At 44.9% G+C, this 56832-nt stretch carries 56 protein-coding genes; 31 read left to right on the top strand and 25 right to left on the bottom strand.

What is annotated here, in order from left to right:
* Positions 1-19 precede the first annotated feature (19 nt).
* From murI to LKO26_RS12655, 5 genes are read right to left on the bottom strand one after another with little or no spacing between them, the layout of a single operon-like run.
* Positions 20-850, bottom strand: coding sequence for a glutamate racemase (gene murI, locus LKO26_RS12675; RefSeq protein ID WP_227588262.1), 831 nt, complete (start codon positions 848-850; stop codon positions 20-22).
* A gap of 46 nt (positions 851-896) precedes the next feature.
* Positions 897-2021, bottom strand: coding sequence for a radical SAM family heme chaperone HemW (gene hemW, locus LKO26_RS12670; protein ID WP_227588261.1), 1125 nt, complete (start codon positions 2019-2021; stop codon positions 897-899).
* A 50-nt stretch (positions 2022-2071) separates the two neighbouring features.
* Complete coding sequence (locus tag LKO26_RS12665) at positions 2072-3019, bottom strand: PorP/SprF family type IX secretion system membrane protein (RefSeq protein WP_227588260.1); 948 nt, start codon at positions 3017-3019, stop codon at positions 2072-2074.
* Between the two features lie 51 nt (positions 3020-3070).
* Entirely contained in the window at positions 3071-4129 is a 1059-nt protein-coding gene (locus LKO26_RS12660; RefSeq protein WP_227588259.1) for an RluA family pseudouridine synthase, read from the bottom strand.
* 59 nt (positions 4130-4188) lie between these two features.
* Positions 4189-5256, bottom strand: a complete 1068-nt coding sequence (locus LKO26_RS12655; RefSeq protein ID WP_227588258.1) for a PASTA domain-containing protein — start codon at positions 5254-5256, stop codon at positions 4189-4191.
* A gap of 165 nt (positions 5257-5421) precedes the next feature.
* Between LKO26_RS12655 and LKO26_RS12650 the strand changes: the two genes are divergently transcribed.
* The 5 genes from LKO26_RS12650 to LKO26_RS12630 all read left to right on the top strand — a co-directional run bounded on the left by LKO26_RS12650 (position 5422) and on the right by LKO26_RS12630 (position 10177).
* Positions 5422-6405, top strand: coding sequence for a D-alanine--D-alanine ligase (locus LKO26_RS12650; RefSeq protein WP_227588257.1), 984 nt, complete (start codon positions 5422-5424; stop codon positions 6403-6405).
* A 10-nt stretch (positions 6406-6415) separates the two neighbouring features.
* Complete coding sequence (gene coaD / locus LKO26_RS12645; RefSeq protein WP_227588256.1) at positions 6416-6877, top strand: pantetheine-phosphate adenylyltransferase; 462 nt, start codon at positions 6416-6418, stop codon at positions 6875-6877.
* A 14-nt stretch (positions 6878-6891) separates the two neighbouring features.
* On the top strand, positions 6892-7530 hold the full coding sequence (locus tag LKO26_RS12640) for a trimeric intracellular cation channel family protein (protein ID WP_227588255.1): 639 nt from the start codon (positions 6892-6894) through the stop codon (positions 7528-7530).
* A 338-nt stretch (positions 7531-7868) separates the two neighbouring features.
* Entirely contained in the window at positions 7869-9497 is a 1629-nt protein-coding gene (locus LKO26_RS12635) for an acyl-CoA carboxylase subunit beta (protein ID WP_227588254.1), read from the top strand.
* Positions 9498-9517: 20 nt separating this feature from the next.
* Positions 9518-10177, top strand: a complete 660-nt coding sequence (locus LKO26_RS12630) for a hypothetical protein (protein WP_227588253.1) — start codon at positions 9518-9520, stop codon at positions 10175-10177.
* 55 nt (positions 10178-10232) lie between these two features.
* Here the strand turns inward: LKO26_RS12630 and LKO26_RS12625 are convergent, their stop codons facing one another.
* The 5 genes from LKO26_RS12625 to LKO26_RS12605 all read right to left on the bottom strand — a co-directional run bounded on the left by LKO26_RS12625 (position 10233) and on the right by LKO26_RS12605 (position 13925).
* On the bottom strand, positions 10233-10664 hold the full coding sequence (locus LKO26_RS12625) for a pyridoxamine 5'-phosphate oxidase family protein (protein ID WP_227588252.1): 432 nt from the start codon (positions 10662-10664) through the stop codon (positions 10233-10235).
* On the bottom strand, positions 10600-11304 hold the full coding sequence (locus LKO26_RS12620; protein WP_227588251.1) for an SDR family NAD(P)-dependent oxidoreductase: 705 nt from the start codon (positions 11302-11304) through the stop codon (positions 10600-10602). The genes LKO26_RS12625 and LKO26_RS12620 overlap by 65 nt, the downstream gene beginning before the upstream one ends.
* A 103-nt stretch (positions 11305-11407) precedes the next feature.
* Positions 11408-12028: an alpha/beta hydrolase gene (locus tag LKO26_RS12615; protein ID WP_227588250.1), complete on the bottom strand. Its 621-nt coding sequence runs from the start codon at positions 12026-12028 to the stop codon at positions 11408-11410.
* Positions 12025-12987 carry a ring-cleaving dioxygenase gene (locus tag LKO26_RS12610; protein WP_227588249.1) on the bottom strand — a complete coding sequence of 321 codons (963 nt, stop codon included), beginning with the start codon at positions 12985-12987 and terminating at the stop codon, positions 12025-12027. The genes LKO26_RS12615 and LKO26_RS12610 overlap by 4 nt, the downstream gene beginning before the upstream one ends.
* Positions 12988-12992: 5 nt before the next feature.
* Complete coding sequence (locus LKO26_RS12605; protein WP_227588248.1) at positions 12993-13925, bottom strand: ring-cleaving dioxygenase; 933 nt, start codon at positions 13923-13925, stop codon at positions 12993-12995.
* Between the two features lie 205 nt (positions 13926-14130).
* On the opposite strand from LKO26_RS12605, the gene LKO26_RS12600 reads away from it, so the two are divergent.
* The 6 genes from LKO26_RS12600 to LKO26_RS12575 are packed head-to-tail and all read left to right on the top strand — an operon-like array spanning position 14131 to position 21482.
* Complete coding sequence (locus LKO26_RS12600) at positions 14131-15111, top strand: hypothetical protein (protein ID WP_227588247.1); 981 nt, start codon at positions 14131-14133, stop codon at positions 15109-15111.
* A gap of 1 nt (position 15112) precedes the next feature.
* Positions 15113-16117 carry a ligase-associated DNA damage response exonuclease gene (locus tag LKO26_RS12595; RefSeq protein WP_227588268.1) on the top strand — a complete coding sequence of 335 codons (1005 nt, stop codon included), beginning with the start codon at positions 15113-15115 and terminating at the stop codon, positions 16115-16117.
* Entirely contained in the window at positions 16117-17697 is a 1581-nt protein-coding gene (locus LKO26_RS12590; RefSeq protein WP_227588246.1) for an ATP-dependent DNA ligase, read from the top strand. The genes LKO26_RS12595 and LKO26_RS12590 overlap by 1 nt, the downstream gene beginning before the upstream one ends.
* A 47-nt stretch (positions 17698-17744) precedes the next feature.
* Positions 17745-20159: a ligase-associated DNA damage response DEXH box helicase gene (locus LKO26_RS12585; RefSeq protein ID WP_227588267.1), complete on the top strand. Its 2415-nt coding sequence runs from the start codon at positions 17745-17747 to the stop codon at positions 20157-20159.
* A complete protein-coding gene (gene pdeM, locus LKO26_RS12580; RefSeq protein WP_227588245.1) occupies positions 20156-20800 on the top strand; it encodes a ligase-associated DNA damage response endonuclease PdeM in 645 nt (214 codons plus the stop codon). Before LKO26_RS12585 ends, pdeM begins: the two co-directional genes overlap by 4 nt.
* Before the next feature lie 58 nt (positions 20801-20858).
* Positions 20859-21482 carry a hypothetical protein gene (locus tag LKO26_RS12575; protein WP_227588244.1) on the top strand — a complete coding sequence of 208 codons (624 nt, stop codon included), beginning with the start codon at positions 20859-20861 and terminating at the stop codon, positions 21480-21482.
* Positions 21483-21510: 28 nt separating this feature from the next.
* On the opposite strand, the gene LKO26_RS12570 is transcribed toward LKO26_RS12575, so the two are convergent.
* The 6 genes from LKO26_RS12570 to LKO26_RS12545 all read right to left on the bottom strand — a co-directional run bounded on the left by LKO26_RS12570 (position 21511) and on the right by LKO26_RS12545 (position 27345).
* The gene (locus tag LKO26_RS12570) at positions 21511-21648 is read right to left on the bottom strand and encodes a hypothetical protein (RefSeq protein ID WP_227588243.1); all 138 of its coding nucleotides are present in this window, start codon (positions 21646-21648) and stop codon (positions 21511-21513) included.
* A 250-nt stretch (positions 21649-21898) separates the two neighbouring features.
* Positions 21899-23503, bottom strand: coding sequence for a ShlB/FhaC/HecB family hemolysin secretion/activation protein (locus tag LKO26_RS12565; RefSeq protein ID WP_227588242.1), 1605 nt, complete (start codon positions 23501-23503; stop codon positions 21899-21901).
* Positions 23504-23572: 69 nt separating this feature from the next.
* Positions 23573-24370, bottom strand: coding sequence for an SDR family oxidoreductase (locus LKO26_RS12560; RefSeq protein ID WP_227588241.1), 798 nt, complete (start codon positions 24368-24370; stop codon positions 23573-23575).
* Positions 24367-25587, bottom strand: coding sequence for a 3-phosphoshikimate 1-carboxyvinyltransferase (locus LKO26_RS12555; protein WP_227588240.1), 1221 nt, complete (start codon positions 25585-25587; stop codon positions 24367-24369). Before LKO26_RS12555 ends, LKO26_RS12560 begins: the two co-directional genes overlap by 4 nt.
* Positions 25588-25608: 21 nt before the next feature.
* Entirely contained in the window at positions 25609-25935 is a 327-nt protein-coding gene (locus LKO26_RS12550; protein ID WP_227588266.1) for a nucleotide pyrophosphohydrolase, read from the bottom strand.
* Between the two features lie 6 nt (positions 25936-25941).
* Positions 25942-27345, bottom strand: a complete 1404-nt coding sequence (locus LKO26_RS12545) for a hypothetical protein (RefSeq protein ID WP_227588239.1) — start codon at positions 27343-27345, stop codon at positions 25942-25944.
* 187 nt (positions 27346-27532) lie between these two features.
* Here LKO26_RS12545 and LKO26_RS12540 point away from each other — a divergent pair, with 187 nt between their 5' ends.
* The 8 genes from LKO26_RS12540 (at position 27533) to LKO26_RS12505 (ending at position 34626) form a co-directional block, all read left to right on the top strand.
* A complete protein-coding gene (locus LKO26_RS12540; RefSeq protein WP_227588238.1) occupies positions 27533-27784 on the top strand; it encodes a type B 50S ribosomal protein L31 in 252 nt (83 codons plus the stop codon).
* Between the two features lie 137 nt (positions 27785-27921).
* Positions 27922-29082, top strand: coding sequence for a GlmU family protein (locus tag LKO26_RS12535; protein ID WP_227588237.1), 1161 nt, complete (start codon positions 27922-27924; stop codon positions 29080-29082).
* A gap of 70 nt (positions 29083-29152) precedes the next feature.
* Entirely contained in the window at positions 29153-30613 is a 1461-nt protein-coding gene (guaB, locus tag LKO26_RS12530) for an IMP dehydrogenase (RefSeq protein ID WP_227588236.1), read from the top strand.
* Between the two features lie 75 nt (positions 30614-30688).
* Positions 30689-31345, top strand: coding sequence for a response regulator transcription factor (locus LKO26_RS12525; RefSeq protein WP_227588235.1), 657 nt, complete (start codon positions 30689-30691; stop codon positions 31343-31345).
* Between the two features lie 193 nt (positions 31346-31538).
* Entirely contained in the window at positions 31539-32042 is a 504-nt protein-coding gene (locus LKO26_RS12520; RefSeq protein ID WP_227588234.1) for a DUF6759 domain-containing protein, read from the top strand.
* A gap of 119 nt (positions 32043-32161) precedes the next feature.
* Positions 32162-33193 (top strand): copper-containing nitrite reductase, encoded by a 1032-nt coding sequence (gene nirK, locus LKO26_RS12515; RefSeq protein WP_227588233.1) that lies wholly within the window; start codon positions 32162-32164, stop codon positions 33191-33193.
* 30 nt (positions 33194-33223) lie between these two features.
* Positions 33224-34054 carry a formylglycine-generating enzyme family protein gene (locus tag LKO26_RS12510; RefSeq protein WP_227588232.1) on the top strand — a complete coding sequence of 277 codons (831 nt, stop codon included), beginning with the start codon at positions 33224-33226 and terminating at the stop codon, positions 34052-34054.
* A gap of 5 nt (positions 34055-34059) precedes the next feature.
* Entirely contained in the window at positions 34060-34626 is a 567-nt protein-coding gene (locus LKO26_RS12505; protein WP_227588231.1) for an SCO family protein, read from the top strand.
* 4 nt (positions 34627-34630) lie between these two features.
* Here LKO26_RS12505 and LKO26_RS12500 read toward each other — a convergent pair whose 3' ends face one another.
* Together LKO26_RS12500 and ruvC are read right to left on the bottom strand one after the other, a co-directional pair.
* On the bottom strand, positions 34631-35701 hold the full coding sequence (locus tag LKO26_RS12500) for a DUF4407 domain-containing protein (RefSeq protein ID WP_227588230.1): 1071 nt from the start codon (positions 35699-35701) through the stop codon (positions 34631-34633).
* Between the two features lie 184 nt (positions 35702-35885).
* Entirely contained in the window at positions 35886-36440 is a 555-nt protein-coding gene (gene ruvC / locus LKO26_RS12495; protein ID WP_227588229.1) for a crossover junction endodeoxyribonuclease RuvC, read from the bottom strand.
* A 162-nt stretch (positions 36441-36602) separates the two neighbouring features.
* On the opposite strand from ruvC, the gene LKO26_RS12490 reads away from it, so the two are divergent.
* From LKO26_RS12490 to LKO26_RS12470, 5 genes are all read left to right on the top strand, one after another.
* Positions 36603-37091, top strand: a complete 489-nt coding sequence (locus tag LKO26_RS12490; RefSeq protein ID WP_227588228.1) for a hypothetical protein — start codon at positions 36603-36605, stop codon at positions 37089-37091.
* Positions 37088-38455 carry a M64 family metallopeptidase gene (locus tag LKO26_RS12485; protein ID WP_227588227.1) on the top strand — a complete coding sequence of 456 codons (1368 nt, stop codon included), beginning with the start codon at positions 37088-37090 and terminating at the stop codon, positions 38453-38455. Before LKO26_RS12490 ends, LKO26_RS12485 begins: the two co-directional genes overlap by 4 nt.
* 106 nt (positions 38456-38561) lie before the next feature.
* Positions 38562-38891, top strand: a complete 330-nt coding sequence (locus LKO26_RS12480) for a PadR family transcriptional regulator (RefSeq protein WP_227588226.1) — start codon at positions 38562-38564, stop codon at positions 38889-38891.
* Positions 38888-39607 (top strand): hypothetical protein, encoded by a 720-nt coding sequence (locus LKO26_RS12475; protein ID WP_227588225.1) that lies wholly within the window; start codon positions 38888-38890, stop codon positions 39605-39607. Before LKO26_RS12480 ends, LKO26_RS12475 begins: the two co-directional genes overlap by 4 nt.
* Positions 39608-39640: 33 nt before the next feature.
* On the top strand, positions 39641-40567 hold the full coding sequence (locus LKO26_RS12470) for an MBL fold metallo-hydrolase (protein ID WP_227588224.1): 927 nt from the start codon (positions 39641-39643) through the stop codon (positions 40565-40567).
* Here the strand turns inward: LKO26_RS12470 and LKO26_RS12465 are convergent.
* Positions 40564-41709, bottom strand: coding sequence for a serine hydrolase domain-containing protein (locus LKO26_RS12465; protein ID WP_227588223.1), 1146 nt, complete (start codon positions 41707-41709; stop codon positions 40564-40566). The two genes, LKO26_RS12470 and LKO26_RS12465, sit on opposite strands and share 4 nt — an antisense overlap.
* Positions 41710-41894: 185 nt before the next feature.
* On the opposite strand from LKO26_RS12465, the gene LKO26_RS12460 reads away from it, so the two are divergent.
* A complete protein-coding gene (locus tag LKO26_RS12460; protein WP_227588222.1) occupies positions 41895-42833 on the top strand; it encodes a LamG-like jellyroll fold domain-containing protein in 939 nt (312 codons plus the stop codon).
* 60 nt (positions 42834-42893) lie between these two features.
* Here LKO26_RS12460 and LKO26_RS12455 read toward each other — a convergent pair whose 3' ends face one another.
* Positions 42894-46268 (bottom strand): methylmalonyl-CoA mutase family protein, encoded by a 3375-nt coding sequence (locus LKO26_RS12455; RefSeq protein ID WP_227588221.1) that lies wholly within the window; start codon positions 46266-46268, stop codon positions 42894-42896.
* A gap of 332 nt (positions 46269-46600) precedes the next feature.
* Positions 46601-46978, bottom strand: coding sequence for a hypothetical protein (locus LKO26_RS12450; RefSeq protein WP_227588220.1), 378 nt, complete (start codon positions 46976-46978; stop codon positions 46601-46603).
* A gap of 94 nt (positions 46979-47072) precedes the next feature.
* Between LKO26_RS12450 and LKO26_RS12445 the strand changes: the two genes are divergently transcribed.
* From LKO26_RS12445 to rpsB, 4 genes are all read left to right on the top strand, one after another.
* Positions 47073-47405: a hypothetical protein gene (locus tag LKO26_RS12445; RefSeq protein WP_227588219.1), complete on the top strand. Its 333-nt coding sequence runs from the start codon at positions 47073-47075 to the stop codon at positions 47403-47405.
* A 136-nt stretch (positions 47406-47541) separates the two neighbouring features.
* Positions 47542-47997 carry a 50S ribosomal protein L13 gene (gene rplM / locus LKO26_RS12440; protein ID WP_227588218.1) on the top strand — a complete coding sequence of 152 codons (456 nt, stop codon included), beginning with the start codon at positions 47542-47544 and terminating at the stop codon, positions 47995-47997.
* Positions 47998-48002: 5 nt separating this feature from the next.
* Positions 48003-48389, top strand: a complete 387-nt coding sequence (gene rpsI, locus LKO26_RS12435) for a 30S ribosomal protein S9 (RefSeq protein ID WP_227588217.1) — start codon at positions 48003-48005, stop codon at positions 48387-48389.
* Positions 48390-48568: 179 nt separating this feature from the next.
* Positions 48569-49336 (top strand): 30S ribosomal protein S2, encoded by a 768-nt coding sequence (rpsB, locus tag LKO26_RS12430; protein ID WP_227588216.1) that lies wholly within the window; start codon positions 48569-48571, stop codon positions 49334-49336.
* Between the two features lie 189 nt (positions 49337-49525).
* Here the strand turns inward: rpsB and trmB are convergent, their stop codons facing one another.
* The 4 genes from trmB to LKO26_RS12410 form a co-directional block, all read right to left on the bottom strand.
* Entirely contained in the window at positions 49526-50221 is a 696-nt protein-coding gene (trmB, locus tag LKO26_RS12425; RefSeq protein ID WP_227588215.1) for a tRNA (guanosine(46)-N7)-methyltransferase TrmB, read from the bottom strand.
* Between the two features lie 73 nt (positions 50222-50294).
* Positions 50295-51173 carry a DUF6759 domain-containing protein gene (locus tag LKO26_RS12420; RefSeq protein ID WP_227588214.1) on the bottom strand — a complete coding sequence of 293 codons (879 nt, stop codon included), beginning with the start codon at positions 51171-51173 and terminating at the stop codon, positions 50295-50297.
* A 61-nt stretch (positions 51174-51234) separates the two neighbouring features.
* Entirely contained in the window at positions 51235-52032 is a 798-nt protein-coding gene (locus LKO26_RS12415; protein ID WP_317206389.1) for a hypothetical protein, read from the bottom strand.
* A gap of 143 nt (positions 52033-52175) precedes the next feature.
* Positions 52176-52979 (bottom strand): head GIN domain-containing protein, encoded by an 804-nt coding sequence (locus tag LKO26_RS12410; protein WP_227588213.1) that lies wholly within the window; start codon positions 52977-52979, stop codon positions 52176-52178.
* Between the two features lie 72 nt (positions 52980-53051).
* Here LKO26_RS12410 and LKO26_RS12405 point away from each other — a divergent pair, with 72 nt between their 5' ends.
* Both LKO26_RS12405 and lnu(H) read left to right on the top strand, forming a co-directional pair.
* Positions 53052-55193, top strand: coding sequence for a M3 family metallopeptidase (locus LKO26_RS12405; protein WP_227588212.1), 2142 nt, complete (start codon positions 53052-53054; stop codon positions 55191-55193).
* Between the two features lie 740 nt (positions 55194-55933).
* Entirely contained in the window at positions 55934-56716 is a 783-nt protein-coding gene (gene lnu(H) / locus LKO26_RS12400) for a lincosamide nucleotidyltransferase Lnu(H) (RefSeq protein ID WP_227588211.1), read from the top strand.
* Positions 56717-56832 lie beyond the last annotated feature (116 nt).

Genomic DNA, 56832 nt, shown 5'->3' with positions numbered 1-56832 from the left:
ACTCTTTTTTTGGAGTTTGCTAAAGTACTTTCAGATTAAGTACAATCGCATTTCCGAATATTTTTTTGGATATTTTCTCAAAATTCCGGGTAATATCCGAAACATAAAACTCATACTCGGGAGATTTGTTTCCGGTATTCAGCAGTTGGTGTTTATCCAGTATCTGTTTAAGTTCAGTAACCACTATACCCGGGGAGTCTATGACGCGTACACGGTTACCGTAGAACTGTTTTATTTCATTGATGAGCAGCGGATAGTGGGTGCAGCCCAGAATCAGGGTTTCAATGTTTTTCAGTTTGTTATTGCTCAGGTAATTGTAGATGATGGCATGGGTAATAGGATGATTCCGGAAGCCTTCTTCTATAGCCGGCACCAGCATAGGCGTAGCCAGTTCAACTACTTTAATAAATTTGTTATGTTTACGGATGCTTTTGCGGTACAGACCGGAGTATACGGTTGCTTTGGTGGCAATAACCCCTACATTGGTATGGATTTCAAAAGCCACTTTCTCTGCCACAGGGTTGATGACATCTATTACCGGAACTCTGCCGTCTACCAGTTCAATTACTTCTTTCAGAGCATTAGCAGTGGCAGAATTGCAGGCAATGACAATGGCTTTACAGTTTTTCTCCAGCAGAAATGTTGCAATCCTGGTAGCGTATCCGACAATCGCTTCACGGCTTTTTTCACCATAGGGCAGGTGTTTGGTGTCCCCGAAGTATACCAGGTTTTCCTGTGGAAGCATGCGCTTGATTTCGCGCGCTACCGTGAGACCGCCCACGCCGGAATCAAAAATTCCAATGGGTTGCTGTGCATTCAGATCCGAATAATCTTCTTTTTTCTTTTTCAAACTGAAATATTTAGTGCAAAAATAACCAATTATGGCGGATTCCTAATCAGAGTTTAAATAAATCTGAGGCAATTCCGTCTGCCAGAAACCAATGTTTCTCCGGGATTTTCATATGGTTTTCTGCCAGTATGAGCAGGCCGTCTTCCAGTTTTGAACGGCTTTCGTGCTTCAGGTGTTCCATCAGGTCGTCTCCGCACAGTTGCTGCAGCTTCCGGAGGTCAACTCCGCGGGAGGTGCGCAGGCCGGTCATCACCATTTCGTTAAACCGGTCTTTGGCACTCAGGTGTTCGGATTCTGAGGGCAGTCTGCCTGCTTCCAGTTCACGGATGTAAAGGATGTTATTGGCCAGATTCCAGCTTCTTCGGTCTGATCCGTCATACGAATGTGCAGAAGGGCCTATTCCCAGATATGGGCTGTATTTCCAGTATGCAGAATTGTGTTGCGAGTAAAATCCGGGTCTGGCAAAATTTGAAATTTCATAATGGTCAAATCCGTTTGCTTTCAGAAAGTCGCACATCAGATGGAATTCCAGGTTTTGTTCTGATTCTGAAGGTTGCTGAATCTTATTTTGTGAAATCCATGCGCTCAGTGCGGTTTTTGGTTCTACGGTTAATGCGTATGAAGAGATGTGCGGTACCTGCAATGCTGCGGTTTTCTCCAGATTCTGTTTCCAGATGTCTGTATCTGACACCGGCGATCCATAAATAAGGTCAATGCTGATGTTCTCAATTCCGGAGTCCTGCACCCTTTTGATGGAATCTTCTGCCTGGGCAGCATTATGCGCACGGTTCATGAATTTCAGCTCTGCATCGTGGAAACTCTGAGTCCCTATGGAAAGCCGGTTAATTCCTGCGCTGCGAAGTCCTTTCACGAATGCCGAATCCAGGTCATCCGGATTGGCTTCCAGGGTGATTTCAATGTCCGGTGCAAAGTTATGGTGTTGCAGGATCTGATCCAGCAGGGATCTGATTTCATCTGAAGAAAGTACAGAAGGTGTTCCGCCGCCAAAGTAAAGTGAACGCAGGGTTTTGTCCTGCAGTTCCCCGCCCCGCATCGTGATTTCCTTTTTCATAGCGCTCAGCATTTCTTCCTTTAGCTTCAGTGAAGTAGAGAAGTGGAAATTGCAATAGCTGCATTTTTGTTTGCAAAAAGGGATGTGAAGATAAATCATAAAAAAAGCTCCGGAAATTCGGAGCTCAAATGTATTGAATTATTTTTTGATTAGTAACGATATCCTCTGGTGTTGATGAAGTTATCGAAATTATATCCCAGACCAATCATGAAACTGCTTCCACCATAGTCGGCGATATCAGAAAGTCCGATATTATAGGTAGCCCCGATCATCATTCTGTTCAGCTGAACTTTTACAATTGGAGAGATGCTCAGACTCTGGTTGTCAAATCTGTTCTGAGTGTATCTGAAACTTGCACCTGCAGAGAATTTATTGTAATCTGTTTTTACGGTTCCCATTAGGTTCCCGTCCAGCATAATACTGGAATTGGTGTTTAATATCATCAATGCAGACGGCGTAACAGTGAAACCGTCTGTAAGGTCCCAGTCATATCCCAGATTCAGATAAATTTTAATGGGGGAAGGTTCAAAGTTATTAACAATGGCTTCGTCATTACTCAGTGCAATATCGGTAACGGAAGCTCCTGCGAAGAGGTTTCTGTAGGTTGCGGCCAGACCAAAGTTGGCGTACATCATGAAAATGCTGTTATCTCCCTGCAGCAGGGGATCATTTGGCATATCCGTATTCAGTTTAGTGTAGTCAAAGTTCATATTGTACGCACTTACGCTGGTACCGAATGAAAACTGATCTTTTCTGTCTCCGTCACTGCTGATCGGGATAAAATAAGAAGCACCCAATGTTACTCCGCCGGCGCTGATAGGTCCGTTCTGATCTCTGAATACAGAAATACCGGCACCTACTCTGTCGAAAATATTCGCATGCATCCCGATGGATTGTACATTCGGCGATTCGCTAAAAGAGGAGTACTGTTTTTGATAATTGGCATTCAGATGCACATAATCCGTTTTACCATATTGAGCGGGATTAAAAAGAAAATCACCGTCTAACAAATATTGCTGATAGTAGGGTAATGTTTCCTGTGCGTGGAATGCGCTAGAAAATAGGGCAAGACAAACAACAGCATATAGTTTTCTCATAACAAATCTTAATTTCAATTGAACAAATATAAAAAATTTATTGGTATATTTTTATTTTTCGATATAATTTCTCCATTTTTTTATTGCTGCGTCCATATCCGCAGGCATCGGACTTTCAAAATACATTTCTTTTTTCGTCACCGGATGCACAAAGCCCAAAGTGTGGGCGTGCAGGGCATGTCTTGGCATTATTTCGAATATATTGTGAATGAACTGTTTATATTTGGGCAGGTTTTGTCCGCGAAGCGGGATGTGGCCTTCATAGCGTTCATCATTGAGCAGGGTGTGTCCGGTGTGTTTAAAATGAGCCCGGATTTGATGGGTGCGTCCTGTTTCCAGCCGGCACTCTACCCAGGTCATATAACGCAGTCTTTCAATCACTTTATAATGGGTTACGGCATGTTTTCCCTGGCTTCCGTCTGCAAAAACAGCCATTTGCATCCGGTTTTTCGGGTGTCGGCCTATGTTTCCGCTGATGGTTCCCTCGTCTTCCTCCAGATTTCCCCATACAAATGCCCAGTACAGTCTTTTGGTTTTGCGGTCAAAGAATTGCTTGGCCAGATAACTCAGCGCATATTCATTTTTGGCTACGACCAGGAGACCGGAGGTATCTTTATCTATGCGGTGTACCAGTCCCACACGGTCCAGGTCGGTTTTGGTTCCGCTTTGTTCAAAATGCCAGGCCAGCGCATTGACCAGTGTGCCATCCCAGTTGCCGTGACCCGGGTGAACAACCATTCCTGCTTCCTTGTCCACTACAACCACATCATCATCCTCATAGACAATATTCAGCGGGATTTCCTGTGGCCGGATGATATTTTGCCGGGGTGGGTGGGCCAGCACTACCGAAATTTCATCGCCCGGTTTTACTTTGTAGTTTTGTTTTACGGTCACCCCGTTTACCAGAACATTTCCGGCACGGCAGGCTTGTGAAATTTTATTGCGGGTAGAGTTCTGCCGGAAGAGTACCAGGTATTTGTCTATACGCAGTGATTCCTGATTCCGGTCAACTTTCAGTTTAAGATGCTCATAGAGACCACTGTTTTCATCCTCACCGGACGCTTCTTCCAGTAATTCTTCATCTGCAAAATCTTCATCAAAAGTTTCCATTTCTGTATTCAAAAAAGCTTCGCAGAATCTGTGAAGCTTTGCATTTTATTACGTTGAGCTTATTCTATTACTACATTTCTGGCTTTGGGTTTTTCTGCCGGTTTTGTGGGTTCGGCAGCAGGTTTTGCCGGAGTAGTGGTGTTGTTTCCGGTTCTGTTCCGGGTGGCGGTTCCGTTTTGCTGGGCAGTTCCTGTGGTATTGTTCTGAGGTCTTGCTGCAGGGGTTGCCGGCTTGGGTTCTGCTGGTTCCGGCTGCACGGGTGCTTCGAAAACCGGTTCTTCAAAAGCGGGAATTTCTTCGTAGCGTACCGGTGGCAGCGTAGTATCTATTTTAATTCTGTACAGCGAATTCAGCTGGGCGATTTTACCGCTCATTTCGGCCGGTGACTTCTTACTGGCCCATAAATCTACCTGCATGCCCTGATCCCGGAGTTCGCCTCCTGCCGGATCCTGGTAATATACAATGTCATGAGGATCTCCTTTTCCGTCTTCATGCTCTACCAAACCTATTTCAAAAAGATTATTGCCAATGATGGCCCGGGCTTCAGCTACAGTAAGTCCCACCACGTTCGGGATGGCTATATTTCGTTTTGGTCCGGCTCCGATGACCAGGTCAATGGAGGTAAATCTGGGCAGCTGTGCACCCGGCTTCAGTTCGGAACCATTATACAGCATCCGGATGACAGCATCGCGCTGAATGCTGGGCTCGTAAATGGTGTCGCCCACTTTAAGGCCTACTTGCTCTAACCGGCGGAAAGCCAGACCTTTATACCGGTCCAGAATGTCCGGAATGGTTACTTTGGACCAGGATCTCGGGTTCACGCGGATTTCTACCACCCTGCTGTTTTTTACCCGTGCTCCCGGTTTCGGAAACATATTCAGTACCTGAAATGGTCTGTATTTCGGGTCATATTTAAAGCTGTCCACTTTATAGGCAAGTCCCTGATCTTCCAGTATTTTAATGGCCTCATGTACAGATTTGTTCATTACATTGGGTACCGGGATTTCCTGATTATGCTTGGTGTGAATTTCCAGCCAGCGAAAGGTAAGCCATACCAGACCGGTGAAAACTACAACGGCCAGCAGAATATTTACAAGGACTTTCCAGTGGAAAAGTGATTTCAGCATCAGATATACATTTAATATAGTGGCAAATATAAATAATAATTTTAAAAAATATCATGCGTGTACCGTGCTTTGCTTTGCAGCATGCAGCATCCTTTTTCACAAAATAGTGCCCGGACAAGGAATAAACCAACAAAATTGCTAAATTTGCCTTACTGAGCTTAAATTATGGAAAAGAAAAACGTGGCTGTGGTCATGGGCGGCTATTCAGATGAATACGTAGTATCCCTCAAAAGCGGTCAGTTGATATATGACTCCCTGGACCGGGAAAAATACAACGTCTATAAAGTGGTTATTCTGAAAGATGACTGGTATTTTCTGGATGATCACGGAGAGAAAGTCCCCATGAACAAGGCAGATTTTACCGTAGATCTGTCCAGCGGTTACAAGGTTAAATTTGATGTGTGTTTCAATATTATTCACGGAAAACCGGGAGAAAATGGTGAGCTGCAGGCTTACTGGGACATCATTGGCCAGAAATATACCGGTTGCAATTTCTACCAGAGCGCCCTTACCTTTAATAAAAAAGATACCCTGGCAGTTCTTTCCAAATACGGAATTCCTTCGGCAAAAAGTATTTACCTTAGGAAAGGAGAGGACATAGATGCAGACTGCATTGTGGCAGAACTGGGTCTGCCTTGTTTTGTAAAACCGAACCAGAGCGGTTCCTCGCTGGGGATTACCAAAGTGAAAAGTGCCACGGAGTTTCAGGCAGCTTTTGAATCTGCTTTTGCTGAAGATGATGAAATCCTTATTGAAACTGCGCTGAACGGCATGGAAGTGTCTGTGGGTGTGGTAGATTTTGAGGGCGAAACCATCGTGCTGGGCATTACCGAAATTGTTCCCAAAGGGGAATTTTTCGACTATGAAGCTAAGTATGAAGGCGCCAGTGAAGAGATTACGCCGGCCCGCCTGGATGCTGAAACCCGCAACCGGGTAGAAGAAATTGCCAAACGGGCATATGATTCTCTGGGAATGAGTGGTTTTTCGCGCAGTGAATACATCATCATGGATGGCATTCCTTATATGCTGGAAATGAATACCAATCCCGGTTTTTCGCCGGCTTCTATATTACCTCAGCAGGCCAACATTTATGGCATTTCCATTCAGGATCTTTGTGGAAACGAAGTGGAAAAAGCCCTCAAAAAATAGTATACTGAATATGAGAATAGCTGTTTTCCCCGGCTCTTTTGATCCCATTACCCTCGGACATTATGATATTGTAGAACGGGCAGCACCCCTTTTTGATAAAATCATTATTGCCATCGGCCAGAATTCCAAGAAAAACTATATGTTTTCTCTGGAACAGCGCATGGAGTTCATCCGCAAAACCTTTCACGATTTTAATAATGTGGAGGTAGACCACTTCGAAGGGCTTACCGTAGATTACTGCCGCAGTAAAAACGTAAACTTCATTTTGCGTGGTCTCCGCAATCCGGCCGATTTTGAGTTTGAAAAAGCCATTGCACAGACCAACCGCGAACTGACACGGGACAATAAGATAGAAACCATATTCCTGCTTACTTCTTCAGGAAAATCGTTTATCAGCAGCAGTATTGTACGGGAAATTATCAGTTTCAACGGAAACTACGAACTTTTGGTTCCGGATGCGGTGCGCGTGTAAATAAGTAAAGAACATTGGAATTTCAACAAAATATCAGCCTTGCCATAGAGCTTCTGGGAACCATTGCCTTTGCTATGTCCGGCGCTTTTGCCGCCATGCAGAAGCGTTTTGATCCCTTTGGAGTGCTCATTATTTCCTTTGTGGCGGCCGTGGGCGGGGGAACCATCCGGGATTTATTGCTGGATGTGCCCGTTTTCTGGATGTATGATGTAATTATCTGTTTAGTGATTTTTCTGGCTACCGTGCTGGCTTTCATCGTGAAGTATTTTGATAAAAATTTCAGGGTTACTTTGTTTTTGTTTGATAGTTTCGGACTGGGACTTTTTACCATCATCGGCATTCAGAAAGGACTTAATGCGGACCTTCATCCCATCATTTGTGTCACACTGGGCACTATTACCGGGTGTTTCGGAGGGATTCTCCGCGATATATTGCTGAACCGGATTCCTTTAATTTTCAGAAAGGAAATCTATGCCACAGCTTCTATTGCCGGCGGCACCCTATTTCTGTTGTTGCTCAATTTCAGTACAGTGACCTATACGGTTCTGCAGGTTTCCACCATTTTGCTCATTGTCCTCATCCGTACGCTGGCCGTAAAATACCATTGGCAAATGCCCAAATTTTACAGTACCCGCTCAGATGGGGAGATGTAAATCCGGCATTAATCCGGCGAACTTTTCTGGAATCACTGACCATTATGCATTTCTGCATAATTTTTATCGGCAATAAAAACTCCGAATGTCCTGTCAACATTCGGAGTCCTCAATTACTAAACTACTAAAAAAATTAATTAGGGTTCTGATTTCACATCCTGTGCAGGACGTGGATTATTTTATAACGTAATCTGATGGTCAAAAATTGTATGTGAATGAAAAATATTTGCATTCCTGCAACGTCGCTTAAATGACTATCGTTCAGATCATTGATTTCAGATAAGAACACCACATGCTTTCTCTCAAAAAACCTTATCTTTAGGCGTCAAAAATTGAGTATGGATTTAGAATTTAATAAAAGAGAGGATCAGAATAAACTGAAACTTTCGGAAATTAACCGGATTTTTTCCGAAATAAAGAAAGGTGGGGGCGAGAAACGTATGCAAAAAATCCGTGAGGAGGGCAGACTTACCGCAAGAGAACGTATAGAATATCTGCTGGATCCTCATACCGACTCCATAGAAATAGGTGGTTTTGCGGGTTATGAAATGTATGAAGAGCATGGCGGCTGTCCAAGCGCAGGTGTAGTGGTGGTGATGGGCTATGTTTCCGGAAAGCAATGCCTTATTGTGGCAAATGATGCCACTGTGAAAGCCGGTGCATGGTTTCCCATTACCGGCAAAAAAAATCTCCGTGCACAGGAAATTGCCATGGAAAATCGCCTGCCCATTATTTATCTGGTAGATTCGGCCGGGGTTTACCTGCCCATGCAGGATGAAATTTTTCCCGACAAGGAACATTTCGGAAGAATCTTCAGAAATAATGCGAAAATGAGTTCCATGGGTATTATTCAGATTTCTGCTGTGATGGGAAGTTGCGTGGCCGGAGGTGCTTACCTGCCCATTATGAGTGATGAAGCCATGATTGTAGACAAAAGCGGATCCATATTTCTGGCCGGCAGTTATCTGGTAAAGGCAGCTATTGGTGAAAATATTGACAATGAAACTCTGGGCGGTGCCACCACGCATTGTGAAATCTCCGGGGTGACCGATTATAAAGCCAAAGATGATAAAGATGCACTGAACCGCATCAAAAATATTATGAAGTCCGTAGGCACTTACGAAAAAGCGGGCTTCAACAGAATTGAAAGTGCAGCACCCAAAGAAAAGCCGGAAAATATTTTTGGCATCATGCCGGCATCACGCACAGAACAATATGATACCTATGAAATCATCAGATGTCTGGTAGATGATTCAGCTTTTGAGGAGTATAAGCCCGATTATGGCAAAACCATTATTTGTGCTACGGCCCGAATAGACGGCTGGAGCGTGGGAATTGTAGCCAATCAGCGAAAACTGGTCAAAAGCGGTAAAGGTGAAATGCAGTTTGGTGGTGTCATCTACTCAGATTCTGCAGATAAAGCCACCCGCTTCATTGCCAATTGTAACCAACGGAAAATTCCGCTCGTTTTTCTTCAGGATGTAACCGGGTTCATGGTGGGTTCCAAATCCGAACATGGCGGGATTATAAAAGACGGTGCCAAAATGGTGAATGCGGTAGCCAATTCGGTGGTGCCAAAATTTACTATTGTCACGGGGAACTCTTACGGTGCCGGAAATTATGCCATGTGCGGTAAAGCTTATGATCCGAGACTGATTGTCGCCTGGCCGTGGGCAGAACTGGCGGTGATGGGCGGAACTCAGGCAGCAAAAGTGCTGGCACAGATTCAGGAATCAACCCTCAAAAAACAAGGTAAGGAAATTACCGAAGAAGAGCATCAGGAAATTCTGGATACCATATCCAAACGCTACCAAAAACAAACTGAACCCACCTATGCCGCCGCACGGTTGTGGACGGATGCCATCATTGATCCTACAGATACCCGCAAATGGATATCGATGGGTATAGAAGCGGCAGATCATGCGCCGGTGACCGAGAAATTTAATTTAGGGGTGATTCAGGTTTGATGTTTAACCTTAAAAGAAGTATGATGAGAAACTTGATGTACATGCTGTTGTTCATTTTTCCGGGGCTGATGATTGCTCAGTGTACCATTTCCGGCAATGCAGCGATGAATGCAGGCGATGAGTCCGTATATACAGTGACCGGCGATGCGGCGCAGTGTGCGGATTGTCATCTGTGGGTTACCGTTGGCAGCAATGCCACCATTTCCGGGAATAACCGCCAACAAACGGTGAAACTCAAGGCGGTTGCAGGTGGCCGGCAGGTGCTCTCGGCAGCGGTTCTCACACCGCAGGGGCTGGTGCAGTGCAGTAAAAATATTGACATTACAGACGGAAAACCACAAGCAGCAGTGAACACATCGGTTCCGGATGTACAGGCACAAACCGCAACTGCTCCTCAGACCTCGAAGGTGGACTGCGACATTGAGGTCAATAATTACAAAGAGGTGAAGTATGCAGAGGGCATTGTTACGTTTTTCCCGAATGTCAACCAAAGCAGATACTCTTATGAATGGACCGCAAATTATGCCACGGGTGAAACCATGAAATCCACAGAGAAAGTACCACAGTTTCCGTATACCAAGGAAAAGAGCATCACCGTTGTGAAATTACGGGTGGTCTCTTCTGCCTGTATGCGTGAGTTTACCAAAACTTACGACAGCAGTTACTGGCGGTGGTTTTAAAAGCTCAATACAGACATCAAAGCAAACCCCGGCGTTGGTCCGGGGTTTGTGTTTTTTAGATTTTCAGGTTGCCCTCCACACCATCACTGTTATCGGTTTTGCTTCCCGTAATAACAGACGTTACAAAACTGATCAGTGAAACGAGTTTGCCTGCTTTGGTATCCCAGTAATACACATTTTCGGGAGCCACCCGGATGATGGATACCGCAGGGTCATCCTTGCCGTCGAACCAGGCATTGGCTATGGGCGTCCACTGTTCTTCTATGGTTTGCCGGTCACCGTAGATATAGGCCTGGCCGTACACCGACAGAAATTCTGAGTCACTTTTATTGACAAAATAAAGTTGAACGCGACGGTCATCACGGATTTCAAAATTTTTATTGCTGGCATCACTGCTCAGAAACCAAAGGTTTCCCTGCGAGTCACATTCCTGCAGGGACATGGGTCTTGCATGAGCGGGAAGCGATGTGAGTTCTGTGCAGAACATACAGACACCTGCACGTTTGTTGGGTTAATAATTTTACACCGCCTTTCGTTGCTGCATAAGCGGCCAGGCCTTCTCTGGCCACAAAACTGTGAATAGATCCGGAGTTGATAATCACGCCGCCGGTTCCTTGTTTTCTGAATTGTTTAATGGCATAGCGGTCACTCAGGTAAACGCTCTTCAGGTTTACGTCGATTACCTTTTGCCAGTCATCTGTTTCCAGGTCTTCAAGGGTTTTTTCAATATTAATTCCGGCATTCGCAAACATGATGTCCAGTTTCCCGAACTCGGCGACTGTTTTTTCTACGAGTTGGGCCACATCACCCTCTGCTGCAGCGCGGATTTCAGACTTTCTTCCGGCGGGCAGAAATGGGGTTTTTTCGGTCTGTGGTTCGGCTGTTTTTGGATACATATAGGTATTGTCAAAAAAAACCATTTTGGCCTGATGGGTTTTGCATGCTTCCATTGCATTTTTAATCATCAGTACATATTGTTTTTCCCAAAGATCGGTATTCATGGGCAAACCCACCGTGACGTAAACGATTTTGCTCCCTTCCACCGCACGTAATGTGGCGGCGAAATCCGTGAGGTCTGCTGCCATAATTTCGTCTGAATCATGCAGTTTTTGCGGATTTCGGCTCACCAGACGTAACTTTTTCGAATATGACCGGTGCAGTTAGCGGGCAAGTTGATCTCCGATGGGTCCACCGGCTCCCAGAATCGTTTGCATTTCTTTACTTTTAGCGTTATTTAAATATCAGTTCATTTGCAATGGCAATCTGCTCAGGATGAACAGAATGTCCAAAACCATCATAAATTTTTACGGTCACATCCGCATTCATGTCACGAAGAATTTCTTCTGTGTCGTACACCCGCTTTACCGGTACATGAAAATCCGGATTGCTGGTTCCAATGAAAACCGGAGTTTCCCGGAAATTTCCGGTATAGTGGATCCGGTTAATCTCTTCGCCAATGACTCCGCCAATAATAGCGGCAGCGCCACCATATTTCTGTGCATTTCTGGCCAGATATTCCAATGCAAGACAAGCGCCCTGCGAAAACCCGAAGAAATATATGTGTTCTGCAGCTATGCCATTGTCCGTGGCCCACTGTACTGTTTCACGTATATTTTCCAGTGAGGAACTCAGCCAGGGTTCATTCTGCTCAGCCGGGGCCATAAAGGAATACGGATACCAGGTGTGCTGGGTGGCCTGTGGTGCCAGCAGTGCATAGTCAGACACGTTCAGATGGCTTGCCATCTGTAGAATCCCTGCAGCATCTGCTCCGCGGCCATGAATCATGATCAGCGCTTTATCTGCTTCTACAAGAGGTTTTCCTGCAGTTTTGATGTCTAATAGATGTTTCATTTTTTAAATTTTTCTGTGGGGTAATTAAAGGTCGGTAAGATTTTGCTGAGTTCAGCACGTCTTCCTTCATACTGCGCAGGCAGTTTCAATTCCATCCCGAGTGTGCTGAGGTCTTCATCTGCTGTGAATCCCGGTCCTTCGGTGGCAATTTCAAAAATAATGCCCCCCGGTTCGTTAAAATAGATGGACGTGAAGTAATTCCGGTCTTTTATTCCGGTCGTATTCAGACCATATTCGTGGATCTTTTCCATGATTTGCTGCTGCGTTTCACCGTCCGGCGTGGCAAAAGCGACATGATGAACCATTCCTCTGCCCGGCAGCCCTTTCATGGCATCCGGCGCACGAAGGATATCGATATAATGCCCGGGTGCGTCTGTGGCAGCATAGCGTTGGCGGTGATAGGATTCATGGATCAACTCATGATTCAGAATCTTGGTGAGCAGCGCACCTGTTTTTTCGGGCGATTCCAGCCAAAGTTCCACGTGGTGAATGCCACGGATGCTGTGTTCCGGCGGGATATGGCCTGAGAAGGAATATCCGGCACGTTCTTCTTTTTCCGTAAAGACCAGCTCAATACCCAAACCGTCATCATCTTCAAGATAAATAAAAGCTTCCCCCGGAAACCGCTCCTGGACAGGTTTGAAAGTGATATGGAACGCCGTAAGTCTTTCTTCCCAGTACTCTACGCTGCTGAAAGGCAGAGAAAAAGCGGTGGTTGAAATCTTACCTTTTCCATGTCGGCCCTTCTGTAAGTCTTTGCCATAAGGAAATGTGGTCATAATGGTACCTGCGGTTCCGGTGGCATCGCCAAAATAGAAGTGATACGCTTTGGGATCATCAAAATTCACCGTTTTCTTCACCAGCCGCATGCCCAGCAGGCCGGTGTAGAAATCTATATTTTCCTGGGCATCGCCGGACACGGCAGTGACATGGTGGATGCCGGTAATTAACTTTTTCATAAGCATCAGTTTAATTTGGGGAGTACTGCTTCTATTTTGGACCTCACGCCTTCATATTGTTTCGGGAGTTTAAGTTCAGTTCCCAGTTGCGAAAGTTCTTCATCTACGGTGAACCCGGGATTGTCAGTCGCTATTTCAAACAAAACACCACCCGGTTCGCGGAAATATAGTGAATAGAAATAATCCCGGTCTATTCTAGGGGTAATGTTAAGACCTGCTGCTACAACTTTTTCACGGATGTTCATCAGGATGTCATCATTTTCCACCCGGAAGGCAATATGGTGGTTGGTTCCGGCAGCATTGTGACCCCGAGGTATATTCGGATCTTCAATAATATCTATAAAACGAGCCGTACTCACGGTGTCTGTGGCGTATCGGTAGCGATTTCCGTCGGTTTTCAGGATGGTATATCCTAAGATATCGGTCAGCACTTTTGCAGTGGCGTTCGCATTTTGCAGGGTCAGAGTAACGGTGTGGAAGCCTTTTAATGCTACATCTTCGGCGATTTCTGTGGTGGTCCAGACGGGTCTGTCATCGGCAGTTTCGGGTTCTATCAGTTGCAGGTGAAGGCCGTCCGGATCCATAAATGAAATTGATTTTTCGTTAAAGATAAAGCCTTCACTGAATGAAATATCATACGATTCCAGACGTTTTTTCCAGAATTCCAATGCGCCTTCCGGAATCGCATACCCAATATGCGTCGCCATTCCTGAACCGTTTTTTCCTCGCCCGATTCCTTCCCACGGGAAGAATGTCAGAATGGTTCCTGCCGCTCCGGTTTCATTTCCGAAATAAAAATGGTAGGTGCCGGGATCGTCAAAGTTTACAGTTTTTTTAACCAGTCTTACGCCTAAAACTTTCGTGTAAAAATCCAGATTTCTTTTAGCTTCGTTTGCGATTGCAGTAATGTGGTGCAATCCTAATATTCTGTTTTCCATGACTTCAATATTTTGTTAATCCAAAGGTAGAAGGAATCAACAGGCCGGGCATTGACATAGGGTAAGAATCTGATTTTGATGCTGTTTACTTACAGGTTGCCGGGTTTTCAGCATGCCGGAAGCTAAAATATTGAGTTGTATGGTATGCTGCTGTAATCTTAAAGGCAGGCATAATTATTGTAAATTATCTGATCAACTCCCCGCTATGAAATCACCTCTGTCCTATCATGAGAAATACAATATCCTGACTGCCGAAGAACACAAGTTGCTTCTGCGCACCATTCCTGTTATCCGGAAATTTATCCGGAAATCCCGTAGAATCAGTTCGGTTCATTATGCCACACGCGATGCCCACTCCAAATCCTACGGATACCTGAAAGGAACTTTCCTCCCGGCAGCAACTCACGAAGCAGAAAAGTTTTTCCCTAATGCTTCTTACGAAGTCCTGGTGCGATATTCGCACGCCCATCTTAAAATCATTAAAACCGACCGCCAGTTGCCGGTCTACGGCCTGGCCTTAAAAATCAAATGGAATCAACAGGAAATCAATTATCCGCTGGTTAATTTCCCGGTGTTTGTAACCAATTCCGTAACCAGGTTTTTAAAATTATTCATCGGGATCAACCGGTTTTATACCGCTCCTTTTATTTTAAAACCATATAAATTGCTGAATGTTGGACTTCGGGTAATCCCTATAATGGCGGAACTGATGAATGTATCTTTCATCAAAGCTTTTAAAGATTTCATGAAAACCTTCCCGGATTTCATCCTTAGTCGTGAATATCATTCCATCGGTGCTTATCGCTGGGGAGATCACATGATCAAACTGAAAATGGTTCCGGTACAGACCGGTTTTAAACCGGATAAATCCAGATCTGTTTTTGAAAATATTCAGGAATATGTCTCGGAACAACCGGTGTATTACAATCTCTATGCGCAGTTTGCGTATGATGAGAAATTTCAGCCCGTTAATGATCTGAAAAAACAATGGACTGCCACGCCCGATGTGCATCTGGGAACCATCGAACTCAATGAAGTATTACAGGACAGCCCCGATCTGGAAAAATGCTCATTCAGTCCTTTCGAAAGTCCGGAAGTTTTTCAGCCCGTCGGCAAAATTCAGTCCCTGCGAAAGGCTGCATATGAAGCTTCAGTGCAAACCCGGAATCAACTTAATGCTGATTAACATGAGTCTGCTGAAGTTCACATCCAAAGGCATTTATTGTATTCCCGGGAAATTCTACATCGATCCCTGGTGTCCGGTGGACCTGGCTGTCATCACGCACGGCCACGCCGATCACGCACGCAGCGGAATGAAAAAATACCTGTGCCACCATTTTACCAAACCCATTCTTCATTCCCGCATCGGAGCCGGAATTAGCTGCCAGAGCATCGGATATGGCGAAACGCTGGATATTAATGGTGTAAAAGTATCGTTGCATCCCGCCGGACATATCATTGGCTCGGCACAAATCCGCATGGAATATAAGGGTTTTGTCTCGGTCATATCGGGAGATTATAAAGTTCAGAATGATGGCATTTCTACGCCTTTTGAACCGGTAAAATGCCACGAATTTGTGACGGAAAGCACCTTTGGACTACCCATTTATAACTGGCTTACCATTGAACAGCAGGAGGAACAGCTCAAAGCTTGGGTGGAACAAAACCGGATTAACCGAAAAACTTCGGTATTCATTGGCTATTCCCTCGGTAAATCCCAGCGCATTATGAAAGCATTAGAAGGGCTGGGCGAATTACACGTTCATTATACCATCGCCAGACTCAATGAAGCCTACGAGTCGGTGGGAATTGAACTGCCGGAATATGCCACCATCGACTTACGCGAAGACAAAAAACATCTGGACGGAAAAATTGTGATTTTGCCACCGGCACTGATCGACAATCCTGCGATGAAGAAAATTCCCAATCTTGCGTATGCCATTTGCTCCGGATGGATGCAGGTGCGCGGGGCCCGCCGCTGGCGAAGTGCGGATGCCGGATTCGCCATCAGTGACCATGCCGACTGGAAAGGACTGCTGCAAGCCATCAAAGCTACAGAAGCAGAGAAAGTATTTGTAACCCACGGTCAAACCGCTGTTTTTGCCAAGTATTTAAATGAAACCGGCATTGAGGCGGCCGAAGTGAAAACCGAATTTGGTGATGACGATGAAAAAACCGAAACAGAAGGCTGATGAAAAATTTTGCAACATTAATCAATGCGCTGGACAGCACCAATAAAACTTCCCTGAAACAGGAAGCCATCGCTGTTTTTCTGGAAACGGCACCTGATGCAGATAAACTTTGGTTTCTGGCGCTCTTCACCGGGAAGAAACCAAAAAGAAGTATTAACAGTACCCTGATGAAACAATGGGCAATGGAAATTTCCGGTATTCCGGAATGGCTTTTTCTGGAAAGCTATGCTTCTGTTGGTGATCTGGGCGAAACCATCTCCCTGATTTTGCCGCCGCCCGAAGAGAAAATTGAATATTCCCTTTCGGAATGGATGGAAAAGATCATCCGGCTCAATGCATATTCTGAAGGTGAAAAGAAGGAGTTTGTCTCGGCAGCCTGGTGTGGGCTGGATTACATCGAAAGGTTTATTTTCAATAAACTTCTGGGTGGGAGTTTCCGGATCGGCGTTTCTTCCAAAACTTTAATCAATTCATTGGCCAAGTATTATCAGCTCGATCCCAGTGCAGTAACCCACAGCATTATGGGCGACTGGAATCCTGCTGAGGCAGAATTTGATAAACTTATTCACGGCGGATATACCGATACCAATTTGTCCAAACCTTATCCTTTTTGTCTGGCGTATGCGCTGGAGAAAAATCTGGACGAACTCGGCGAGACGGAGGACTGGATGGTAGAATACAAATGGGACGGCATCCGCGGGCAATTCATCAAACGAAATGAAGAGGTTTTTATCTGGTCCCGTGGTGAAGAACTCGTTACGCCACAGTTTCCCGAAGTTCACGATGAACTGATGAAATGGAGCGGGAATTTCGTCATTGATGGTGAAATTCTGGCTTATAAAGATGGAAATATTCTCAATTTTAATGAACTTCAGAAAAGACTGAACCGCAAAACATTAACCAAAAAGATGCTGGAAGAAATTCCGGTTGCTGTTTTTGTGTATGATCTCCTGGAATGGGAAGGCGACGATTACCGTGGCAAAACCATGAAAGAGCGCCGGCTGAAACTGGAAGAATTACTCGAAACCCAGGTCTCGGATAGGATTCTTCTTTCAGAAAAAATAAATTTCAACGACTGGAATCAACTGCCCGAACTTCGGGAAAATGCACGCGAAATCAACAGTGAAGGCCTGATGCTGAAACATAAAAACTCGCCCTACCATACCGGACGGAAAAAAGGCGATTGGTGGAAGTGGAAGATTGCGCCGCTTACCATAGATGCGGTGCTGATTTATGCGCAGAAAGGCAGTGGCCGCCGCAGCGCTTACTACACAGATTATACCTTTGCGGTGAAGAAAGAAGGCGAACTGGTGACCATTGCCAAAGCCTATTCGGGGCTGACGGATAAAGAAATTCAGGAGGTGAGCCGTTTTATATCTAAAAATGTCGTTGAAAAATTCGGGCCGGTGCGCACCGTGAAACCCGAACTGGTTTTCGAGATTGCTTTTGAAGGAATCGGCTACAGCAACCGTCACAAATCCGGTGTGGCACTGCGCTTTCCCAGAATTCTGCGCTGGCGCAGAGATAAGAAAGCAGATGAAATTGATGATATTGAAGACATTAAAAAACTGATCAATTGAGCAACAATTTTCAGCAATCCACCGGTTATCTTCTCATTCAGAACTGGATGAAAGAGAAGGGAATGGAAGCTTTTTCTTTTCAGAAACAGGCCTGGCAACGGTATGCCAACGGTTATTCCGGGATGATTGTGGCGCCCACGGGTTTCGGGAAAACTTATTCGGTTTTCCTGGGCGTACTCATTGATTTTTTTAACCATCCGGAGGCATTTAAGCCGGGATTAAAACTCCTTTGGATTACACCGCTCCGTTCACTGGCAAAAGATCTGGCAAAAGCGATGCAGGAAGCCATTGATGAAATCGGCCTGGATTGGGTGGTAGAAGTGCGCAACGGTGATACTGACATCAAACAGAAAGCACGGCAAACCAAACAGATGCCCGACATCCTGCTTGTGACACCGGAAAGTCTGCACCTGCTTTTGGCGCAAAAAAACAACGAACGATTCTTTAAATCCCTGCATTGTATTGCGGTAGATGAATGGCACGAACTTCTGAGCTCCAAACGGGGCGTGATGGTAGAACTGGCGCTGGCCGTACTCCGTCATCGTCAGCCAAAAATCCGGATTTGGGGCATTACCGCGACCATTGGAAATCTGGATGAAGCTCTGAAAGTTTTATTGCCCGGACTGGCCAAAAGAACCAAAGTTGTCGCGCGTGAAAATAAGAAAACAGACATTCTAGCGGTTTATCCGCCCGAAGTGGAAATTCTGCCATGGGCAGGACATCTAGGAGGTCGTTTGGTGGAGCAGGTGGTGCCGATTATCCTGCAGAGTAGATCGACTTTAATTTTTACCAATACCCGCAGCCAGGCAGAAATGTGGTATCAGTTATTGCTCGAAGCTCATCCCGATTTTGCCGGTCAGATTGCGCTGCATCACAGTTCCATTGACGCGCACCTTCGTATCTGGGTGGAGGAAAATCTGAGTTCCGGACTTCTGAAAGCGGTGGTTTCTACCTCTTCACTGGATCTGGGAGTGGATTTTAAACCGGTGGACACTGTTATTCAGATTGGCTCCAGCAAAGGCGTGGCGCGGTTTATGCAGCGAGCGGGACGGAGCGGGCATTCGCCTTTTGAAACCTCAAAAATTTATTTTGTCCCGACCCATTCGCTCGAACTCATTGAAGCCTCTGCGCTGAAAGAAGCTGTTAAAAATAAAATCATCGAAAGCCGGGAACCCATCGTGATGACTTTCGACGTGCTGGTGCAGTTTCTGATCACACTGGCACTTGGCGGCGGTTTTAAACCTGAAGAAATGCGTGCGGTTATTCAAAGTACTTTTGCTTTTTCCGAAATGACCGGTGAAGACTGGAACTGGTGTCTGTACTTCACCACCACGGGCGGAAAAACAGGTAAAAATTACGAGGAATTTCACAAAGCAGTGGAAAACGAAGAAGGAAAACTGGTCGTCCAGAAAAGAAAAATAGCCATGCTGCACCGCATGAACATCGGTGTTATTGTAAGCGATTCTATGCTGAAAGTGAAATTTATGGGCGGCGGCTATATTGGAATGATTGAGGAATATTTTATATCCAAACTGAAAAAAGGTGACAAATTTGTGCTGGCCGGACGGGTGCTGGAATATGCCTTGCTGAAGGAAATGACGGTTTTCGTACGGGCATCCTCGGGTAAAGCCATTACACCTAGCTGGCTGGGCGGGCGGTTGCCGCTTTCCGCCAATCTGAGTCATTTTTTGCGGAAGAAACTCGCCGAATCCCTTTCGCCCAATGCGCGTGAAAAAGAATTGAAATTCCTGCATCCTTTGCTTACAAGACAAAATCTTATCTCACAAATTCCCAAAGAAAACCAGTTTCTGGTAGAAAACATCAGAACCCGTGAAGGCTATCACCTGTTTTTTTATCCGTTTGAAGGCAGATTGGTGCACGAAGTCATGGCCGCACTGATGGCCTATCGCATCAGCCGTTTGTATCCCATCAGTTTTTCTATGGCGATGAATGATTACGGATTTGAACTGTTCAGTGATCAGGAAATCAATCTTTCCCGTGAAGAACTGGAACAGATTTTATCCAAAGAAAACCTGATGACCGATGTCATCAGCAGTGTGAATGCCACCGAAATGGCCCGGCGGAAATTCCGCGATATCGCCGTGATTTCGGGGATGGTGGTGCAGACGATGCCCGGACGGCAGGTCAATAACCGTGCGCTCCAGGCTTCATCGGGCATTATTTTCAGCGTGCTGGAGGATTATGACCCCGAAAATCTTTTATTGAGACAGGCCTACACCGAAGTTTTTAATCAGCAATTAGAGGAAGTAAGGCTGAATGCGGCCTTCGACCGGATTGCCCGGTCCGAAATTTTATATATTTTTTCTGATAAATTTACACCCCTTAGTTTTCCAATTAAGGTAGACAGCCTGCGGCAGTCGCTCACCAGCGAAGATCTGACGACACGGGTGCGGAAAATTCAGGAGCGGAATCTGAAAAGCAAAACCAAAAAAAGAAAATGATTTTAGCTGAAAAAAGCATCTTTATCCGAAATAACGAGTTCCTGCTGACCAATCAGCGGGCGATGTTCTGGCCCGATAAAAAGGCATTAGTTTTTTCCGATTTACATCTGGGCAAGACGGCGCATTTTCGCAAAAACGGTATTGCCCTGCCTTCTTCGCTGATTCTGGAAGATTTAAAAAGATTGTCAAGACTTATTCTCCATTATCAGGCAGAAAAATTAATGGTGGTGGGCGATTTTCTGCACGCCGGTAAAAATTCTGAATTTGAAATATTTGAAGACTGGAAGTCGGAATTTTCTGATATTGAAATAATGCTCATCAAAGGCAATCACGACAAAATTCCTGACACTGAACTGCTGCAATTGGGCATCAGTGAAATTCATTCTGAATGGAAAGAATCAGGTTTTGTTTTCAGTCACGACTTTACGGAATCTGAGCATTTCCTGATTTCGGGGCACATTCATCCTGGCCTGAGCCTGAAAACCGGCACCCGCCGTTATCTGAAATTTCCCTGCTTTGTAGTCTGCGAAAAGCAACTGATCTTACCGGCGTTCAGCAGTTTCACGGGTTTGGATACCTTTAACCATCCCGAAAATGCGACCTATTATTTTTTTTCAGAAGAGGGGATTTATCAACTTTAAATTTAGTTTTTGGTCTGATTTTCGCCGCTGTAAATAAGAATTCCCTAATTGTATTTTGATGAAGGCTAAAGAAATTTCATATGTTCCGCAGCAATCGAAAGGCGCTTTTCATGATACCGGAAGCCGTGCAGAAGTTGATGCGGTTTTGGTGGATGAGCAATTCGAAATTCTGAAATCCCGGTTTCTGGATATCAACCACTGGCAGGAAATCTGTACGGTGGGTACGACCGCTTTTGGGCTTTTTTCTGCTGAGGGAACGCCCTTGCAGAGGAATCCGCAGGTGGGTGATAAAATCCGGATTGATGTGCCCGGACCTGATGGCAGTGATGCGTTCGATTGGGTAGATGTAGAGGATTTCCGGGAATTTAGGCTACCATCTGAGCGCGAATATTGTATGATGATGACCTTGCGACCTGCTTGCCCGCCCGGGAATTCTGCGGCAGAACCAGTGGCGCACTTTTATTCCGGAGAAGCGACTTCTACCATCGCTATTGTAAAAGGTGAAAACTACCTTTGTGCATCTGTGCATGGCCGAAATGAGGTTCCCAATACGGAAAGTCCGCAGATACCGGACAAATTGCGTAATGTAGTGCTGGCAAGTGGCGGAGCGCTGGGCGCAGCCAAGGTACAATGGAAAATGCTGACCGATGGATTGCTTAAAGATTTGGGAACGGACGGTTAAGGGGTAGCATCAGCATTCATTCAGTTTTTTATTTATAAACAATGCCCCATTTTTTGTCGAGGGCGACAAATTCTTCTGGAGTTTTGGGTTGCCAGGGAGTTCCGGCGGGCGATCCCAGTTCCCGGAAATAACCTTCGAACCCGGCCGGGGAATAAATGAAGACCATTATCAAAATAAATGTTTGAATACGGTTGGATTTTTGTTGTGGCGTTTTGCGCCAGTGATAGGAGCGGCATCCTTTTTTGGATGGCTTGGAAAATCTCAGTTATCAAAACAATAATTTTTGCCATCTAAAAAAGATACAGCGGATAGCACGGTCCCGGTGCGGTGAAATTTTGAATAGAATTACAGATATGGAATCGCAACGGGAGGCGCCCAGACAGAGGAAAGCTAAAGTCCTGTCATATGTTGTAAAATCAGAACCGGGTGAGAATTCCCCAGTGGATTTTGGTGTCTCCGAAGCGAATCTCATTGCCAAACTGATTCCCGTTTGATATCTGAAAACTCATGAGTCCGATGGGCAGGAAAAAATTGAAGCCTATTCCGAAACTGAACAATTGTGGTTTCAGCTGAGCCGTTTTATTGTTGAGTTGTCCGTATTGCAGAAACAAATCGAAAAACGCCTGTTCATTAACCAGATAGCGGTATTCTGCATTGCCATAAAAGTAGAAATCTGCGTATAGCGATTCTTCGTTAAAGCCCCGCATGGAATTCCAGCCCCCAAAGCGCAACAGTTCATTGGTGGTGAGTTCATTTTCTGAGTTCAGGAGTGCGGTTTCACCCTTCAGATTCAGGTAATGATTGCCCCGCAGGTTCAGATTGTGCTCGCCAAAAATAAAGAACCGGGTCTGCCGGGCTCGGATTTTCGTGGCGGTATAGTCTGTAGAAAGCAAATCTGCTTCTGCCCGGATGTGTGTGCGATGCAGGAACAGTTCTACATCTGTGGGTGCGGTATAATGATACCAGAGACCGGCTCCTTTGCGGCTGTAGTCCACCCCCTGGGTGTAAAGTGAATCCAGTACGCTGGAAGTTTCAAAGGTGCCGCGGAGTCCGATTTTCTGGCGGGTAGAAACGTTGTAATAGAGGGCGGGAATCATTTTTACATTGGCAAAAGTAGAATCCTGGCGGAAGATATTCATATTAACACTGGTGCCCACATTCGACTGAAAAAGGTAGGGGATATCCGCTTTCAGGTCAAAGGTCTGGCCTTTGTCGGGATTCCGCTGCCAGTACAGGGAAACGTTTTCAAAATTGTTAAAAATATTCCGGAATTGCAGGTTCAGGGTTCCGTTGAAGGTGAATTTATCGGTTTTATCATTGCCGAAACCCACCATCCCATCGAAGGAATTCACTTTTCTTTTTTGCAGAAAGAGAAATACCTGGGTAGAGTCTCTGGTAAAAAGCGTTTGCGGCGGTCGTTCCAGCGTTACAAACGGATGATTCTGAAGACTCTGATTGATGGCGATGAGGTTTTTATCATCGTACTGACGGTTTTTAAATTCTTTTTCCAGGTTCCTGGTAAATCTGCGGGGTACTTTTTCGTAGCCTTTTACCACAAATCCGTCTATGGTTCGTCGCCGGTTTTTATGGACGGAAAGTTCTACTTTTGGCAATCCTTCCTTCATTCCGGTGTACCGGGTTTTTACCCTGCTGAAGGAATAGCCGCGGTCTATGTATTTTTGGTTGAGGTCTTTCTTGGTGGAATCCAGATTTTTGGTAAAAAATTCTTTCTCGGTTTTCAGTTCCTGCACCACCGAATCTGCCAGTTGCACAAATCCTTTGTTGAAGGCTTCTCCTTTGTCATAGAAGATTTCGGTACGCAGGCTGTCTTCTTTTACGGCTTTCAGTTCGGTAAAGAAATAATGGTTTTGAGCGAGTGAATCCAGGAATTTTACAGCGGCCAGTGAATCTTTCACACGGGTTTTCTGACCTCCGGCCACGTCTGTAAGCCAGTATTCCCGTTGCTGCGCCGGAATGAGGGCGAAGAAACTTAAAAATATAATGGCAAACAATAATCGCATAGCAAATAATAACGGAAATACAGCCCGTTCATTTTGGAGCACCCGTTATTTTTGGTAAAAATCGGAAAACTAATCCAGCTGATTGTATTTTTTCATCAGTTTTTCATAAAAATTCTGAGGCAGTAGCCATTTCAGAGGAACGCCGATTTTCTGACCGAATTTCCCGAAGTAGTAATGGGCTTTCCACTGTTTTTTTTGCAGCAGTTGGTCCATGTACGCTGCCACTTCCAAGGGTTCGGTGCCTTCGCCCACATGGGCATTCATCAGCGCATGAACTTTGGCGAAGGTATTCTGGTAGGGTTCAGAAACCTTTGTTTTTACTCTGTTTTCGGCAATATTGGTTTTGATGTCGCCCAGATGCAGGGAGCATACCTGCACATTCCAGGCATCTACTTCGTAACGCATGGCTTCGGTGACTTTGTCCAGCGCAGATTTTGAAGCAGAATAGAATCCGCGGAACGGCAGTCCCATTTCACTGCCGATGCTGGAAACATTGATGATTCTTCCATATCTGTTTTGCCTCATGACTGGCATCACGGCACTCATCATCTGGACCGCTCCCACCAGATTCAGGTTAAAGAGCTTCAGGATATCCTCTTTTGCAGAGTCTTCCACGGCTCCTACCATTCCCATTCCGGCATTATTAATCAGGACATCGATGCAGGTCTCCTGTTTCAGAATTTGTGCAACGGCATTTTGTACGGCATCGTTGTCTGTAATGTCTGCAGATATACTGGTGAAATACGGGTTTTCCACCGTTTTACGGCTCAGGCCATACACCTGATGACCGTTCTTGCCTAAATATTCTGCAAGCACATATCCGATTCCGGATGAGGTTCCGGTGATGAGGATTATTTTGGATTTCATGGGTCAATGATTGTTAAAGAATTCAGATCCTGCCAGAATGCGGGATAAGATTTTTCTACCACTGCTGGATTTTCTATTCGCACGTTGTACAGCAGACAAAGCGGCGCAAAACTCATGGCCATTCTGTGGTCGTCATACGTTTTAATAATGATTTCAGAATCCGGGGCTTCAAATGTATCACATTGAATGGTCGCATCTGTAATGTCTGCACAGGCTCCTGTTTTGCGCAGTTCGTTCTGGAGGGCAAGCAGGCGGTCGGTTTCTTTTATTTTTAATGTAGCCAGTCCGGAAATTTTAAAAGGAATCCGCAGTGCTGCTGCAACCACGCAAACGGTTTGTGCCAGATCCGGGCAATCATTCATATTGAGCGTAATGCGGGCAGGATTTTGAAAATCCGACACAGGATTCAGGGTGATAAGATCTGCAGTAAAACAGGTGTGAATTCTGAAATTTTGTTCAAATATTTCTGCAATGCGGGCATCGCCTTGTTTTGAACTGTCAAAAAAACTTTTCAGCTGAATGGTCTTCCTGCCGAGGGCTGCCAGTGCGTAGAAGTATGAGGCAGAACTCCAGTCACTTTCCACCCGGAAGGCTTTTGGCATTGGTAAGCCGGTAAGTGACTGTACAGTAATCCGGTTTTTTTCAAAACGATTGCTGATGCCCAATTGGGTTAAGATGCTTAATGTCAGTTCTATATACGGCTTGGAGGTTACTTCGCCTTCCAGCTTCACGTGTAGTCCGTTTGGCAGTTTTGCACCAATCAGCAGCAAAGCCGAAATGAACTGGCTGGAGATGTGGGCGGGAATGGTAACTTGGTTTCGGGTTAAACGTGTGCCGGTAATTTGCAGGGGAGGAAAGCCTTCCTTTTCGGTATATTCAATTTGCGCTCCCAGCTCACGCAATGCATTTACCAGAAATCCTACGGGCCGTTGTTTCATCCGTCCGGAGCCGGTCAGAAGTACGGTTCTGCCTTCCTGAACCGCAAAAAACGCAGTAAGGAAACGCATGGCTGTTCCCGCATGACCGATGTCTATGGTGTCAGCGGCAGAAGACAGTGCCTGCTCCAGAATCAGGGAGTCTTTGGAGTCAGAAAGATTATGGATGCTGATGTTGCCAAAAAGTTTTTCCAGAATCAGCAACCGGTTCGAAATGCTCTTCGAACCGCCAATGGCGATGGTTTGATTTTCTTTTAATTTTGATTTTCTGAGCAACATCATGATCCGCAGCGTGCCGGCCTTTTATTTGAGTTTGGGGTTGTTCTGATGGCGTTCTTTGTCCCGCAGCGTTTTTGCCTGCATTTTTCTGTCAAAAGCGGCCTGCAGGTCTGTCCCGGTCTGATTGGCCAGGCAAAGTGTGACAAAGAGGACATCTGCCAGTTCTTCGCCCAGTTCTTTTGTTTTGTCACGCTCTTTTTCGCTTTGTTCACCATATCGGCGCGCAATGATGCGGGCTACTTCGCCTACTTCCTCGGTCAGCATCGCCATATTGGTCAGTTCATTGAAATAACGGACGCCTACCATTTGGATCCATTCATCTACCTGATTTTGAAGCGCGGTAATTTCCATCATTATTTATTGATACGCACCCAGCGTAGGATTAGACGTTCTGGATACTTTAACCAGATCCAGCGGAACTCCGGCTGCAACAGATGGATCGCCTTTTCCTTTGGCTTCAGAATCGCTGGCCACGCGCATATTCATCTGTGCGGTGTAGTAATTCATGAATTTTGGATCCTGATTAATGATGGAATTAACGATGGAGGGATTTCCGGTAAAACCAAACCCGGCCACATTGCTGTCATGCTTAAATAATGAATTCTGAATCAGATAGGTAAACGTTTGCGCAGGAGCAATGTTCAGCATAATGGCATTGCTTCCTCTGGTATAGAGTATGGAATTTCGGATGTTGAGGTTCATGGGCGCAGATTCTATTTGCCCGTTTGCCGTCACCCATTCGTTTGATGCGTAAAGGGAGAGAGCGTCGCCGGTTCCTGTAAGCTGCCAGTAATTTGCGATCGTGGAGTGGACGAAATTATAGTTTCCGCCTTTGTAGATTCCAATTGATGAATTCAGGCAGTTATTCATCACCAGATTTTCGGCGTTGATGGTTGAATTTACCGCATGGATTCCGTATTCATCAAAGGTGTGGATGATGGAGTTCTTGATATTTGCAGTTGCTTCTCTGAGGTCCAGCCCCCGGATTCCTCCGAAAACTTTTCCGTAGTTCATATTCAACGCAGCACCCGGTTCGAAATAGATGGAGTTCCAGTTTTTCGGAATGGTGTCGTATTTCGGGTCATTTCTGTGTCCGCGGATGGTCACTTCCTGGCCCAGGTCGCCGTTTACATTCAGCGTAGCACCGCCTTCCACCTTCATACCGCTGTTTTTAAAAAAGTAAACCCGGGTTCCCTGTTCTATATTCAGTTCGGCGCCAGTTTCAAGGGTCAGGTCTCCGTAAATGATTTTGGCTTTGTCCGGGTTCCAGGTCACATTTCCAGTGAGTGTATTGGGGTTTCCCGGGGTTTGAACAAAAAATTCTGCATCCTGTACTACAGAGAAAAGCGTGACCTGCTGCTGGGAAACAGGTGTGGTAAAGTTGATATAATCTTCTGCAATGGCTTCCGGTCCGGAAGCAGTAGGCGCAATTTCCACAAAGATATAGAGGCTGTCTTTTTTCCGCACCGGCACATTGGCGAAACTGTGTCCGGACTGGCCATCTACATTAATGCGGTACAGAGAGGCTGCGCCGCGGCCCAGATTGATGTGCGGAATCATAATATCCCGGTCTTCATCGTTATATACCTTTACGGCGTAAGATTCGGAACGCACCTGGTGGTACACGGTATCACAAAATACAGTGTCCTGAGAGAAGCGAAGTTCCTGCGAAGGCGCATCAAAAGCTATATCATCCTGGTTGCAGGAAATGGCCAGGATTCCCAGCCAGAACAGGGCGGCGAATAAATGTCTGATCTTCATAAAACGATATTAAACAGGATTCAAATGTAACGAAAAAAACCAAGAAATTGATATTTGTCAATATTTTCAATCATGAGTTTGCAGGATTAAATATATTTAGTATTTTTGCAACCTAAAATTCAGCAGAGAAAGATCCATTACTTATTTCGAAGCGGGTTTTGTATAATCAATTAAAATTTAATAAGTTATGAAAAAAGGTATTCACCCTGAAAATTATAGACTTGTTGTTTTCAAAGATATGAGTAACGACGAGATGTTTCTAGGCAAATCTACTGCAGAGACCAAAGACGTTATAGAGTATGAAGGAGAAACATATCCGTTAATCAAAATGGAAATCTCTTCAACTTCTCACCCGTTCTATACCGGTAAAACGAAACTGGTAGATACAGCAGGACGTGTAGATAAGTTCATGAACAAGTACAAGAAATTCGCAAAATAATTGCCGGATTTAAATGATATTAAAGTCTTTCAGTTTCTGAGAGACTTTTTTTATTGTAATTTTGTGTGCGCAGCTACGCTCTACAGCTATGTAAAGCTGCATTGATATTTTCCGCTCTAATTATTAAAGTATACCGTATGCAACTCGTTTTTTCTGATGCTCAGTTTCATGAAGATTTTCTCCCGCTCACTTTTACCAGGCCTACGGCAGAAATGCGCTGCGGAGTGCTCACCTTTGCCGAAAGATGGCAGAAACTTCTGGAAATTACAGAGACGGCTTATATTACCGAGGATTATCTTCAGGCAAAATTCCGGAGTCCGGAGCAGGTGCAAAGCCTTTTTCTGGTGCCCAATTTTTTGCCCACAGATCAGGTGCTGAGCCTGATTCGGAAACTGAAGCCCGGCGAAGCGCTGGTGTATGAAAATGAATTACTGGCAGCCAATATCCAGATGAAAGATTTTTCGCTGAATCAGATTGAAAAAATGACCGACATTACAGAAGAGCTCGTATTCTTTAAAAAACCATCGGACCTCTTTACGCACAATGCGAAAGCCATTGACTTTGATTTTGAACTCCTCACCCGTGGCAGGGTGTCGCAGGAGCTTTCTGAAACCAACGGATTTTTGGGAGATAAAAAGGATTTGTTCATAGAAGAGGGTGCGGTGGTAGAATTTTCTACGCTCAACTGTAAAACCGGAAAAATTTATATCGGTAGAGATGCGGAGGTAATGGAGGGTTGCCACCTGCGGGGACCCATTGCCCTCTGTGAAAACTCAAAATTTAATCTGGGAAGTAAAATTTATGGCGAAACTACCGTGGGGCCTTATTCCAAAGTTGGCGGCGAAGTAAATAATGTGGTGATCTTCGGATATTCCAACAAAGGCCATGACGGATTCATCGGGAATTCGGTCATCGGTGAGTGGTGCAATCTGGGCGCAGACACCAACTCGTCTAATTTGAAAAACAATTATTCCGCCGTGAAACTGTGGAACTACAGACATGAGCAGTTTGAGGATACCGGCTTGCAGTTCTGCGGTCTGATTATGGGAGATCACTCAAAATCTGCCATCAATACGCAGTTTAACACCGGTACAGTGGTGGGTGTGGCCAGTAATATTTTTAAATCCGGTTTTCCGCCAAATTATATTCCGAATTTCAGTTGGGGCGGTATGGAAGGAGATGAAAGATTTGCCCTGAATAAAGCCTGCGAGGTGGCAGAACGGGTAATGGCGAGGAGAAAAATTGAATTTACCGAAGATGACCGCGCAATTCTGACTTATATTTTTAGCGAATATTAAATTATTCTCAATAATTCACCCCGATTTTTATTTTTCATAAAAATACATTAATTTTGCAAAGAAAGTAAAGATGTCTATTCACAACAAAATTACAGAAACGGCCATCACTTTCGATGACGTTTTAATGATACCTTCCTATTCGGAAGTTTTACCCAACCAGGTTTCCCTGAAATCACGTCTTTCTGACAAAATCACACTGAACGCGCCTATTGTTTCTGCTGCCATGGATACGGTGACCGAAGCCGATATGGCTATTGCACTGGCCAGAGTTGGCGGTCTGGGATTTATTCACAAAAACATGCCCATAGATGAGCAGGCTTCACAGGTTTTCCGCGTGAAAAGATCTGAAAACGGAATGATTTCTGATCCCGTGACCCTTTCCAAAGACCATACGCTTGCAGAAGCCAAAGATCTGATGACCAGATTTAAAATCAGCGGACTTCCCGTGGTGGATCAGGAGAATACCCTCATCGGAATCATTACCAACCGGGATGTGAAATATCAGGAAAATCTGGATTCCAAAGTAGAGGAACTCATGACCAAAGACCACCTGATTACCTCTGACAAGGACACCAATCTGGAGCAGGCAAAAGAAATTCTGCTGAAGAACAGAATAGAAAAACTGCCCATTGTTGATAAAAATTTTAAACTCGTTGGACTTATCACCATTAAAGATATTGACAATCAGATGGAATATCCCAACGCCAATAAAGATGCAGATGGCAGACTGATGGTGGGCGCAGGCGTGGGCGTAGGCGAGGACACGCTGGACCGGGTTGCCGCACTGGTGAAAGCGGGTGTAGATATCATAGCCGTAGATTCTGCACATGGCCACTCTAAAGGTGTTCTGGATAAAATTGCTGAAATCCGCAAAAACTTCCCGGATCTGGATATTGTAGGCGGAAATATTGTAACCGCTGAAGCCGCAAAGGATCTTATTGCAGCAGGTGCCAACGTGTTGAAAGTTGGTGTGGGACCGGGTTCCATCTGTACGACCAGAGTCGTAGCGGGCGTGGGTGTGCCGCAGCTTTCGGCTATTTATAATGTTTTTGAATATGCCAAAACCAAGAATGTAGCAGTAATTGCAGACGGTGGCATCAAACTTTCGGGCGATATTGTAAAAGCTCTGGCCTCCGGGGCAAGTGCCGTAATGCTGGGATCACTGCTTGCCGGGACCGATGAGGCGCCGGGTGAGGAAATCATTTTTCAGGGACGTAAATTCAAATCCTACCAGGGAATGGGATCTCTTTCTGCTATGAAACGCGGCGGAAAAGAAAGATATTTCCAAAGTGAAGCGAAAAAGTTTGTTCCGGAAGGCATAGAAGGCAGAGTGCCGCATAAGGGAAAGCTGGAAGATGTGGTTTTTCAGCTCACAGGTGGCATCCGTGCCGGTATGGGTTACTGTGGAACCAAAGATATAGAAGCGCTGCAGAACGATGCTAAAATGGTCATGATTACCGGCAGCGGATTGAAAGAAAGTCATCCGCACGACGTAATTATTACACAGGAAGCACCAAATTATTCGCTTTAAGAAAAAAATCATAATTTAGGGAGTTCAATTTGCAGCTCCCTTTTTTTATGGGATTGCTCCTTAAAAAAATACTACATGGGGTATCTCGACTTACAGCAAAGGCTGGATCAGCTCTTTGAAGAATGTGATTTTGCTTCTTTAACCGAGGGTTTTCAGCCGGATTCCGTTGCTTTTCAGGCATTAAACTGTCCGAAATACTATATAACGCTTCATGATCTTGCCAAATTAAAACCGGTTTATATCAACGATATCCTCCGGGACTTTTATGGTTTCAGTAAAAACACCTTTGCTGATGTGGATTATTTCTACTATTTCATGACCATACATCCTACTAAATATGGTGCTTTGCTGGATTCTGTCCTTCATTTCAAAAAAGGCGGAAAAGGCTTCCTTAACCTGGAATATAAACTCAAAAACGCCCGGAAGAAATACGAGAAATTTGTAGGCAGCACCAGATCTGTATTTATTGATGAGAAGCCGGTGTTTGCCATTACCGTGATGGAAAAGGCAGGCTTTGGTGCAGAAAACGATATAGAACGAGCACAGAATGTGACCCCGCGCGAACGGGAAATTATTGAACTGTACTGCCAGGGGATGAATGTGAAAGAAGTGGCGGATTGCCTTTCGATCTCGGAAAGTACGGTGAAAGTTCACCTGAAAAATATTTATAAGAAACTGGGCGTGAGCAATAGCCGGGAACTCATTACGTTCTTTGAGGAACTGCAGATATAAAAATACCCCGAAAGTGGTATTGGTTTTCCGGACGATTCCATTTATTTTTGGGTCGTCCTAAAAACCATGAAACCTCATCAATGAAACCTGAGAAAGGATGCATCTGATGAAAAAGAAGCAGGCCGGAGTCTTCTCCGGTCTTTTTCGTGCAAAAACTTTTCTTATATTTAAGCCTGATTACTGCAACATTAATATGATAAAAACAGTTGCTCTGAAGAAGAGAAATTATCTGCGGGTTACCGTGAAATTCAGTTTTGCAAAAAGGTTAGTTTTCTGTAGCTTCATGATCATGCTGGGGTCGTGCAAATCTGCTGCGTCGGGTTACGAAACTTTGCCTGCAGGCGGAACGGCAGTGATGGCCGCCGAAAAGAATGAATTTGCTGATTTAATGAAAAAGGACGGCGTGGATAAAGATCACGAGACGGCAGAAGTGCTCACCTATCTGCTGAACAGTACTGATCCCGATGACCCTTATACTGCTGCAGTTATAGAAAATCCTTCAGATTGTGATATTGTCTTCCGGATGGTGGAAATCAACAGCGGACGCATTTATAATTTGCCCGTGGCCAGAAGGAATTACAATCAGTTTAAAATTGCCAAGGGCAGCTACACCATGCGCGCCAATATCTGTCAGGGAAAGTTTTACAGTCAGGAGCGGGTTACAGAACCCCTCATCATTAAACTTAAAAAGCTCTAAATCAATTAGTCTATGCTGTTTTTACCAGTTCAGATTTTTTCTGCTGATAAAACTCATAATAAAGTAATTGTGTTAATGATTCAAAGAGGATACCTTTGTCCTAATTAAAAATAATCGAAATGAAAAAGATCATCAGTGTTTTAGCAATAGGATTGCTCATGCTGCAGGCATGTAAACAGAACCCTGCAACCCCGCGAAGCTCAGCCACAGATGCCGAAACCATTAAAGTAAGCGGCGAGACCATTACCCATGAAATATTAAATCCACCACTGGTGCCGGCGCCCATAGGAGACCGTGGTGCCAGAAAAGTAGTCATTAATCTGGAAGCAACAGAGATTGAAAGTGAGCTGGCAGACGGCGTTACGTATAAGTTCTGGACCTTTAACAATACCGTGCCGGGTACCTTCATCCGGGTACGCGTAGGAGATGAGGTGGAGTTGCGATTGAAAAACGCATCCAACAGTGTGATGCCGCACAATATAGACCTGCATGCCGTCAATGGTCCGGGTGGAGGGGCAGAAGCCACCAATGTTGCGCCTGGAAAAGAAGCCATTTTTACGTTTAAAGCATTAAATCCCGGTATTTATGTTTATCACTGTGCTGCTGCACCTGTTCCCTTGCATATTGCCAACGGAATGTACGGGATGATTCTGGTAGAACCGGAAGGTGGATTGCCTAAAGTGGATCGCGAGTATTACATTATGCAGGGTGATTTCTATACCAAAGGGAAAACTGATGAAAAAGGCTTTCAGGAGTTTGATCAGGACAAAGGCGTAGATGAAAATCCTACCTATGTGGTATTCAATGGCCGGAAGAATTCACTGATGGGTAAAAATGCGCTTGAAGCAAAAGTAGGGGAGACGGTACGTCTTTTCGTAGGAAACGGCGGTCCGAACCTGGCTTCTTCTTTCCATGTTATTGGTGAAATTTTTGACAAAGTATATGTGGAAGGTGGTAGTAAAATTAACGAAAACGTACAGACTACACTGATTCCTGCCGGAGGTGCGGTCATGGTAGAGTTTAAAGTAGATGAACCTGGAGAGTACATCCTGGTAGATCACTCCATCTTCAGAGCCTTTAACAAAGGTGCCATTGGTAAACTGGTGGTCACCGGAGAGAAGAACCCGAAGATCTTTAATAAAGTAAAATAAAAAACCATTGTAAACCCTGAAGAATCCGCTATGAAACACATTTTCCATATCCTGATGATTTGTAGTGGGTTCTTTTTTATTGGCTGCCAGGAAAATGGTTCTGTTGCAGAACTGCAGCCCGGAGACCAAGTGTTTCCGGAAACAGCCATTCGGTCGGAGGTACAGATGAAACAGATTGCCGGTGGTGATTACCTTCCTTTTTATGGCACCGACAGTGTGCTGATTCATGTGGATGATTTTTTGCTGGATGAACGGCCGGTAACCAATCGTGAGTTTCTGGATTTTGTTCAGAAAAATCCGCAATGGAAAAAAAGCAATGTCCGCAGACTCTTTGCAGATGAAACCTATCTGGCTCACTGGGAAACAGATGATTCGCCGGGAGAAAAAGTAAATCCCGACGCACCGGTTACTTTTGTTTCGTGGTTTGCCGCCAATGCTTATGCAAAAAGTGCCGGAAAACGACTGCCCACGGTAGATGAATGGGAATATGTGGCTATGGCTGATGAAACCTCTGCCAATGCCCGCACCAAACCGGAATATTCATCAGAAATTATCAGGCTTTATGAAATCAAATACCGGGAACGAAATTCCGTGAAACAGTCTGCACCAAATTATCATGGTATTTACAATATGTTTGATCTGGTGTGGGAATGGACCGAAGATTTCAATTCTGTACTCACCACCAATGATTCCCGTACAGCCGAATATGATAATAAAGGACTATTCTGTGCCAGTGCAGCCACCACAGCTACAGATGTCCTGAACTATGCCGCTTTCATGCGGTTTGCATTCCGCCAGAGTTTAAAAGCAAATTATACGGTAGCCAATCTCGGCTTCCGCTGTGCTAAAGATTTAGACTGAACATCATGAAAAATTTCTTATTCATATTGCTTTCGTTTTGTATGCTCAGTGCATGCACCAAGAAAGATGCCGTGCCTCAACCTTCAGCCGGTTCCATTTTCCATCTGAGTTCGGAATGGCAGAATCAGGATGGCGAACACCTCAGACTCAGTGACCTCAAAGGTAAAAACCTGGTCGTGGTCATGATTTTTACCAGTTGCCAGACCGCCTGTCCCATTCTGGTGGCAGATATGAAAAAAATTCATAAGAAAATTGATCGCAGCAAACTGAAGGATACCCGTCTGGTACTGATTTCCATAGATCCGGCTAACGATACACCTGAAATCTTGAAAAAATTTGCGGAGCAAAGAGGCATCTATGGAGAACCCTGGGTGTTTCTGCGCAGTGATGACGCGGCTACCCGTGAGTTTGCCAATGTGCTAGCGGTGAAATATAAGCAGATTTCACCAATAGAGTTTTCGCACTCCAATATCATCACGGTGTTTGACCGCAGTGGCGAAATGATCCGTCAGGAGGAAGGTGCAGGCATTAATGCAGATGCGGTGGCGCAAACCGTCAATCAGTTACCGTAAACGATTACTCGTTCAGATTATCCTTGAAATCATCAATTCTCCAGTCTGTAGCAGCGTTCCCTTTTTCCATTTTTTCTTTGGCGTAAAGCCTGAAATCGTTTTCGGTTTTGTCTAGAAGATAATCATAAGGACCTACAGAGGATATCAGTTTTACCAGTACAGGCGAAATTTCAAGACAAATAAACAATCCCATAATAAATGCTGCTGCAATACCGATGATGGCAGAGTTTTTTCCCAACTCATCCAGCGCCTGCAGTCGTGCTGCAAAACCATTAAAACGGTCTTCGAAGGTTTCGGTTTTGTTTCTTTCAGTTTCTATATTGGTATAAACCTTTGAGATTTCATTGTCCAGATATTGAAGTCGCGGTTCCACGCTCTTGCGATAATTTTCCAGATCTGCACGCCGTTGTTCTTTCAATTCGGCTTTTCTTTTGGCATTCGGTCCGTATCCTTCCTTGCCGGAGGTGAGGCCGGTTTTGGTGCCCAGAATTTCCTTTTCCAGTTCTACCGCAGCAGAATCGTAGGCAGTCTGATATTCGTTAATTTTAATAGCAATCTGTTTTTTTTCGGTTTCAAACGGTCCGCTTTGTTGCAGAATCCGGCCGTTCATTTCGGCCTGAAGCTGTGTTTTATTTCGCTGAATAATCGTGTTGAGCTGTTTATCTACCTCTTTCTCAAAAATTTTCAGTTCCAGAGGTTTGGAAATAATGATGCCTAAAAATGTGGCCAGAATCAGCCTGGGCACGGCCATCAGCACCTGGTTCCACCATGTTCCTGTTTTTTTGATGGATGAAACAATATAGCGGTCCAGGTTGAAAATCATCAGGCCCCATAATACCCCGAATCCGGTGGCAATCCATACGTCATCAAATACCGTGAACATGGCGTACCCGGCAGAGAGCGTTGCGAAAACAGAGGTAAACAGTACAATGCCGCCAATCCCGGCAAATTTATTCCATTCACTTGGGGTTTTGCGTAAAATATGCAGGTTGCCGCCGGAGCAAATGAGTAGGAATTTCTGAAACCAGTTCATGCGGGAACCTGCGGGTATCGGATTTATTTTTTGATGTTTCATAATGCAAATCTTTTATAATGATTTTCAAATGCGCTTAATAAGTAACGAAAACCAGACCAATGTTACAGATGGTATTAGGTTTTACCAAGTAAATCGATTGTAAAACTTCTGTAGCGTTATTTTACAAATGTAGTCGTTGAATATCAGTGAGTTGAAGAGTTTGGCGCTCTTATACGTTATAGGTTTACTTTAACCGGTCCGGATTGGCTTTCAGGAAACTGGCCCATCCTGTATATGATTTTTGATCTGAAAGAGTCCCCGAATTGAAATGATGACACACCGCTACGGCAAGGCCATCTGAGGCGTCCAGATATTTGGTGGGAAATTCTTTCAGATTCAGCAGGTTCTGCAACATTCCCGCTACTTGTTCCTTGCTGGCATTTCCGTTCCCGGTAATGGCCATTTTTATTTTCTTGGGAGAATATTCCGTAATCGGTATGTTGCGGTACAGAGATGCTGCCATCGCAACTCCCTGTGCACGCCCCAGTTTCAGCATACTCTGTACGTTCTTGCCATAAAAAGGTGCTTCCAGTGCCACTTCATCGGGATGAAACTCATCAATCAGCGCCAGAGTCTTGTCGAAAATATACTTGAGTTTGGTCTCGTGATTGGGGTATTTTTTCAGAATCAGTTCATGTATGGAAACCATTTCCATCTTATTTTTTTTGACACGGATGATTCCAAAGCCCATAATAGTGGTTCCGGGGTCAATGCCTAAAATGATTTTTTCTGTTTCCATAATGCAAAAGTAAGAAATCGCTGAGGTTTTTAGCCTTGTCAGATGCTGTATTTCCGCCGGATTAAAAGAGTTGTAATTCATTAAGTGTAAAATTTTAGCTAAAACTGCTATTTTTTTTCTAATTAATTGTGTAATTTTATTTAAAATTTTTAAATGAAAGTCATGATTAATTACTTAGTTCTAATTTTGGGTGTTTCTTGTGCTTCCGGAGAGGTTTCCACTCATCGGAATCATGATTTTGAGGCCGAAAAACCTTCTGCTCTGAACATTGCAGAGAAGATAGACTATCTTTTCTTTTCAATTCAGAAGGCCGATTCCGGTTTAGAAACGGTGACTTTTGAAAAGCGGATGATTTCTGAAGGAAAGCTGAAGTCAGTTCCTGTGTTTAATGCTACAGCGCTGGAAGAAGGAGATTTGGTGGTGGTCATCCGGGACGGGGCAGGCAAAGAATTACAGAAACTTAGTGTAAGAAATCCCCTGAAGCAGCGCATAGAGAGTTACGAAGACGAAATGCAGCAGCATGAGATTGTACTGCAGAAGGCAGATTTCAGCATCAGGTTTCCCTATCACAGCGAGGCACAAAGTGTGGAAGTCTCCATCCGAAAATCCGGAAGCGAAACCATTATTTTTAATCAAAAATTACCATCATGAAAAAGTTTCTTTTCCTCTTTCTGATTTCACATCTCGCAGTGGCGCAAACTTTCACCACAGTCCCGGTTGTGCAAAATGGAAGCAACAATAACAGAATTAACATTGCTGTTTTGGGTGATGGCTTTACGGCTGCACAGCAAAGTAATTTTCAGACGGCTGCTACCAATGCGGTGAATTATATTCTGAATAAAAGTCCCTACGCTGAATACCGCAATTATTTTAACGCCTATGCCGTACAGGTCATCTCTGCGGAAAGCGGAGCCAAGCACCCCGGAACCGCTACTGATGTCACAGAACCTCAGATTCCGGTAGCCAATCCGAATAATTATTTCGGCAGCAGTTTTGATACCAGCGGGGTACACAGATTGCTGTATTCTTTTAGTTCCAATGCCATTAATCAGGTGCTTGCAGCCAATGTTCCGGATTATGATATTGCCCTCATTCTGGTGAACTCTACAGAGTACGGCGGTGCCGGCGGAGTGCACGCATTTGCGTCACTCAACACCAATTCAAATGAAATTGTAGTGCATGAGCTGGGGCATAGTTTTGCCAATCTTGCAGACGAATACTGGTATGCGGCTACCGGTGAGTCGCCCAATAAAACCCAAGTGTCCGATCCGGCAACCATTAAATGGAAAAACTGGCTCAATACCGGTGGAACGGGGATTTATCCTTATTCGGAGGCCGGTGTAAATAACTGGTACCGGCCCCATCAGTCCTGCAATATGCGGTATCTGAATCAGCAGTTTTGTCCGGTCTGTAAGGAACGGATTATTGAGAGAATCCATGGACTGGTTTCGGCTATAGACAGCTATAGCCCGGCAAATGCTGCCACAGTAGATGGTAATGTTGCGCTGAATTTTAATGTCACTACCATTCTGCCGATACCTAATACGCTGGTTAATACATGGACGCTGAACAGCACGCCTCAGTCTGCTACAGGAAATACGTTTTCGCTCACACCGGCACAACTGAATACCGGCAACAACACGCTGGTCTTTTCTGTGACCGACAATACCGCTCTGGTACGGACAGACAATCATGCCAGCCTTCATATTTCTACGGTTACCTGGACCATTTACAAAGATGCGCTGGGGGTTTCCGATATTTCTGCAGAGAAACGGGAATTTGCTGTATTCCCCAATCCGGCAACTGAAATTTTATACATCCGCGGCAAACAAAGTTTTTCAGAAAACGTTTTGGTAGAAATGTTTGACCTTTCAGGGAAAATTATTCCGCTGAAAGCCGGGAAGAACAGCCACAGAGAACTGGTGGCAGATGTGTCCGGGCTGCTTCCGGGTAATTATCTGCTGAAAGTTTCAGATGGCGGTAATACGCTCTTTTCTGAAAAAATTATCATTTAGTAACAATCTTCAAGTGATGCGGTCCGGACTTTATAAGCTCCGGACTTTTCGTAAGTTTTGATAATGCCTAAGAAAGTTATATATTTGATGCCTAATCTATTTAGGCATGAAGAAAAATGCTTTGTACAAAGGGACTTTACAGAATATTATTCTGAAATTGCTCGCGTCAGAGGTGAAGATGTACGGCTATCAACTCTCGCAGCGGGCCCGGGAACTGACGCGTGGTGAACTGGAAATGACCGAGGGCGCACTCTATCCGGCTCTACACAAACTGGAGGCTGAAGGGTTGATTTATGCTGAGGTGCAAAATGTGAGCGGACGTGATCGCAAATACTACCTCCTTACCGAAAAAGGTAAAAAACAACAGGAGGTCCGCGAAGCAGAAATGAAAAGTTACCTTTTTAATCTCAGTACCATCTTTAATCTGGAATCATGATGAACGAAAATCAAATGACGCAAATCCGGGAATATTTATTAGATAAAAAATTACCAATCGACATCCTGATCGAAGTGCAGGATCACTTCGCCGCACAGATACAGGATTTGCAGTACAGCGCAAATATGAACTTTGATGAAGCGTTTGCTCAGATAAAAAGAAGTTGGCATGATGAATTGAAACCTTACTGGAAAGGAGGCCTGAACCTGGAGGAGGTTTCTGATTTCATGCGGCGGATGCGCCGGCAGCATGATCTTGGTAATCTGAATGCCGCTCTGAAAGGCAGTCTGGTTTTCGCTGTTTTGATTCTTGCGGGAACCGGCCTTTTGCCTACGGGCTACACCGGCCTTTTTGTGGTAACTCTGATATCGTTACTGGTGCTCTTTGCGGTGGCTTATTATATCCGTCACCGAAAAAATTTCCGGCTCTCAAAACAATATGAAAAATATGTACTGACCATGCATCAGCATTCTGTTTTTATCTTCTTCATTATTCTGGCGCCTTATCTCAATGTGGTGAGTTCCTTGCTGCGCGAACCGGATCGATATCACCGTTTTTTGTTTTTTCAAACCCATTGGGCAGAATCTTTATTCGTATGGTGTACGCTTTTATTGGTTTCGGGCGGTGTTTTTTTCTCCCTTTCTGCACAGCGGAATTACCTGCGGCAGATTGAAAAAGTAAAACCATTTCTGAAATATCTGCAACCTTCGTCCTGAGAAATTCATTACATTAGATGAAAATTTCTGAAGATGAACCGTAAAGAATTCCTCACTCAAAGTTTTGCGGCCGGCCTTGGACTCGCCCTGGTACCCGGCTTCCTGAGCAATTGCAGCACTGCTGCGCCGGTTTTTGAACTGCCGGTTGTTTCTTCCGGAGAATTGCAAAGGGTTCGTGGCAATGTATTCCGCTATACCCACAGGGGTGGTACCATCGGCATTCTGGAAACCGGGGATGGTTTTACCGTTATTGATGCACAGTTTCCGGATACCATAAAACCTTTGCTTGATGCACTTTCAGTCAAAGGAAAGCCTGTAGAGTTCCTTTGCAATACCCATCATCATGGTGACCACACTTCCGGGAATATTGCATTTCGCGGACTTACAGACAAGGTCATCGCCCATCGTGCTGTGCCCGGTTTGCAGCAGAAAGCGGCCGAAAAGAACAAAACCCTGGATGCACAGTTGTACGCCCATATTCTGTTTGATGAAAAATACAGTTTCAGTTCGGGCAAAGAAAAAATTACCGGGTATCACTTCGGCAATGGCCATACGCTGGGCGACGCCATGTATCATTTTGAAAATGCCAATGTAGTGCATATGGGAGATCTCATGTTCATGAACATGATTCCGGTGTATCGTACCGCAGATGGTGCAGATTCTGTACAATGGATTTCGGTATTACAGCAAGCTCAGCGTTTCTTTGATGATGATACGGTTTTTATTTTCGGACATGCCGGTACGCTTGCGCACACCGTAGGAACTAAATCCAATCTGAAGGAAATGGCCGACTTCCTTGCCGCTACCAATGATTTTCTGGATAAAGCCATCAAAGGCGGTGTTTCCAATGCAGAACTTCTCAAAAGTCATGACTTTGTGCCCGGTTTCGAGCACCGCAAAACACCGGAGCGTTTCCCCGGATATCTGGATGAAGTGCGGAAAACACTGCAAAATTCTTAATGGGTTTCGGGAGCCAGCATTTGTTTGTGCACCGTGTTCACGGTGATTTCTATGGCATCGGCGGTTGCTTTGATGCCTTTGTGCGGATTGAACACCGCGTTTTTTCCTTTGCGCTCATCGGCTACATTAGATAAAATCAGCACTGAGGTTCCGGACTGAGGGTAGTAAATGCTGAGTGACGGCGCGCCCTTCACATACCCCGAATGAAAATACGCATGAGGTTCACCCGGATTTATCATGATACCAAGGCCGTAACCCATGGTTCCGAATACCTGGTGATTCCGTGTTGCGGAGTTTGCGGTCATTTTTTTCAGCGATGATGCTGAAATCACTTTTCCGCTGTGCAGTGCGTGGTTCCAGCGGTGAAGGTCTGCCACCGTGGAGAGGATTCCGCCGGCAGGGACAGATATTTCCGGCTGTGCCAGTCTTTCCGGCATATTGGATACTTCCTGTGCATGACCGGTATTCCCCAGATAGGCTGATGCAAAATGCTGAGTCTGAAACGCGGTAGCGGTTTTGGTGTTTTTCATACCTGCTTTGGTGAAAATCGATTGAGCATTCTCGTCAAAACTCTTTCCGGAGGCTTTTTCAATGATTTCACCCACAAAACGATAGCCTTTGTTGGAATAATGAAATTCTGCGCCGGGCGCTGAGAGCAAACCAGTGCCAAAATCGCTGATGCCCGACGTATGATTCAGCAGTTGTTCAATGATGATCTGCTGATACGGACTTTTGTGGAATTCGGGCAGATATTTTGAAACTAAATCCTTCGTTGAGAGTTTTTGTTCTTCTTCCAGCAAAAGAATCATGGCTGCGGTAAACTGTTTGCTGATGGACGCAATGGCAAAAACTGAATTGCTGTCCAGGGGTATTTGCTCCGTAAAATTCTCGAAACCCGCAGATTTATCAATGAGCGGGGTGCCGTTTTGGCTCACGGAGATGCTTCCGTTAAATTTCATTTGGACAAATACAGAATCTACCCGGGTCTGAAGCATTTGTTTCCTGACTGCCGTCAGCGTACTGTCTATGATCATTGTGCGCAGGTCTTGCCCGTTTGTTGCTTTTTCCGCTTCAGATTTGCATGAAGAAACGGCCGCTACGGCGATTAAAAAGAGGAGTATGATTCTAAGATGGTGCAGCACAATGAAGTTTTGGTGAAGATAGTAAAACTTCAGGACTTGTGAATATTTGTTAAAATATGCCTTTGCTTAGTAAATAGTGATGTATTTTCAGAATAAATTTCATTTATGTGATATAAAAGGCATAAATGCTTTATAAAAGCGTAATTTTCATTATATTTGATTTCACGAACTTAATATAAGTAACTATGAAATTAAATCTACTCCTTTTGGCGGGAGCTTGTTTCTTTCCTAAAGCGCAAACTCCCGAAATTCTGTATTACAAATTCGAAGATACCGGTACCACGGTAACCAATCTTGCACTGAATCCTCCGGCAGGGGCTGCTACTGCTTCTTTGCTGGGGAGTGTTACCCAGAGCCCTACCGGAGACACTTGCATGGGACAAGCGCTTACGGGAACCAATGCGAGTGCTCTTACGGATTATCTGAGTACGAATTGGAATCTGTCGCTCAGCGGTTCTTGGTCCATTCATTTCAAAGTGAATAATTACACTTATGTGGGAACCCAGTTGAATTATCTGCTCGGAGACAGCAGTACCGGTGCTGCTTTCCGCTTGTTTACCAATGGTGTAGCCGGCCAGAATAACCTGATGCTCAGAGGTTCCGGGATTACAGATCTGACAATTCCCGGAGTTTTCCCGGTAACCGGTACACCAAAAAGTATCGCCATTGTCTATGACAATACCACGCAGCAACTGAAAGGCTATATTAACGGAACGCAGGTTGCTACGGCCAACCAGGCTTCACCACTGGTGATTAACGGCAATGGTTTCCGGGTAGGAGGGTATGGAAATGCTACTGCTACCTTCGGTCTGAATACGGGAATGACGATGGATGAATTCGGATTGTTCAGCCGGGCACTCACGCAGGCAGAGGTGCAGTCACTCGCTGATTATTGTGTATTGTCTACTTCAGAAACGGTTACAAAGCAAAAATCGCAGGTTACGGTATCAGAAGGCTATCTCATCACCAGCGAGAGTAAGTTTGGAGATTACGAAATCATGGACATGAGTGGCAGACTGATCCGCAAAGGCAACAGCCGCACCAATAAAGTAAACATTGCGGATCTGGACCGCGGTGTATATCTGATCAAAACTGCGGAATCTTCTACGAGATTTGTGCATTAACCAACAAAAGAGGCTGTCCCCGCGGACAGCCTCTTTAATTATTCAAAACCGGATCCCGGACTACATATTCCTCCGGTACTTTCCGCCCACTTCAAACAGCGCATTGGTAATCTGTCCCAGTGAACAATATTTCACTGCTTCCATCATCTCTGCAAAGAGATTTTTCTGGTTAATGGCAGAAATCTGAAGGTTGTGCAGAATTTCTTCGGTTTTATCTGCGTTGGATTTCTGGAAATTTTCCAGCGTCTCAATCTGCAGTTGCTTTTCTTCCTCGGTAGAGCGAATCACCTCTCCCGGCAATACCGTAGGCGAACCATCTTTTCCAAGGAAGGTGTTCACCCCAATGATCGGATATTCGCCAGTATGCTTCAAGTGTTCATAATACATGGATTCTTCCTGAATTTTAGAGCGCTGATACATGGTTTCCATGGCACCCAGTACGCCGCCTCTTTCGGTGATTCTGTCGAATTCCGCATATACCGCTTCTTCTACCAGATCCGTGAGTTCCTCTATGATGAATGAACCCTGCAGGGGATTTTCATTCTTCGCCAGTCCCAGTTCCTTGTTGATGATGAGCTGTATGGCCATGGCACGTCTCACAGATTCTTCGGTAGGCGTGGTGATGGCTTCGTCATAGGCATTGGTATGGAGTGAGTTACAGTTGTCGTATATTGCGTAGAGTGCCTGTAATGAAGTTCTGATGTCATTAAAATCAATTTCCTGTGCATGCAGTGATCTTCCGGAGGTCTGAATGTGGTATTTCAGCATCTGCGAGCGTTCGTCGGCACCATATTTATGCTTCATAGCCTTGGCCCAGATTCTTCTGGCTACACGGCCGATGACCGCATATTCCGGATCGATACCGTTAGAGAAGAAGAAGGACAGGTTGGGCGCAAAATCGTTGATATCCATCCCTCTGGAGAGGTAATATTCTACATAGGTAAACCCATTGGCCAGGGTAAAGGCGAGTTGCGAAATCGGATTGGCACCAGCTTCTGCGATGTGGTAGCCGGAAATGGACACGGAGTAGAAGTTCCGCACTTTGTTCTCTATGAAGTACTCCTGAACGTCGCCCATCAGTCTCAGCGCAAATTCTGTAGAGAAAATGCAGGTATTTTGTGCCTGGTCTTCTTTGAGGATATCGGCTTGTACCGTACCGCGCACCGTGGCAATGGTTTCGGCCTTAATTCTGGCGTAGGTTTCGGCATCCACAATCTCATTGCCGGTGATTCCGAGTAATTTCAGCCCCAGCCCGTTGTTGGATGGAGGGAGTTCGCCTGAGTAAGAAGGTCTTTTCAGGCCTTTGTCGTCAAATTTTTCTTTTAACCGGGCTTCTACCGTGTCCCAGAGGTTATTTTCGTCAATGTATTTTTCTACATTCTGGTCTATGGCTGCATTCATAAAGAACGCCAGCAGCATGGGTGCCGGTCCGTTGATGGTCATGGAAACGGAGGTCAGTGCGTTTACCAGATCAAAACCGGAGTAGAGTTTTTTCGCATCATCCAAAGTAGCAATGGAAACTCCGGCGTTGCCTATTTTCCCGTAAATATCGGGTGGTAATGCAGGATCCTGACCGTATAGTGTTACTGAGTCAAACGCAGTAGATAATCTTTTTGCGGGCATCTCTGCAGATACATAATGGAATCTGCGGTTGGTTCTCTCGGGGCCGCCTTCACCGGCAAACATGCGGGTAGGATCTTCACCGGTTCTTTTGAACGGATAGATTCCGGCGGTGTATGGGAAGGCTCCCGGAACGTTTTCCTGACCTTTCCAGCGAATCAGATCTCCCCAGTCCTGGAATTTCGGTAAGGCAATTTTCGGGATTTTCAGATGAGAAAGCGATTCTGATTTGGTCTGAACCTTAATTTCTTTGCCACGAACCAGATAGGTATATTCATCTGCTTCATGCTGAAGTTTGAACTCATGCCAGCCATTCAGGAAGTACATGTTTTCCTGATTCAGGTCTTTTTTTATTTTCTGATAGCGTTTTTCAATCAATTCCTGTGTCGTTGCATCATCTTCAAGAATATGCTTGGCTCCGCGCAGCTGATAAAGTTTTCTGGCAATGAGTGCCTGCTCCACCACTTCCTGATCGTATGCATGGTTGGTTTCCACAATTTCAGACAGATAGCGTACGCGTTTCGGAGGAATGATGGTGGAATCTTCGGCCACATTCTGTTCCACATATTCTGCAAAACGAATCTCATTTTGTGTGGTTTCCAGTACTTTATTCACCTTCTGAATCAGCTGGTTGTACAGTTCCGTAGTCCCCCAGTCGTTGAACTGGCTGGCTTTGGTAGCGTACACCGGCATGTTCTCCAGTGGCTGGTCAAAGAGCACATGATTGCGCTGATATTGTTTTTTTACAGCCTGCAGGGCATCCAGAGCCCCGCGTTTATCGGATTTGTTCAGGGCAATCAGGTCTGCATAATCCAGCATGTCTATTTTTTCCAGTTGGGTAGAAGCTCCATATTCCGGAGTCATGACATACATGGACACGTCTGCGATATCGGTAATTTCTGAGCCGGACTGTCCGATTCCGGAGGTTTCCAGAATAATCACATCGGGGTGAGCAAGCCGCAGAACGTTTAGTGCGGAGTGGATGTACGGGGATACCGACACGTTGTTTTCCCGGGTAGCCATGGATCTCATGTACACACGCGGATCGTCTATGGAGTTCATCCGGATCCGGTCTCCCAGCAGTGCACCGCCGGTTTTCTTTTTGGACGGATCTACAGAGATGATGGCAATTTTACTGTCGGGGTTGGCACGCAGAAAGCGGCGTACGAGTTCGTCTGTAAGAGAGGATTTTCCCGCGCCACCGGTACCGGTAATCCCGATGACCGGAATATTTGAATTTTGAGCACGCTCATTAATCTGTTGTACCAGAGCGGTTTTTTCTTCGGAGAAGTTTTCTACTGCCGAAATGATTTCCGAAATGGATTTTGAATCTTCAAAGCTGATATTGTCCAGATCAGCTTCGGTGACATGTTCACCGGTGGCGAAGTCGGATTTCTGTACCAGGTCATCAATCATGCCCTGCAGTCCCAGTTCCCGTCCGTCATCCGGGGAATAGATGCGGGTGATGCCATAGTCCATGAGGTCTTTTATTTCTTCCGGAAGGATGACGCCGCCTCCGCCGCCAAAAATTCTGATGTGCGGGGCATTCTTTTCCTTCAGCAGGTCACAGATGTATTTGAAATACTCATTATGTCCGCCCTGATAGGAGGTGAGGGCTATGGCATTGGCATCTTCCTGTATGGCACAGTTGACCACCTGTTCTGCAGATTTGTCGTGTCCCAGATGAATGACTTCGCAGCCGGTTCCCTGGATCATGCGGCGCATGATGTTGATGGCGGCATCGTGCCCGTCAAAAAGGGCAGCTGCGGTTACGATTCTGATTTTGTTTTTTGGAGTATATTTCTGACTTTCCATAAGTGAATTTTCGTAGGCCAAAGATAAACATTTAAATAAAAATTAAAGCTGCGGCTCGGCTGACTTGCCGGAGGGGGATTTTGACAAGAAGTCCGGAGGCGGAACCAAAGGTTTTTTTGGATCAGCGCAGTAAGATGGAGTTGCTTGTTCTGCTGAAGACTCTGCGCGAACATAGCCCGGATGGCAGCGGCATCCTTTTCTGGTGCATGAGCGGAGCCGAATGCACCGGAAAAGATACAGCGTACAGCCGGTGAGACCGGTGAACGATGATTCCCGGTGGGTGCTCCTGAAAAAAAAGTAAAAACCCTGCTGTGTTTCAGGTCAGGAATTTATTATTGCTTTTGAACGGTCCACTGCCCCGTTTGGGTGCCGGATTTCCAGGTGCCTGATTGGGTGATGAGGTTGCCGTGGAGTACAAATCCCGATGGCAATCCCACGGATTGAAGGGCGCCGTCATTGCGTACCATGCCGGCAATAGCCAGGGTTTCGGTGCCGTTTGCGGAGATTCGGGTAAGCGAAATATAGCCGCTTTTCAGGACTTCAATTTTCAGGGTGCCGGATTCGTGACCAGTGTAGTTGCCCTTGTAGAGTCCCCGGTACGGCGATGCATAATTTTCCTGCTCTGCACGGTTCATATGGTTCTCCAGCAGTTCTGAACAGGAATGGAGCCACAGTAGTGATACAACGAAAAGGAGGGAACGGTTTTTCATTTGTGGTAGTCTGGTACAGGCAAAGATAGTAAATGGAGGCAGATGCGGTGTGAAAGGTTTGTAATTAATGATTATTTTTGCACCAAATTTATTTATGCAACGTGCCCTTTTATATTTTTTTCTGGGAACTGGTCTCAGTTTTTTACTTAATTATTATGTGTTTGGCAGTCAGGGCTGGGCTTTAGATCTCTATTATGGAGCGGCTTTCGGGGCGGCATGGGGCATGGCTTATTTTCTGGATGATGAGCGTTTTGCACTGATCAGGAAACTGCTGATTTCTTTTGTGGGGATGATTTTGCTGGTGGGCGCCGGGCTTTTATTTTTTGATTTTGAAAAAGCGGTACCTTCTGTCATGAAGTTCTCTACTATTTTTGTGGCGTATTATCTGCTGGCGAGTTTTAAGGGCAGTAAATCACTGCGGCGGTAAAATCTGCTGTTATTTCTGTAGCCCGCCATATACCTGCAGAAATTAAGATGATAAAAATATTTTCAGATTCAAAATAAATCTGTACCTTTGCACACCCGTTTTGGGGAAAATTATGTTTAATAGTAAACGAAAAAGTGTGAATACATTAAGTTACAAAACCGTTTCAGCTAACAAAGCTACCGCTAATAAAGAATGGGTTGTGGTAGACGCTGAAGGACAACCATTAGGAAGACTGGCTTCCAAGGTTGCGAAGATTTTGAGAGGTAAGCACAAAACGAATTTCACGCCTCATGCAGACTGCGGAGACAACGTGATTGTTTTGAATGCTGGAAAGATTACTCTTTCAGGAAACAAATGGGCTGATAAGACTTATATCTGGCATACAGGATACCCTGGTGGTCAGAAGTCTCAGACAGCTGAGGAGCTATTGAAAAAAGATCCGATGAAAGTTTTGGAGAAGTCCGTAAAAGGAATGCTTCCGAAAAACAGACTGGGATCTCAGTTGCTGAAGAACCTTTATCTGTATGAAGGAACTGAGCACAAACAGGAAGCTCAGCAGCCAAAAACGATTAATATTAACGAATTTAAATAATTAATATGTCTACAGTTCATAAAATTGGAAGAAGAAAAACTTCAGTAGCCAGAGTTTATGTGAAGCCGGGAACCGGAAACTTCAAAGTAAACGGTAAAGATGCGAACGAGTATTTCTCTACAGATGTAATGGTTTACAAACTGAACCAACCGTTTATCCTTACGGAAACTGCGGGTCAGTATGACGTAACCGTAAACGTTTTCGGCGGGGGTAATACCGGACAGGCAGAAGCCATCAGACTGGGAGTATCCAGAGCGCTTTGCGAAATCAATGCAGAATTCAGACTGGCACTGAAACCACATGGTCTTCTTACCAGAGATGCCAGAATGGTGGAAAGAAAGAAACCAGGTCAGAAGAAAGCAAGAAAGAGATTCCAGTTCTCAAAACGTTAATTCACAGGATTTCAGATTTCAGACATCAGATTTCAAATTTCTGGTCTCATGTCTTCTATCTCAAATCTCATATCTAATTAAAAAAATGCCCCGTTTAGTTTAGCATCCAAACATTTCTCCCATCTAAAGAAATTGTTGATTGCACGAAGCGGAACGTAAACTAAAAACAAAAAAGAGACATGGCAAAAGCAAATGTTAAAGACCTTTTAGAGGCAGGTGTACACTTTGGTCACATGACCAGAAAGTGGAATCCAAATATGGCTCCATACATCTTCATGGAGAAAAACGGTATTCACATCGTAGACTTACATAAAACAGCCGTAAAACTGGACGAAGCCTGTAACGCTTTGGAAAAAATTACTGCTGCCGGCAAGAAAGTTCTTTTCGTAGCAACCAAAAAGCAAGCGAAAGAAGTAGTGGCCAAGCACGCTGCAGAACTGAATATGCCTTATATTACCGAAAGATGGCCGGGTGGTATGCTTACCAACTTCGTGACCATTCGTAAAGCGGTAAAGAAAATGAACCACATCGATAAGATGAAGAAAGACGGTACTTTCGAAACTCTTTCCAAGAAAGAAAGACTTCAGGTAGACCGCCAGAGAGCAAATCTGGAGAAAAACCTGGGTTCTATTTCAGACATGGTGCGTCTTCCTTCTGCCATCTTCGTGGTAGATATCATGAGAGAACACATTGCGGTTACTGAAGCTAAAAAACTGGGAATCCCTGTATTCGGTATTGTAGATACCAACTCAGACCCAAGAAAAGTAGATTTCGTAATTCCGGGGAATGATGATGCTTCCAAAGCCATCGACATGATCCTGAATGTAGTGTCTGATTCCATCAAAGATGGTCTTTCTCAGAGAAAAGCAGATAAAGAAAAATCTAAAGAAGCTGAAGAAAATGTATCTGCTGATGCAGATGCAGATTTCGATAACGCTGCAGAATAAGATTTTATCTTCATAACAAAATGGTCCGGTTAGTCCGGGCCATTTTTTTTGGTTATCATCAGCGTGCTTCTGGATTTTACGCCAAAATCTTTCATTTAATGATTGCCGTTTTATCCTGATGCACGTGCACCAAAAAACCCGGCCTGTTGCGGTCGGGTTCTTGTGGCAGAAAAGCATTGCTGCTCTGGTTTATCGTATGTATTCCTCTTCTTTCAAGCGGAATTTAATATAGGTTATGGTCTTGCCCTTCGCCGAAAATAAACCTTCGTAGTAGGTCCGGATGTCGCGCAGGAGGGGCGTGCCCGGTTCGTATTCCGGGGCTCCATAAATATCGTGGTGGGCGCTGATGATTTCATGGCCCAGCCCCTGCAGCAATCCCAGCGTGTATCCGTGCAGAAATTCGGAGTCGGTTTTCAGGTGGATTACGCCGTCTTTCTTCAGGAATTTGCGGTAACGCTCCAGGAAATCAGGATGCGTCATGCGGTGCTTGGTTCTGCGGTATTTGATCTGAGGATCGGGGAAGGTAATCCAGATTTCATCTACTTCGCCTTCATCGAAAAAACAATCGGCCAGTTCTACCTGAGTACGCAGAAAAGCCACATTCTTCATGTTTTTTTCATGCGCTTCCTTGGCTCCGAACCAGAATCTGGCTCCTTTGATGTCAATCCCGATGAAGTTCTTTTCGGGGAACGCTTTGGCCAGTCCCACGGAATATTCGCCTTTGCCACAGCCCAGTTCCAATACCAGGGGATTGTTGTTTTTAAAGACTTCAGATCTCCATTTTCCCTTCAGCGGATGCTGGTTCAGCGCTTCCTCGCGGGTAGGCTGAAACACATTCGGAAGTATTTTATTCTCGGCAAATCTTGCCAGTTTGTTTTTTCCCATGTATCATTAAAAATTCGCTGCAAATGTATGAAAACCTGCAGGAAGAACAAACTTTGAGGGTGTGCAGAAGTCCTTATTTCGGAGGATTGCCCAGCGAAACCATAATGGCTTTCTCTACCGTTTTCTGGGAAGCATATTGTGCCCCGCAAAGCAGGCTGGAGAAGAGATACTGACCCTTCGGAATCACAATTGTGTTCTCTCCCTGGGCCGGGATGGCCAGCCGGTAATTGCTGTTTCCGGTGCCTTCCATCCGCATGATGATGTTGCAGTCCGAATGGTTGCGGATCATCACAGTGGTTTCCTTACTGGTAGGATCGTTGTTAAAGAGGGCGTTCAGGATTTTTACGGTGGTATTTTTGTGATCGGCCACGGTAGGATTCATCAGCAAATCAAATTCTTTCTGCTCCGGATTGTCGTAGCTTGCTGCAGAGGCTGCCGATGCTTTGCTTCCGGATGCCGCTCTGGCAGCGGGATTTGCAGCCCGTATGGCAGCAGCTTCTGCAGAACTTATGGAAGGGGACGTAGTATAGCTGCGCCCGGATTCTGCTACGGCTATCCGGCCGCGCATTCCTACATTGGGATCTGCTGCAGCACGGTTGGCTCTTGCCAGTTGTTCCTGGTAGTATCTGATTTGTTTTTCCTTGATGTTCGCATTCATCTCATCAAAGGAAATTTTGGTGGAGGGTCTTCTTTTCAGCAGCGCCAGTTTTTCCTGCATGTCTGTTACCCGAGTATCTTCCGGGTGAGCGGTTTTAATGTAATTCTTCAGCAAAGTCATCAGGCGTGGTTTCAGGATGGACCTGCGGGGATCATCCGGGTGAGCATCTCTCAGAAAGGCGTCCAGTTCATATATGCTGGTACTCTTCATGATGTTGCTGTAATCCTTCATTTTACGCTGAGCAGGGTAGGAGCAGCTCAGAATTACGGCAAAAAGGAATATGAATCTTTTCATGCTTAAAATATCAGGTGAAAATTTTACTTTAAAAATAACGATTTTTTAATTATTTTAGTATTCAGGGTCCCACAGTTTCCATCAGACTGGAGTTTTTGAGCCTTCGCTGGTAGATGGGCAGGTATCTTTCAATATAAATTTTGGTCGCTTCGTAGTTTCCGGCAAGCAGATACGGTTGCAGATCGTCTGAACTGTACACAAACTGCAGAAAATTGTCAATAAGATGATTGGGAATTTTCAGTTCCTCGAAGTATGCCGGCCCGAAATAACTTTTGATATTCGTTACTGCCACGTTCATCCGTTCATATGCCTGCAGTCTTTCCTTTTTCTTTCGTTCACCGGAGAGGATGTCGTAGATGCTTTCTATGCTGAAGTTCAGTCCGCCGTCTGCAAAGGAAGCGACCGGAAGCTGTGGCGAGGTGCCGTCCCCTTTGGGCTCGGGCAGGCCTATCATTTCCTTCAGTTTTCTTTCCTTTTCGCCGGTTTTCAGGCTCAGTACGTCTTTTTTCAGATTACCGGTTGGTTTAAATTTGCTGATGACTACTTCCTGAATATCATGGTAGGCAATTTTCAGTTCAATGATATTGCGGTTGTGTTCCAGCATTTTTTCGGTGACGGTAATGTCTTTTCTTTCGGTCACGATTGAGGTAAACCGGATTTTGTCTCCCGGTTTTGCCTGAATCCGGAACTGACCGGTCACAGATGAAAGCACGGTTCTGTGTTCATTCAGGTTGGTCACATAAATCTGGTTCAGGTAGAAAGACGAGGTGTCCCGCAGGAATATTTCCCCGGCAAACTGCTGGCCACTCATGGCATTAACCACCAACAGCAAAATCAACAATACAAATCTGTTCATCATATGCGGCAAAAGTAGGCAGAAATTCCCCTGCGTACTGCGGTTTAGATGACCGGTTCGGGTTAAAGTTAGGTTAAAATTGTCCCGCAATTGTTAAAAAACAGCAAAATGTCCTTTTTGGAGGTTTTCCAGGTGTACCGAATGGGTCAGTTCAGTACCTTTACTGTCCCGCTGCTGCCCTCTTCTGCGCTCAGTACATTCAGATTCCCTGCTTTGTGCACCCGGATGCTGCCGGATGAACTGGCACGTGCGTTCAGCGTGTGACTCACGGCCATACTGATGCTGCCCGAACTGGAAGCGCTGAGTTTTGCGGTTTCGGCTACCAGACCGGAGGCGGTAAAATCGCCGGATGAACTGGAACCCACTTCTGCGTTTTTCACATTGCCTTCTACATCAATGTTTCCGGAAGAATTTACATCAGCGATGAGGTTGATGGCCCAGATGTTTCCGGAAAAATCAGCACTGGAACTGCAACCTATTTCAAAATCATTGGCTTCCAGATTGCCGGAAACAGATCCCGAACTCGATACGGAAACTTTCATTTTTTCTGAAAGAAATTTGTCCTTCACGGTAATGTCTGCAGAGGAGTTGGCTGCCAGACGGTTGAAGTCGCGGGCATAAATTTTAGCCTTGATCTGGTGCGTGCGGATGTTATTGAAAAATCCCTGGGTACGGATGAAAATATGAAGTTTTTTGCCGTTGTTCTCCACATGCACGTGCTCCATGATGCTGACAGGCGCTTCTATGACCACTTTTTCTTCATCAGATTTTATAATTTCTGCATCTATAGAAGTAGAAACTTCAATCTCATCAAACTCAAAATTATAGGATTTCTTTATCGTGTTCTCATGTTCTGCGTTCAGCGAAAGGCCGTTGTATTCCTGCTGGATTTTCTGGCAGGAGGTAAGCAGAATGGACACAATGAGAAAAGGTAAAACTGTGATTTTCATAATGGTAGGTTTAGCAGAATCAAATTTAAAAAAAAGAATCTATCTTTATGCACATTTTAAACAACAATGTCAATGAAAAATATTGCAAGTATAATTTTAGTATCCGCATTGATGATGAGCACAGGATGTTCCAAAACCACCACAGAAACTCAGAGAGTAGAAGCACCTGCCGTGAGCGCAGACCTTCAGAATAACCCCTTTATGAAGCCCAGTACGCTGCAGTACCTGACTCCGGAGTTTGACAAGATTAAAGATGAACACTTCAAGCCTGCATTCCAGTACGGATTACAGCAGCAACTGTTCGAAATTCAGCAAATTACTGATAATCAGGAAGCTGCAACCTTTGAAAATACCATTGTAGCGCTGGAGAACAGCGGAGAAGTCCTGAAGCGGGCTCAGGCGGTATTCTTTAACTTTACCAGTGCCAATACCAACCCGGAACTGCAAAAGCTGGAAGAAGAATTTGCACCGCTTTTTGCCGCACAGGCAGACCGCATTTATCTGAATGATGCCCTGTATCAACGGGTAAAAGGCATCGATATCAATGCCTTGACCGGAGAGGACAAGCGCCTGGCAGAATACTACCTGCAACAGTTTGAAATTGCCGGTGCCGCACTGAGTGCCGATAAAAAAGAAGAACTGAAAAAGGTGAATGAAGAGCTGGCTACCCTCAGTACACAGTTCAGTAATAAATTACTGGAAGCCAGAAAACAGGGCGGGTTACTGATTGATGATATAAAGGAACTGGACGGTCTGTCGGCAGATGATATTGCCGCCGCCGCAGCCGACGCAGAAGCAGCAGGTCACAAAGGAAGATACCTGCTCGCATTGCAGAATACCACACAGCAACCGCTGCTGCAAAATCTGAAAAATAGAGCCACCAGAGAAAAGCTCTTCAAAGCTTCCTGGACCCGTGCAGAGAAAGGAGATGCCAATGATACCCGTTCCATCCTGGAAAAACAAGCCCAACTGAGACTGAAAAAAGGCCAACTGCTGGGCAAAAAATCCTTCGCCGAGTGGAAATTGCAGGATCAGATGGCTCCGGACCCGGAAGCCGCCATGGATTTGCTGGCACAACTGGCCCAACCTGCTGTGGAAACTGCAAAAAAAGAACGGGATGAGATCCAGGCACTCATTGATTCGCAGAACGGCGGTTTCAAAGTGGAACCATGGGACTGGAATTTCTATGCAGAGCAGGTACGAAAAGCCAAATTTGATCTGGATGAAAATGAAATCAAACCCTATTTTGAAGTCAATACCGTGCTGGAGAAAGGCGTATTCTTTGCCGCCGAAAAATTCTATGGCATCACCTTCAAGAAGAGAACCGATCTGCCGGTCTATCACCCGGATGTGATTGTGTATGAGGTTTTTGACCGGGACGGACAGTCGCTGGCGCTATACTATCTGGACTTTTACACCCGCAGCAACAAGAACGGCGGCGCGTGGATGAGCAATTTTGTAGATCAGTCCCATCTTAAAAATCAGAAGCCGGTCATTACCAATGTGTTCAATTATCAGAAGCCGGCTGCGGGGAAACCTTCACTGATTTCCTATGATGATGTTACCACCATGTTCCACGAGTTCGGACATACGCTGCACGGCCTGTTTGCCAATCAGAAATACGTATCCGTTTCGGGAACTGCTACGCCCAGAGATTTTGTGGAATTCCCGTCGCAGATCAATGAGTTCTTTGCACTGGAACCTTCAGTGCTGAAGAATTACGCATTGCATTACCAGACCAGACAGCCCATGCCACAGGCGCTGGTAGATAAAATAAAGAAAGCCGCAACATTCAACCAGGGGTATTCTACCACCGAGCTGGTTTCTGCAGCCACACTGGATATGAACTGGCATTCGGTGACCGAAGAATCACAGCTGAAGCCCACGCTGGAATTTGAGAAGGAAGTGCTTCAGAAATATGGATTCACGCTCAGCGAGGTGCCGCCCAGATACCATTCACCGTATTTTGCGCACATCTGGGGTGGAGGCTACTCTGCGGGCTACTATGCGTATATGTGGTCTGATGTGCTGAATGCTGCAGCATGGGATTATATCGTACAGAACGGCGGCATGACCCGTGAAAACGGCGACCGGTTCCGCGAACATATCCTGTCGGTAGGCAATTCCGTGGATCTGAATGAGGCGTTCAGAAATTATACCGGCAAAGACCCGGATATCAAGCCCTTATTAAAAAACAAAGGATTTATCCAGTAAATACAGTGAAAGCCGCCCTCGACGAGCGGCTTTTTTTGGCTTTGCGGTGCGGTCATTTCCGTGGTCAAGAATGATTTATTCCACAGTTCCACATCTATGTAATTGGCGGTCAGTGGAGTGGCCGGGTTGTTCCGTGTTTTCAGGAAGTTGATGAGGAGCTGTTTCCCGCTTTCCGCTGTATCTTTTCCGGTGACGGCGGCTCCGCGCCGTCACCGGAAAAGGATGCCGCTGCAATCGGGGCTATGGGTGTGGATGCCTCAGGAACCGGGGTGTCCGGAAGGCATGTTGGGACTTGTTGTACGGAATTTCACGTGCGAAGCCGAAGATTGAGGTTCAGGGCAGAACAGGGGAGTGCGGGTCAGACTTTGAGAGATTAAGAGGGTTCAAGAATAAGAAAATGATGGGCACCTCTAATGCGCGTTTTGTATTGTAGATTTATATATGCGCAATTTTTCAGAGGTAAGACAATACCAATTACGCAATTGCAATAATGCGCTTAAATAATTGATAAACAGCTTGTTGATTTTTTATAACGATGTTGTACTGAATTTGATAAAAAAGTTGTATTATTGCGTATATTTATGAGTTAGCGGTAATTTTACCAAACAGAATGTTGAACATAAAAAAATATAATCCGATGAAGCTATAAGTAACTGTTCAAAATAAAAAAAGTGAAACTTTTTTATTGCTTTCAAAAAGCAGTGAGAATTTCTATTATCAACTTTTAAAAATTAGAAGAAATGACGCAGTTACAAATGATTAACAAAACAAAATCTATAGCTCAACAAGACGAAAATGTTTCCGCTGTTTTTATGTATGGTTCATTTACTAAAAGCGAAGGAGATAAATATTCTGATATCGAATTTTACATCTTTTTAAAAAATAAAGAAAATTTCTCGTCGGAAAAATGGGTAAATCAAATTCATCCTGTGGCATTATATTTTACAAATGAATATGGAAGCGAAGTTGCTATTTTTGAGAATATGGTCAGAGGCGAATTTCATTTTTTAAAAACGGAGGAAATTGAAATTATCAAATCTTGGGACGGAATTGTTGCATTTAGCGATTTTGACCAAATGAACCTAATCGACAAAGACGGACATTTAACGAAAACACTAAATCAAATCAAAACGAAATCGCCCGAAAGAATAACAAATGAAAACATCTTGTGGTTAAGTCAATCATTACTGAATGTTATACTGACAACAAGCAACTTAATTAAGCGAGAAGAATTTGCTCATGCTCATCATAGTTTATCAAATGTTCATAAATATTTGCTTTGGCTTATTAGAGCAAGAACAAACAAAACCCAACATTGGGAAAGTCCAACTAAAAGTCTTGAAAAGGATATTGATACGACTTGGTATTTTGCGTATAAAACAGTAACATCGGATTTAAATCCTAAAAATATAATTTTATCTTTTGAAAACTCATTAAATTTATCGGAAAAACTATTTGACGAACTAAATATTGAACCAAAAATGAAAGAAATCCTACATGAAATAAGAAAAAACTACCGCTAATAACTAAGCTTTCGTTGGGCTTGAAAAGCCAACAATGAAAGCCCGTTGAACGGAAGCTTCGGGAGCTTTTTTGGCAGTCTATGGAGTTATCGTTTTTAGAATTTAGATACACAAAG

Source organism: Chryseobacterium sp. MFBS3-17, assembly GCF_020687745.1.
Lineage (GTDB): Bacteria > Bacteroidota > Bacteroidia > Flavobacteriales > Weeksellaceae > Marnyiella.
This window is presented reverse-complemented; position numbering and strand designations above follow the sequence as displayed.

What these genes read in the sequence shown, in the direction of transcription:
- LKO26_RS12405 (WP_227588212.1), top strand. Translation starts at nt 53,052, where the DNA reads ATGAAAAATATTGCAAGTATAATTTTAGTATCCGCATTGATGATGAGC.
- LKO26_RS12575 (WP_227588244.1), top strand. Translation starts at nt 20,859, where the DNA reads ATGAAGGCTAAAGAAATTTCATATGTTCCGCAGCAATCGAAAGGCGCT.
- LKO26_RS12660 (WP_227588259.1), bottom strand. Translation starts at nt 4,129, where the DNA reads ATGGAAACTTTTGATGAAGATTTTGCAGATGAAGAATTACTGGAAGAA.
- LKO26_RS12485 (WP_227588227.1), top strand. Translation starts at nt 37,088, where the DNA reads ATGAAAAAGTTTCTTTTCCTCTTTCTGATTTCACATCTCGCAGTGGCG.
- LKO26_RS12565 (WP_227588242.1), bottom strand. Translation starts at nt 23,503, where the DNA reads ATGCGATTATTGTTTGCCATTATATTTTTAAGTTTCTTCGCCCTCATT.
- LKO26_RS12635 (WP_227588254.1), top strand. Translation starts at nt 7,869, where the DNA reads ATGGATTTAGAATTTAATAAAAGAGAGGATCAGAATAAACTGAAACTT.
- LKO26_RS12420 (WP_227588214.1), bottom strand. Translation starts at nt 51,173, where the DNA reads ATGAAAAGATTCATATTCCTTTTTGCCGTAATTCTGAGCTGCTCCTAC.
- hemW (WP_227588261.1), bottom strand. Translation starts at nt 2,021, where the DNA reads ATGATTTATCTTCACATCCCTTTTTGCAAACAAAAATGCAGCTATTGC.
- LKO26_RS12525 (WP_227588235.1), top strand. Translation starts at nt 30,689, where the DNA reads ATGGGGTATCTCGACTTACAGCAAAGGCTGGATCAGCTCTTTGAAGAA.
- LKO26_RS12415 (WP_317206389.1), bottom strand. Translation starts at nt 52,032, where the DNA reads ATGATGAACAGATTTGTATTGTTGATTTTGCTGTTGGTGGTTAATGCC.
- LKO26_RS12665 (WP_227588260.1), bottom strand. Translation starts at nt 3,019, where the DNA reads ATGAGAAAACTATATGCTGTTGTTTGTCTTGCCCTATTTTCTAGCGCA.
- LKO26_RS12490 (WP_227588228.1), top strand. Translation starts at nt 36,603, where the DNA reads ATGATTAATTACTTAGTTCTAATTTTGGGTGTTTCTTGTGCTTCCGGA.
- LKO26_RS12625 (WP_227588252.1), bottom strand. Translation starts at nt 10,664, where the DNA reads ATGTTCTGCACAGAACTCACATCGCTTCCCGCTCATGCAAGACCCATG.
- LKO26_RS12610 (WP_227588249.1), bottom strand. Translation starts at nt 12,987, where the DNA reads ATGAAAAAGTTAATTACCGGCATCCACCATGTCACTGCCGTGTCCGGC.
- LKO26_RS12505 (WP_227588231.1), top strand. Translation starts at nt 34,060, where the DNA reads ATGAAAAATTTCTTATTCATATTGCTTTCGTTTTGTATGCTCAGTGCA.
- LKO26_RS12480 (WP_227588226.1), top strand. Translation starts at nt 38,562, where the DNA reads ATGAAGAAAAATGCTTTGTACAAAGGGACTTTACAGAATATTATTCTG.
- LKO26_RS12510 (WP_227588232.1), top strand. Translation starts at nt 33,224, where the DNA reads ATGAAACACATTTTCCATATCCTGATGATTTGTAGTGGGTTCTTTTTT.
- LKO26_RS12500 (WP_227588230.1), bottom strand. Translation starts at nt 35,701, where the DNA reads ATGAAACATCAAAAAATAAATCCGATACCCGCAGGTTCCCGCATGAAC.
- trmB (WP_227588215.1), bottom strand. Translation starts at nt 50,221, where the DNA reads ATGGGAAAAAACAAACTGGCAAGATTTGCCGAGAATAAAATACTTCCG.
- LKO26_RS12570 (WP_227588243.1), bottom strand. Translation starts at nt 21,648, where the DNA reads ATGGTCTTCATTTATTCCCCGGCCGGGTTCGAAGGTTATTTCCGGGAA.
- LKO26_RS12545 (WP_227588239.1), bottom strand. Translation starts at nt 27,345, where the DNA reads ATGAAGATCAGACATTTATTCGCCGCCCTGTTCTGGCTGGGAATCCTG.
- LKO26_RS12650 (WP_227588257.1), top strand. Translation starts at nt 5,422, where the DNA reads ATGGAAAAGAAAAACGTGGCTGTGGTCATGGGCGGCTATTCAGATGAA.
- LKO26_RS12600 (WP_227588247.1), top strand. Translation starts at nt 14,131, where the DNA reads ATGAAATCACCTCTGTCCTATCATGAGAAATACAATATCCTGACTGCC.
- LKO26_RS12535 (WP_227588237.1), top strand. Translation starts at nt 27,922, where the DNA reads ATGCAACTCGTTTTTTCTGATGCTCAGTTTCATGAAGATTTTCTCCCG.
- LKO26_RS12560 (WP_227588241.1), bottom strand. Translation starts at nt 24,370, where the DNA reads ATGAAATCCAAAATAATCCTCATCACCGGAACCTCATCCGGAATCGGA.
- coaD (WP_227588256.1), top strand. Translation starts at nt 6,416, where the DNA reads ATGAGAATAGCTGTTTTCCCCGGCTCTTTTGATCCCATTACCCTCGGA.
- LKO26_RS12410 (WP_227588213.1), bottom strand. Translation starts at nt 52,979, where the DNA reads ATGAAAATCACAGTTTTACCTTTTCTCATTGTGTCCATTCTGCTTACC.
- LKO26_RS12450 (WP_227588220.1), bottom strand. Translation starts at nt 46,978, where the DNA reads ATGAAAAACCGTTCCCTCCTTTTCGTTGTATCACTACTGTGGCTCCAT.
- LKO26_RS12590 (WP_227588246.1), top strand. Translation starts at nt 16,117, where the DNA reads ATGAAAAATTTTGCAACATTAATCAATGCGCTGGACAGCACCAATAAA.
- LKO26_RS12555 (WP_227588240.1), bottom strand. Translation starts at nt 25,587, where the DNA reads ATGATGTTGCTCAGAAAATCAAAATTAAAAGAAAATCAAACCATCGCC.
- LKO26_RS12615 (WP_227588250.1), bottom strand. Translation starts at nt 12,028, where the DNA reads ATGAAACATCTATTAGACATCAAAACTGCAGGAAAACCTCTTGTAGAA.
- rpsI (WP_227588217.1), top strand. Translation starts at nt 48,003, where the DNA reads ATGTCTACAGTTCATAAAATTGGAAGAAGAAAAACTTCAGTAGCCAGA.
- LKO26_RS12550 (WP_227588266.1), bottom strand. Translation starts at nt 25,935, where the DNA reads ATGGAAATTACCGCGCTTCAAAATCAGGTAGATGAATGGATCCAAATG.
- LKO26_RS12630 (WP_227588253.1), top strand. Translation starts at nt 9,518, where the DNA reads ATGATGAGAAACTTGATGTACATGCTGTTGTTCATTTTTCCGGGGCTG.
- LKO26_RS12595 (WP_227588268.1), top strand. Translation starts at nt 15,113, where the DNA reads ATGAGTCTGCTGAAGTTCACATCCAAAGGCATTTATTGTATTCCCGGG.
- rpsB (WP_227588216.1), top strand. Translation starts at nt 48,569, where the DNA reads ATGGCAAAAGCAAATGTTAAAGACCTTTTAGAGGCAGGTGTACACTTT.
- LKO26_RS12520 (WP_227588234.1), top strand. Translation starts at nt 31,539, where the DNA reads ATGATAAAAACAGTTGCTCTGAAGAAGAGAAATTATCTGCGGGTTACC.
- pdeM (WP_227588245.1), top strand. Translation starts at nt 20,156, where the DNA reads ATGATTTTAGCTGAAAAAAGCATCTTTATCCGAAATAACGAGTTCCTG.
- LKO26_RS12470 (WP_227588224.1), top strand. Translation starts at nt 39,641, where the DNA reads ATGAACCGTAAAGAATTCCTCACTCAAAGTTTTGCGGCCGGCCTTGGA.
- LKO26_RS12605 (WP_227588248.1), bottom strand. Translation starts at nt 13,925, where the DNA reads ATGGAAAACAGAATATTAGGATTGCACCACATTACTGCAATCGCAAAC.
- LKO26_RS12655 (WP_227588258.1), bottom strand. Translation starts at nt 5,256, where the DNA reads ATGCTGAAATCACTTTTCCACTGGAAAGTCCTTGTAAATATTCTGCTG.
- ruvC (WP_227588229.1), bottom strand. Translation starts at nt 36,440, where the DNA reads ATGGAAACAGAAAAAATCATTTTAGGCATTGACCCCGGAACCACTATT.
- LKO26_RS12585 (WP_227588267.1), top strand. Translation starts at nt 17,745, where the DNA reads ATGAAAGAGAAGGGAATGGAAGCTTTTTCTTTTCAGAAACAGGCCTGG.
- guaB (WP_227588236.1), top strand. Translation starts at nt 29,153, where the DNA reads ATGTCTATTCACAACAAAATTACAGAAACGGCCATCACTTTCGATGAC.
- LKO26_RS12455 (WP_227588221.1), bottom strand. Translation starts at nt 46,268, where the DNA reads ATGGAAAGTCAGAAATATACTCCAAAAAACAAAATCAGAATCGTAACC.
- LKO26_RS12475 (WP_227588225.1), top strand. Translation starts at nt 38,888, where the DNA reads ATGATGAACGAAAATCAAATGACGCAAATCCGGGAATATTTATTAGAT.
- LKO26_RS12540 (WP_227588238.1), top strand. Translation starts at nt 27,533, where the DNA reads ATGAAAAAAGGTATTCACCCTGAAAATTATAGACTTGTTGTTTTCAAA.
- LKO26_RS12460 (WP_227588222.1), top strand. Translation starts at nt 41,895, where the DNA reads ATGAAATTAAATCTACTCCTTTTGGCGGGAGCTTGTTTCTTTCCTAAA.
- nirK (WP_227588233.1), top strand. Translation starts at nt 32,162, where the DNA reads ATGAAAAAGATCATCAGTGTTTTAGCAATAGGATTGCTCATGCTGCAG.
- LKO26_RS12445 (WP_227588219.1), top strand. Translation starts at nt 47,073, where the DNA reads ATGCAACGTGCCCTTTTATATTTTTTTCTGGGAACTGGTCTCAGTTTT.